The organism is Streptomyces sp. NPDC006923 (assembly GCF_040635655.1).
In the GTDB taxonomy this organism is placed as follows: domain Bacteria; phylum Actinomycetota; class Actinomycetes; order Streptomycetales; family Streptomycetaceae; genus Streptomyces.
Map to the genome: position 1 here is coordinate 1 of NZ_JBEYIF010000022.1, position 55,953 is coordinate 55,953.

The window sequence follows — 55,953 nt, forward strand, 5'->3', positions numbered from 1 at the left end:
CCGACCACTGCTCGTCAGAAAGATCCCCTCGTCCCACACCGAGATCATCACGGCACGGGACGAGGGGATCGGCCAACTTTCAAAACACGCCCTAGGTGGGAGGGGTGCGGTGGGCTTGGCCGCTGGCTACCTGCGTCGACGTGTCGTGACGTGGTCGAATTCCGCTTCAACGTGTAGCGGGTTACTTACCACCACATCACTGATCTGGCAAATGTGCAGGTCAGAAGGGGTCCGGCTCTTCTGAGTCGGGCCCCTGATTTTTTCCCGTGCTGGGATGGTGCTGGGAAAGCTGACCCCTCGTCACCCGTCATCACCCCTACCGTGCTGGGATCGTGCTGGGATGCCGGTGAGGCTCCCGTGCTGGTTCGCGGGCCGCAGCTTCGTAAAGGGGGGAGCAGAGTCCGTCGAGCGGACGGCGTTCGCGCTTTCTTCACGGCTCCAAAGGCCCACGCGGAAACAATTCCGCACTGGCCCGACGTTGTCGATCTCCGAATCGAGGAGGGGAAGGTGTCGGGCCTGAAGCTGTTCCACGCGACGAAAAGCGGCGTGACTGAGGTCATGCCGCGGCTTGCTGAGGTCGAGGCGGATGTGCAGGGCCTGATCGAGGCACACATGGAGACAATGCTCGGGGTGCGGTTCCTGGCGAGCGAGTACAGCACGGGTCCGGTGCACGGTGGTCGGATCGACTCCCTGGGGATCGACGAGAACGGGGCTCCGGTGATCGTAGAGTACAAGCGGGGCACAGACGCGGGTGTTATCAACCAGGGACTGTTCTACCTGTCGTGGCTGATGGACCACCGCGATGCGTTCCGGCACCTGGTTCGTGATCGCCTCGGGGCGTCGACGGCTTCGCAGATTCTGTGGAGCGCGCCGCGGCTGATCTGCGTGGCGGGCGACTTCACCCGCTACGACGTACACGCCGTGCGCGAGCACCGGCGCAGCATCGACCTGGTCCGTTACCGCCTCTTCGGCGACGCCCATATCGGTCTGGAGACGGTCGCCTCCGTCGCCGGCCGGACAACATCCCACGGCCCGGCCGGCCACCGCCGGAGAGGCGAGGCGGGAAGCGAGCGGGGAGCCCGGGACGCGATGGCGGAGCTGGCCACCGCCGTGGACGAGGTTCTGCTCGGTCTCGGCGGGGACATCACCAGGGTCCATAACAAGACGTATGTGGCCTACCAGCGGCTGCGGAACTTCGCCTGCGTCTGCCCACCACGGCAGACCAAGCTCCTCGTCTACCTCAAGGCCGACCCCAAGCAGGTCGACCCCGTCCCAGGCGTCACCAGGAACGTGACGGGCATCGGCCACCACGGTACCGGCGACCTCGAACTCCAACTGCGCACCGAACGAGACCTGGAACGCGTCCAGGGCCACCTCCGACTCAGCTACGCAGCGGCGTAGCGCGCGGGCAAGAACGGGGGCGCGGCCGGTGCGGTATTCGGTTGTGGGGCTGGTGTCGTGTCGCTGCCTCTCGACGAGCGGTCAGGGACTGGCGGTGGACTGTTAATGGTCCGGTGGTTCTCCGGTTTCGCTAACCGGGGAACCACCGCTATATTCCGCCCCGTCCACGGCCTTGTGTCGTGTGGTCGGACCGCACAGAAGGTGCGGCGCGCCCTCACATCTACTTACACAGCAACCTCCCCGGTGACAGCACGCCGACGGCGGTAACGTCGCAGGTGAGGCGCCGCATCACGTGGGACACCGGGAAAGACCTGATCGTCGTCTCGGGCCTGGCGACGTCATCTGGCCGTCCAGGTCGACGCGATCGTGGACGAGAGTGACGAGTGGGAAGACGAGGTCCGACTTTCCGGCCGAGTGCGCACCACCTATATTGCCCGCTGCTCACCTTGACCCTTCCGGCAGATGACCTTGATGTGACTGAGGCCGTGGGCTACTACGCGATCAGGATCGCGCGTCAACTGGTGCGCAAGCTCACCGAAGACGACGACGCGGATGCCACCAAGGAGTTGAAGGTCCTTTACGCCTCGTCCGGCCCCCTGGGATCCGCCTCGCCGGGCGCCTGGCATCGGCTCTTTGAGTGGCTGCCCACCGTCGCCGAGTTCGATTAGGTTGCCGACATTCCGACACTGGGGATGTCTGGTCACCGTGGACGGGTGTGCGGTAGGGGTTGAAGCCGAAAGGGCGCGAGCCCGGCCGCCGCCGGGCCGTGGACACTGGGCCGAGTCTCGCGAGGGCGGCAACACGGTTTAACCAACACGAAGTGCCCCAGCTCAAGTGGACCATGACATACCCGATGTCTCCCCCACTTGGCCAACGCCGACCGTGACGCCTATTGGCCGGCCTTACTCCCGGCGCCAATGTGGACCACTCCGGCACCCCTCCGCCGATCGCCTTCTCGACGCGCTCCGTGACCCCGCCACCGGGCTCCCAGGCGTCCGCGGGCTCCCGGTTCGAGGCGGCAACCACGCCGAGCACAACGGCCGGTTGTCAGGCGATCGCGAGATCCCCTCACGGCGCTCGTCGAGCGACTCCCCCAGGGGCTGACGACTTCGATGAACGGCCCGTCCCCGCCCCGCCCCGCCCCGCCCCGGGCGATGCGACCACGACGACATCCCCCGAGCGCAGCCTGGACGGAATGGAACCTCGCCCGCTGCACGCGGGCGTGGTCGACTTCCGCCCAGCCATCCCCGGTCCTGGACGGAGCAGTCCTGCTGCGGAAGCAGGCGTGCGGGGAAAGCTTCCGGATAGCAGAGGACCCTGTCGGCTCCGGGTCCGACAGGGCCATCTGCTTTTCACGTGGGTTCAGTTGCCGCGCGGATACCTGGGCCCTTCCTTGGGCGGCACTTCGGTGTCCGGCGGTGGGGCACAATCTGGGCAGGCAATGCGGGTGAACGGAGGGCCGCTCATTCGCTCAACGTGACCGATAACGACCGGGTCACCCGTCTGCCGGTGGCAGATGGAGCAGACGGAGCCGGTGGGGCCGCTCACGCGGTCGCCTCCTGGGCGGCGAACTGGTCGTCCCGGTAGCGGTAGGGGTAGTCGACGCCGATCTCGGCGAACGCCGTTGCCCAGAACCGCTCCCGCTGCTGCGGTGTGAGCCGGTCCGCCGCCTTGTCCCGGAAGATGGCGCGGGCCTCGGCCGAACTGGGGCCCCGCCACCCCGGCTGACGGCGGACTGCCGCGGGTACATGGCGGGCCGCCTTTCGAACGGCTCCGTGGCGACGCTTCCTGGACGGCAGCCGCAGGAGCAGCAGCCACACCAAAATCCGGGCGATAGAGTCACGCATACGTCGTTCAGCTCCTAGCAAGCTGCTCGGTCGGAGCCCCGGCAGGCCGGTCCTACGCGGTCCGCCGGGGCGTTTTGCTGCCCGAGCCTAGACCCTCACGTCAAGAGACGTAAAGCCTCGTAAAGGCACGTCAGCGAATGTAACTGAATGTGCCTTGCCGGAGGGTTCCCGATAGCTTGTGCGTCTATGGACCACGGCCCAGATGACGCGATCGAGCACGATGCCCCCGAGCCCCCTTTTCAACAGCTCGCCGGCATCATCCGTGCCCGGATTCGCCGGGGGGATTGGAAGCCCCGCCGCCCCATCTCCTCCGAGTCCCGGCTGGGTGAGGAGTACGGCCTGTCCCGCCCCACCGTGCGCCGGGCCATCGCTGTCCTGGTGGCGGAAGATCTTCTTTTCGTCGTTCCCCAGCGGGGAACCTACGTCCAGGAGCCCGGCGACCAAGCCGGGAGCAACGAGTAGCGCTCTGGCCCGGAACCGTGGCGCATGAGGGCAGCGCACGCCACTGACTGGTATTCCTACGCGCGTGCGGGAAATAGCGACCCCGGGCCGGGGGCGATCCGGGGCCACTTTCCAGTTCAACGACGGCTGAGCGGACCGGTCACCGGCGGGTTGCCCTTTGCCCGGGTCGCGGTCCGTACACCGCGGCCGTAGACAGGGAAGGCGGGGGCGACGACGTCGGGGAGTTTCTGGTGCTGCTGCGTCCTCCGGTCAAGCCGATGCTCGCGCAGGCCCGCGAGATCATTCCCGGCCGGCACCCATTGCCTTACGGGGCCGCGGCCGAGATGAAGTTCGACGGATACCGCTGCCTGGTCTTCACTCCCGCCGACCCCGGCGAGGGGGTGATCTTGCAGTCACGACGCAGGGCGGTGCTCCAGGACCGTTTCCCCGATCTCGTCGCCGCTGCCGGGCACCTGCCACACGGCCTCGTCCTTGACGGAGAACTGCTTGTCATGGCCGGCGGCGACCTGTCGTTCGAGGCGTTGCAGCGCCGCGCCGTCGCCAGCAGCCGCACCGCCCGCGCCCTGGCCCGCAAGTCGACCGCCCACTTCGTTAACCGCTCCGTCCCACGTGCAGGCAGTGCTGCAGTGATCAGGCCTGGATGAAGGTTGAGAGGTCCCGTTCCAGCCCTGCCTTCGTCTTGGCACCGGTGATCTTCACGTCCCCTGAACCCGCACCTCTACCTCCACCACCCACGAAATTGACCCGATCCGGCACCGGGAACCGCTACACCGCGCGGACGGAACCCTCATGACGACGCGGGCGGCCGGACGAACATCGTCTGTGGGCCATCAGCCTGACGCTTCTTCCTCGGGCGTGGGGCCCGGTCAGACTCGCAGCAGACCAGCAGTGGTCACGAGTCCAGGTCGTGATACATGACATGCAGGCCGACCGCACCCAGCGTGGGATGCCGGAACGCGCCGGGGACGGTGCCGATCATGGCGAAACCGAGACGCTCGTACAGCCTGATTGCCGGCGCGTTGGAGGCCGCAACGGCGTTGAACTGCACGCCGGCGAATTCACGGCTTCGCGCCCAGTCCAGAAGGTACTCGCCCAACGCCTGGCCGACACCCCGACCGCGTGCTTCTGGAGCGACCATAAAGTTGCCGCTGGCGATGTGCGCACCCGGGCCCGGACGATTGGGGTACATGTTGGAGGTACCGAGTATGCGCTGATTCTCCACCGCCACTACGACGTGCCCTGGCGGCGGTACCACCCACAAGTCATGGGCTTGCGCCTCGTTTTGCAGCGGGTCGTAGCAGAAGGTGTCCCTTGCGGATGATCTGCTCGATGATCGGCCAGACCTGCGGCCAATCCCGTTCCTCGAACGTTCGGATTTCCATCTGCGTGAGACTAACCAGCAGTGAGCAGCACTCCCACAGATTATTTCCGGCGGCCGCGCCGAAGCTTCTTCGACCGCACACCGTCTGGTAGCGACCGCACGTTGAAGGACAGCGCTCAGGTCGGAACCGGCACGCACGGCGGCACCGAGACAGACAGCCAAGCGGCGCCTCGATGACACGTGGCCCAGGATGGATGCCCACGTCGAACTGGGCACTCCTTCCGGCACCGTGAGAAAACGGACGCGCGGGTTCGCGCGCTGACCCGTTGGAGAATCCAGGAACCCGCCTGCTTCCGCCTTCGATGTTCTGCAGGCCGACGGCAGCCCACTGCTCGTCCGCCCATACGCCGAGCGCCGCGCGCTCCTGGAATCCCTGATCGCCGATCTAAACCCACCATGGACCCTGTGCCCGATGACCACCGACGCGGCACAGGCCCGTGAGTGGCTGGAGGAGTGGACCCAGATCCCCGGCCTGGAGGGAATCGTGATCAAGAACCTGGCATCGCCTTACCGGCCGGGCGTCAGAGGATGGACGAAACTGCGCCGCCGCCAGACAACCGAAGCCGTGATCGGAGCCGTGACGGACTCGCTGCACCGTCCTCAGCTGATCTTGCTAGGACGCTACGCCGCAGAGCGCTACTTCAGATTCGTGGGCCGCACGGTGCCGCTCGACCCGGACTCGGCCCGACGACTCGCCGAGCACCTCACCCCGGCCAGCCCCGGGCACCCATGGACCGGGGCACGATTCACCGCCGCGTGGGGCAGCCGCGACCCCCTGATACCCATCCTGGTGACGCCCGAGATCGTCGCGGAGGTCAGCGCCGACGCCGCCGTCGACCGCGGCATCTTCCGCCACCCCCTGCGCTTCGCCCGGCTGCGCCTGGACATCACTCCCGGCGACGTACCGCGCTTCGGTGAAGGCGCGGTGCCCGCAGCCGGGTGAGTCGGCCATGCGGGCCCCTCGCGTCCGGGACGAGCCGTAGGGTCGGACCCGTGGCAATCGAACTGACAGATGTCCTGGTTAACCTCCAGTGCAAAGCGCTTGAAGAAGGAGCCACTGCGAGAGCCGTCCCCTACTCGGCGGAGGCGTGGGCGCCCTGGCTGGAGGCCGCCCAGACGGCGGAAGCGGCGATCACCGAGTTCGCCAGGGAGAAGAAACACAACCGCCCTGACGTTGCGGTGGCCGTCCGCCACGCCGCCCGCGAGGCCATGAGCCTGCCGCATCCCGGCGAGAATCATGGATGAAGGAGGCAGACGCCGACCCGGCGGTCGGGAGCACAGGATGCAGAAAACGTTGCCCTCAAGGTCTGCCATGACCACTCCGCTTCCGTCTGCCCCCGGCCGGCATCCGTTCTCGTCAGTTGTTGGTCATCCAGTTCCTCCAATGTGTTGGAACAGCTTCCGTAGTAGAAGCCCGCGCTGACCTCAGCTTTCACTTCTGCCGCCAACAGGTGGCGGACAGCCTGCCGTCGGGCATCGCCGCACACCGACACAGGCGCAGCTCTGTCACCAGCCTCGGGCGCGGTTCGAGGCTTACGGTCAGTGCTCCTATCACCGAGCGGAGCCATGCTTTGTCAGTGGTGGGTTCTACGCTCATGATCTCTGCAGCACTGAGCAAGGAGAGCGCGGCCATGGCCATTGACTTTGTTGCCCTACATGAGCCCCTTGTGGAGTGGGTTCACGACCAGACGGCCGCAGAGGCGACGGAGTACGTGACGATTACTCCCTTCGGCGAACTGCACGGCCTCGACGAAGAGCAGTCCTTCCGGCTATTGCTGACGTGCAAGGCCTGGGGACTGCTGGGCGATCGCTACGCCACGATGGACGATCCATCTGCCAATCTGACACCACGGGGACTGCAATGGGTGCAGGAACGCCTACGTCGGCGAGCGGACACCAGAGCGCGCCGTGACGCTGCACGCAAGGGCCTGCTGACCTGGCTATGGGCCCAGAACGAAGAAGGCGTGGGCTCCCCCAACGTCAACGGCCTCCTCCAATCTCCCCTCTCGCTCTTTGAGGGCGACCGACTGACACCTGGCGAGACCGACCGCGCAGCGGCATACCTGCTCGCCAAGGGACTGATCACGGGAAATAAGTCCGGGCAGTTTGAGGGGCCTGCCCGAGCCGAGATCACTGCAGAAGGGCAGGACTGCGTGGAGCACTTTGAAGGTGACGTGAGCGCGTACGAGCGTCGAAAAAGCGGCGGCAATACGACGTTCAACATCGGGGAGAACACCGGCAACATCGCTGCGAACAGTCGTGACTTCACCATGAACGCCACGACCAACAAGGACGGGATCGACCCCGCGGCGGTCGTCATGCTCGCCCGTGCTCTGCGTCAGGCGGCGCCTGCTCTGGAGCTGCAGGAAGACGACGCTCTTGAGTTCACCCAGCTCGCCACGCGCCTCGAAACCGAGGCTGCCAACGGATCTCCCGACCCAGGCAAGCTCCAGCGATGGGGCGGATCCATCGTCGGCATCCTCAACTCCCCTGTCGTCAGCGGGGCCTTGGGAAGCGTGCTCGCCGCATACACGGGGGCGGTGCTTCCGGGCCTGCCTTCCGCGTGATCTTGCTGCTTGAAATCCCCAGGCACGACAATGCCGACACGGAGATCATCGGCGGATGCTTGTCAGACCCATACCCGGCGCGCACCGGGACAATGTCCTGAACGCTCTGCGGTCCGTACACACGGCCGCAGGGAACCTCACCGGAGAAGTGCACGGGAGTGCGTACGCGCGTCTGCTGGCCTACCTGGTCTGGGCGAACGACTCGGTGAACCTGCTCAGCTCGCAGATCAGTGACCGCGACATCGATCGGCTGGTCCGTACGCGAACGCATCAGACGCTTCTGGACGGCGTCGGCCACTTGGCCGGCAGTGATCAGCAAAGGCTGGTGAACGGCATCCTCAGTCTGGAGACCGCGCAGAGAACGGCTGCCCTCGGTGATGCTGTGGCTGCCTTCCAGAACCAGATGGAGAGGTGGCCGAGCGGGGTCTCGCTCTTGGTGCCGGATACCAGCTTTTACATCGAGCACCACACGAAGTTCGAGAACGTCGACTTCAACGAACTCGTCGAATCCGCCAGCCCAGTCCGCGTGCTGTTTCCCATGGTGGTTGTCGACGAACTGGACCGCTTGAAGGAGTCCAAGGACCGGCATACGCGATGGCGGGCTGGACACACCCTCGCTGTCCTGGACAGGCTCCTCGACGGAGACGGCACCGATGTGCCCCACGGGGTGGAAATCCTGCCCGATCCACCCGGTCACATCCGCCTTCCGATTCCGGACGACGAGATCGTTGACCGGGTCATCGCGGTTCAGGGCATCGCGGCAGGCCAGGTTCAGCTTGTCACCTACGACACAGGTCAGGCCATGCGCGCCAGGACGGAAAGCCTGTCAACCTTGAAGCTGCGCACCGATGCGGGCACCGGCGAAGAACCGAAGAAGTAGTTGGCGGGGGCCTGACAGGACCCGGCGTGTCTGGGGCCGGAGCCAGCGAAGCGATGCTGAGCTGCTCCAGGCGCTCGTGCTGCCCGTCCATCAGGCCCTGCCGGCCAGCGTGTTGGCCGTTTTCGCGAGGAACCGTCCGACGTCCATTCCGTGGACGGTGACGCCGGGCAAGACGTCCGCCTCACATTCCTCGTCGGCCACCAGCTCGCGCAGCGCGGCGTAGTGCCTCTGCCACTCCGCCGGCCGTGGCACGACCGGCGGAAAGGAGGGCGCGGGTAACGCTCGTGCACCGTCCACGGCCACTGGGGGCGATATGTGGTCTGACGTGTGGCGTTTCCTGCAGGGCCCGCCGGTTCCGCAACCCTTTCGGGGGACTTCGGCCCGGGCGCCGTAGGGCTAGGATTCTCATAAATCCCCGCTCCATGCAATTGCATATGGGATTTCCCTGCCCGGTCGCCGACAACTGGCACGGGATGAGAAGCGGGCTGTTCGAATGTGAGTGAAAGGTGTGTACGAATGCCGTTCGATAATGGCGTCTCTGCGGCTGACATTCCGGGCGTACGATGGATCAAGAGCACAGCAAGTCAGGGAACCGGCAACTGTGTTGAGTTGGCGGATCTAAAGGATGGGTCGGTTGCCTTCCGGAACTCCCGTTTCCCGCAGGGCCCGGCGCTGGTGTACACGGGGTCCGAGGTGGCGGCGTTTGTGGCGGGTGTGAAGGCCGGCGAGTTCGATGATCTGACGGCCTGAACTCACCTCAGGCCATAGGTTGTTATGGCGGACATGTTGGGCTCCGGACTGAAATACTGGCAGGAGTTGTCCCGTCAGCGTCAGGAGCAGACATGTCCGCCATAGCTCAGGTGGCCGCTCTTTCCGTACCCGATTCCAAGGCAGAGGCCGCTCCCCGTTTACTGGGTGAGTTCCTTCGGCGGCTTCGGCTGGAGCGCGGGCTCTCTCTCGCGGAGGTGGCCCCCGTCATTCGGGGCAGCGTCTCGAAGATGAGCCGACTGGAGCGGGGGGAGAGTCCACCAAAGGAGCGGGACGCTTACGATCTTGTCCGTCATTACGGCCCGCGTCCCGATCAGATGGCAGAGTTCCAGAACTTGATGCGCCAGGTCCAGGACAGTGCCCGGTACAAGACCTACAGCGATGTGACACCGGGATACCTTCGCCGCCTCATCGCTCTGGAGAAGGCCGCGATCACCATCCTGGCCTACGAGACACACGTGGTCCCCGGGCTGCTGCAGACGCCGAGCTACGCACGGGCGGTGATCAGAACGGCGATGCCCGAGGGCGACGAAGCGGAGATCGACCGTCACGTCCGCGCCAGGATCGACCGCCAGAGCCTGTTTCACAGCAACCACCGGCCCGAGGTGCTCGCCCTGCTGGATGAGGGAGTTCTGCGGCGTCCAGTCGGTGGACCCGAAGTAATGTGTGAACAGATCACGTTCCTGCGGGAAGCGATGGCCACGGAAGCACGTGTCAACGTCCTTATCGTGCCGTTCGACCGCGCCGCCATCGCTCCGAACTACCCGATCACACATCTGCATTTCGGCGACGGCGGTCCCTCCGAGCTGGTGTACGTGGAGCAGATGGCCAAGGCCGACTACTGGACGAGGCCGGCGTATCTGGATCAGTACCGGCTCGTCATCACGAAGCTGATGGATGTCGCTCTGTCCCGGGAAGAGACCATCGACTTCCTGAACGACATGCACGGGCAGTATGAAGCGCAGATGCTGCGGGGCTGAGAGTCGCCCGGGGAGGGGCCGTCTACTCAGCTCAGGCGGCCGACTCCTCCCCACTCCACCCAGTCCCTGACGTGAGGGCGCGGTATGACCTCGGTGTCCGGGCGCCAGCGCACGACATCCCCGAGTCCCGGAGGAATGATTTCCAGGCCGTCGAAGTAGGCGGTGACTTCGTGTTCTTCCCGGACGCGGCCCCAGTTGTCGTGGGTGATGTCGTTCATCAGCCGGGTGACTTTGTCGCGGACGTCCCTGCGGTCGCTGATGAGCTGGCAGATGACCAGGAAGCTTCCGGGGGGCAGGCGTTCGGTGACGCGTCGGAGCATCGGCTGTACGTCGTCGTCCTTGAGGCAGTGCATTACGGACACGAACAGGGCGGCGACTGGTTCGCGGGGATTGATGAGACGCCGGACCGCCGCGTGCTCGAAGATGCGGTCTGTGTCGCGCATGTCGGCATGGACCATGGCGGTCTGGTCGTCCTGCGCCAGGCGGGTGCGCCCGTGGGCGCCCACGATCGGATCGTTGTCGATGTACACGGTACGTGCCCCGGTGGCCGCCCGTTGGGCGACTTCGTGCACGTTGTCCTGGGTCGGCAGGCCGGATCCGTGGTCCAGGAACTGCCGGACCCCGTAGGTCTCGGCCAGCACGCGCACCACGCGACGCAGAAAGGCCCGGTTGTTGAGGGCCAAGGTCTTCGTGCTGGGGGCAATACGGAGCAGCTCGTGGCCGGCGTCCCGGTCTGACCGGAAATTCTCGATCCCGCCCAGCAGCCAGTCGTATATGCGCGCGACACTTGGTGTGTTGACGTCGATTAAGTGAGATATGGGTTTCTCACCCTGAGCCATCCGTCCCCCTGTCATCCCTGTAGCAGACGTTCCGGCTGGAAGTTCCCCATGGTAGAGGGGGTGCCGGTGGGCGGCCAGGGAACAGGACAACACGGCCGGGTGATGTGGTAAAGGGCGAAGCAATGGGGCCTGAGGGGTGAGAAATTCACTCCCGGCGCGTTTTCAAGCGCCGCCCCTGGGGCTCTGCGGGCGTCTCGGCGCGGTGTGCGCCGCGCATGCGGCCCCATACGGTCACTTCAGCAGTACCAAGTCGCCCGCCTTCGTCTGATCGCGGCAGGGCGCGCCGTGCCCGCTCGCTTGTCGGTAAACATCGCCGCCAGTGGGTGCGTGGGGGCCGTCTGGTCGGGGACGCCCGTGCGAGCGGGCTCGGCACGCTTAAGGCACGCCGGTCGCGCTAGCGGCCCCGGCTGCCTATGGGGTGTCAGGCGGTGGTGGGAGTGGGCAGCTCGCGGTCGGCCATGCGCAGCAGCATGCACATCTCTGACGCGTCGATGCCCATCAGTTCGGCCGCCTGGTGCAGTGGCAGTTTGAGCTGGCGGTGCAGCACGACGGCATCTTCGGGTGTGTTCGGCGGAGCGCAGTCGCCCGACGGCGCTGGACTCATTACGCAGTCCGCGTGCCCGACGACGGCGTGGCGGAGAATGCGCCACGCCGCTGCGATGCTGTTCGGGCTGAGCAAGGTCTCCTTCCAGGTCTGCGCGATCTCGGTGAAGGCCGCTTCGACGGCTCGTGAGGCGGACTCGGTGTCTCGGGTGCGGGCCTCGGCGTAAAGCAGGTAGGGGCCGTGGTGCAGCTCGCGGAAGGCGCGGAAATCGAGACGCTGCACGGCCGGGATTCTGCGGCGAGAGGAGGTGGTGGGCAGGTGGGTTTCTGTCATTTCTCCGGTCCCGTTGTGGCAGAGCGGGGCGTCGGGGTGTGGTGTGGATCGGGCGGTCGGGTGCGGGGCAGTCCGCTGGGCGGAAAAGCGTCGGCTGAGGTGAGGAAGGCGTAGTGGACGTCTTCCCAGAGATGCCTGATACCTGCCGGGTCGGCTCCAAGGCCGACCGCGAGCCGGCATGCGGTTGGCCAGTCCGGGATGTGATCGCCGTCCAGGACGGCTGTGATCAGCTCGGGTGCGAGACCGGCGGAACGGCTTATGCGCGTGGCGTCCGGAGATGAGGCCGCGAGATGCAGGCCGCGCAGCGCAGCGCACAGCCTTTCCGCGGCCGTGCCGATATGCGGTCGTGTCGAGTCGGCGGTGCTCTGGGCACTCAGCCACAACGCCTCCAAGTCGCCGGGCCTGTCCCCGAAGAGGACAGCCAGCATGTGCACGGCCGGCCATGGAGGCACCTGCTCTCCGGCAAACACGTTCAGCAGATCCGCCGGGCGAAGACCCGTATGCGCAGCGGCCTCCGCGACCGTCATCCCCGACCTCTGCTGCAGGAACGCCAGCGCCGCACCAAGTTGTCGGGGCGCGGCATCCTCGGGAGCGGCCCGTGGCTCAGGCACCGGCGCGTACTGGGCCAGCAGCCGCGACACCGCGCCCCGTGACCACAGGGAGCGGGCCGTGTCCTCGCCCGTTCCCGCGGCCGTCGCGACCGAGGACCAGTTGTCCCCGCGCTCCAGGGCCTCGCGCACCACTGCCCCGACGTAGCAACTCACCTCGTGCGCCAGGCGCGAAGCACAGCCCAGCAGCACCGACAGCGGCTGCCCCTGATGATCGGCGCGCATCAAGTGTGCCGCGAGCGCGTGCACGTCCCCCGCGATACTTGTCCCGCTCGGCAGCAGGTCACTTGTCTGCCGGGCCGCCCTCTGGCGATCACGAAGTCGCTGAGCCCGACGACGGCATGTCGTGTCGCAGTAGTCCCGGGGCCGCCCCGACCCGCTCCGCTGACGCAACGGGCTTCCGCAGAAAGCGCACCAGGCACGGCGCAGCGCAGCCACCTCTGTCTCCCTCCCGCACGCCGGAGCGGCCTCGGTGGCAGCGCGACAGCGCGTCCCCGGGACAGCTCCGGCGACCGAACGGCCGCAGGCGGGAAGCCTGCGGCCTCACCCAGCTGTCAGCGACGGATCCTGACGTAGTGCACGGTGATCCCTCCGGCCGAGGCGATCAGCGCGCAGAGAGTTCCCATCGCAGACAGCAGGCCGGTGCTGCCGGCGACCGTCAGCACCACCAGGATGATGAGGACAACGACGAGGCGAATCCACCTGATTCGCGCGACCCCGGTTTGAGGGGCCGCCGACAGAGGGATAGGTTCAAAGGGCGCCGAGAGTGGAATGAAGACCACTCGGCGCGCAGGGTCAAGCTGCATTTTTCTCCTTGCTTGATCAACAGGCCCTGGAGCGGCTGCAACCGCTCTGGGGCCTGCTTTACATAGGCGGAAACCCGTGGCGTCACGCCTGGTTTCCCTGACGCCACCGAATGTACCCGCCCCAAGAGCGCGCCCGCGACGCTTCCGCACGAACTGCAAACTCGACCGGAATGCAAATCCCTACGCGACGCCAGACCCTGCCATGGATGTCAAAGCGGCGCACGCGGCGAAGAGCCTTTTATCGGACCGTGTCTGATCAACCGCGATCGATTTCAACTCATTTCCTTTGACTCTGGACGAAGGATCAAAGAGTTCGCCCTGGAATGCCCGAACTGGGGCTTCTCTCGTGGCCTATGCCACGGTCAACGGGGGCGACACGGTTGAATGCCACCCGATCGAGTGACGGAGCCCCTTCGGCCTGAGATCGAAATCCCGTGTAAATGCACGTGCATTTGCAATAGTTGGGAAGTGTGGCACCCGCCCCCCTCAGCTTGCCTTCCCGACCAAGCGCGCCGTGCTGGCAGATCCGGTGTCAGCCGCCTACCAGCCCAAGTGCTCGCCCTTACGAGTTGGTGCGTGATAGCGGGTGAGGTGTCGCTGCTGGCGGGTGGCATGATCGTCGCCTGGCGATCATGGTCAATTGGGCGGTCCTGGCGCATCGACTGGTCACTGGAATCTTGCGGCATCATCTGGCTTGCGTGGTAGAGGAGTTGGCCATGCCGTGGCAGTCCGGTGTCGAAGGCCGCCGCCAGGCTGCACGAGGCGGGATCAGGAAGCGGGCAGCGGGCATCGGGTGCCGCCGCCCGTCACCAGCTGGTGTTCGTCGACCGGTTGGTGGCCACGCTGATCCATCTGTGCCATAATCTGCCGCACTCGGTCCTTGGCCTGTTGCTCGATGTCGACCGCTCCACCATCACCCGCGCGATCGGGGAGATACGTCACCTTCTGGCCGAGCGGGGGTGCGCGGTCCCCGACCGTCCCGGCCCGCGTCTGCGGACGCTGCCGGACGTGTTCGCCTACGCCCAGGCCGAAGGCGTCGAAATGCGGCTGGACGCTACCGAGATCCAGATCCGGAGGCCGCCGGCCAACCGCGGCGGCCGACGTGCGTTCGTATCGGGCAAGAAGAAGCGGAACACCATGAAGGCCACCGTCATTGCCGACCGGCAGGGCCGCACGTTATGGACCGATGCCCTGCGACCTGGACGCATGCACGATGTCACGGCCGCGCGCAACGAGGGCATCGCCGTCTGTTTCCAGCACTTGCCCGACGTCGAGGTCCTCCTGGACGTCGGCTACCCCGGCCTCTGCCGAGACCACCGAGGACAAGCGATCACACCGCCCAGAAAGCCGCGGCCGGGAGCACTGCCCAGCAGAGTCGAACAGTGGGAACGCGACCGCCACGACCACTCGTCCGACCGCATCAGCGTCGAACACGCCCTCGCCGACCACAAACGCTGGAAACAACTGACGCGCTGGACCCACCGCCGCGACCGCCTGCCCGACACCTACCGCGCCATCGCTGGCCTCGTCTCCGACCGCACCAACAACACCTGAGAACAGGCCACGACCAAGCCAAACACGCCTCACCCGCTATCACGCACCAACTCGTTAAGGGCTGTTCAGAGTTTCTTTGCTGCGTCAAGGCGGGCCGCGTGGTGCGGCAGCCGTGCCGTCGCACGCTCTCGTCTCCGCCCCGCTCGCGCCGCAAGACCAGACAGCGATCCGACAGGCCCCCCGGGGAACCAGGACCGTCACAACGGTGGGATACGACGTGGCTCTGGTCTGACAGCTCCACCCTCAGAGGCAGCGCGGTTGCTTCCGGGGCGCTGTAACCATCCCACTCCAGCACTGTATTGCCTCTGCCCACTTTTCTGAACGAGCGCTGAGGGGTTGGGTGTCCGGACTTCCGCCAAATCTGCGACCTGTTCGCCCTCACGCGCGGGGCAATTCAGCAACGGTGGGCCCACTGGCCGTTCTGGCATCAAGCTCTGGGCACGGTTGTGTGGCCGACGCTGAAGGCTGCGGCCCGTGCCGCAGCGCAGGGCGATCTCGGCGGCAAACACACTGCCCGGACTCCAGAGCGTCCCGCCGGTACAGCGGAACTCCTTGTAACGGTAGCCGGACGGGGCCACGATCGATCGCCGAACTGGAGCACCCTGTCGTAGCCGGACCGGCAGAGCGACCAGACGTACCATCGCCCCGGTCCCGGTACCCGTCCGGATCTCGTAGATCTGTCGCCGCATGGCCGCCTCTACGACGCATGCGGCCGGAACGGAACCCGGGGGTCTCGTCACCGGCACCGGTGACGAGACCCCCTTACGGCTGCCGCCCGGGTGGCCTCTTCACACCGGAAGGCGGCACCTCACGTACTGCGGACGGCGGTGGCGCGCCTCAGCACAGGATGGTCTTGAAGTAATTGCCGAAGACCCCCCGGTACTCGAATGTCTCGTCAGCTCCGGCCGACAGGACGTAACACGGGCTGTCGCCACCGCTGCTCACGTCGACCTGCACGGACATGGTGCCCGCGCAGTTGTTCTTCAGGTACACGTCGAAGCCGCCGGGCGTGGTGTACACCGACCGCGAGACACAGGACGGTGCGGTGGTCGCCGGTGCCGGCGCCGCGTGGACGGCGGTGGGGGTGAGCGCCAGGCTCCCCCCGAGCGCCGCGAGAACGATTATCCCCCGGGTAAATCTGCTGGTCAGACGCATGACGGTCTCCCGGGCTGGTATTCACGATCGACACCGATCTGATCGACGCGATGAACCCGTGGGAATACCGCTGACGGTCACCGAGCACTACTGGAATCTTTCGCTTGGTCGGCCCATTGAGTGCTCGGTCTCGCCCAGCCGGAGCCCTGCGGGGCGCCGGCTGGCGGTACGGGTGTCCGTAGGGCAGCACGGTGGCACAGGCGAATTCCACCGGACAGTTCGCGCCCTCACTCTCAACCGGCCCTAGGCACAGGGAGCTCAACCGGCCCCGCCCTCGCGAGCGGGGCCTTCGCCTGTCTCGCGTTGGGCCAGGCGGTGAATCGGTTCGGGCGCGTCCGCTGGGGGCCGTCCTGGCGGCTGGCCTCTTCGATGTCGTAAAGGTACTCAGGGATTAGCGCGGCCGTGGAGGGCTGGCTGCGTAGAGGGGCGGGGGTGCTGCTGGGGCGGGGGCTGATTGATCATGCCGGCCGCGGGCGGTGGGGAGGTGACGGTGTCCTTCGCCTTGGGAAAGTTCGAAGGTGAGGGCCTGCAGGGCGATGACGGGGGTGTGGGGGGAGGCGTGGAGGGCCCAGGCCGGGCGGTCTGCGGTGTTGCCTCCCCAGATCAACCAAGCTGGGAGGGCTCTATCTTGGGCGGCGAAGGCGTCGAACCGAACACCGGCGGCGTCCCCGTTCGGCGGGCTCCACGTGATCCAGCGTCCGCCGGCGGTTTGCTTCCATCCGCTGTCGGTGAGAGGGCGGGTGGCCTGGGCGATGGTCTGTGCGGAGACGGTGTCGCTGAGGTCCAGTCCGCGCGCAGTTGCGGAGGCGAGGGTGTCGAGCAGCGTGTGCACGATCTCGACGGGTGTGCCGGTGGTGGCGGTGGCATGCCAGGTGCGGTCCCCGATGGGTGACTTGTAGGCGGCGATCGTCCAGTTGGTGTCTCCGGGACCGGTGTCGTGGACGAACTCGGCACGCAAGGTGAGCGATTCGTGGTTGCCGGGGTCGGCTGCGTAGACGGGGACAAGCTCCGTGCGGGCCTGCTCAGACCGGGGCGCTTCTTCGACGTGGTCTGTCGGCGGGGCTCCTGGTCTGGTCGTGGTGGCGAGGAGTTCGGCTGCCGCGCGCTCGGTGTGGGTGGTCGGCGCCGGGCCGGGACGGACGGATTCGCCGTTGAGGCGCTGGAACTCCGCGATGGCCCTGGCGGGAGATTCGTAGACGGAGGCGATGACACGCAGGTGGTCTTCGCCGTGCAGGTGAACGCTCTGGCCGTCGCGGTCGGTACCGACGTCGCGGTAGGTGCCGACGGCGACGATGGTCCAGCCGTCGTGCGCTTGGAGGTGGATTGTCAGGCACCCCGCGGCGATGTCGTCGTGGATCTTCTGCGCGTCGTCGGAGACCCCGCGGATCTCCTCCCGGTTGAGCCAGTGCATCGGATAGTTGGCCCAGGTCCACTCGGTGTCGATGGCCTCCTGGAGTCCCGGGTCGATCTCGACGGTGATGCCGTCTTGGCGCAGGGCGTGGGCGGCCCGGTCGGTGTAGTAGGGCTCTTCGTGGTCGATGCGCACGAGGATCATCGTCCGGGTGTCGGCCTGGCGGAAGCCGTGCGTGGTCAGCAGCGCGCGGGCGAGGTAGGTGTCGGCTCCGGTGAGGGTGGCGGTGACGGCGGAGGTGTGGTCCGGGTGCTGTGCGAGGTGGACTTGGACGTTGGTGACGGGATGGGACACAGGGGCCTCGGGTGTGGGGTCCGGCCGGGCGGATGGTCCGGCCGGACCGGGGTGGGGTGGTTATCGGGTCACGCCGGTGGTGGTGGGAAGCGTGGTGGCGCGGGTGACGGCCGGTGTTGGGGTAGTGCGTGGTGCGGTCGGCGGGTGGGACGGGTGGTTGATGCGTGCGTGGCGGGCCCGTATGGCGTGCAGTGGGGCGAGGGCGCGGCGGCTGCCGGTGATGAGCTCGTGGGGCGTGTTGGCGGGGTCCTCGGCGTAGTGGTGGATGCGCCGGGCTGTGGTGTCTGCCTGGGCGAGCAGTGCGCGGTGGAGGATGCGCTCTCCCCAGTACTCGGGCGGGCCGGCCGGTGCTGACAGGAGGGCCACCAGGTCGTCCGCGGTGGTGTCCGCGGTGAGCAGTCCTCGGTGCTGGGCCTCCCAGAGCACGGTGACCGGGTCGACGGGATCACCGCGGTGGGCGAGAGGGCTCACGCACTGGAACAAAGCCGCGTGGAGGGGCAGGGCGAAGTCGTCGTGGTGGAGCCAGCGCATTCGCTGCAGGTCGTCCGGGTGCGCGATCGCGGCGGCGAGGAGGAGCCGCTCCTCTTCCAGGATGTCCTCGCCCGTATCGCGGGGAAGGGCTGGGGGTGGCGGTGTGCGGGGCAGGGAGCCGGCGTGTGAGGGGAAGCGGCTTGCGAGGCCGTCCAGAATCCGGACCAGGGTGTCGGCAACGGCGAGTGTGGCGGTGCCCGGGTCCGGCAGCGTGGTGTCGGTTGCCGTCTGGGCGAGTTGTTCGGCGTGGGCGAGGAGCGTCCGGCGGGCGTGGTCGGCCATGATGATGTGCGCGTATGCCGCCGCGTGGTCGGGCCGGGGGCACGCCTGGATCAGCTGGTGCAGGTAGGAACCGGTCAGGCCGGCGGCTTCGGGCCGGGCCGCGGCGAGTACCGCGTTGAGCCAGACCGGCTCCCTGGCGTGTATGTCGGGATCGGGCAATGGGAGGGTGCGCATAGCTGCGAGCAGGAAGCGGTGGGTGGAGTCGTCGAGGTGGGTGGGCTCAAGACCGCTGACGGTCTTGAGCTGTTGTGGGTCCTGCAGGAGCGCTCCGAGGAGGGCGCGCACGGCGTAGTCCACCGGTCGCGGTACCACCGTGTCGTCCGGGTTGTTGCGATGCGGTTCGCCGGTGTGGGGCATCAGGCGGCCAGGGTGAAGTCGTCGCGGCTGAGCGTCTTGCCCAGATGCGGGGCCAGCAGATGAGCGGCGAGCCTGGGGGGCACGGCGTTGCCGATCTGGGAGAATGTTTGCCCCTTGTTGCCCTGCCACGGGTAGTTGGCGGGAAAGGTTTGCAGAATTCCCGCTTCCTGGGCGGTGATCCGGATTGCTTCCGGCACCGTCGTCCCTTCACGCTCTTCGTGGCCGACGGGTTCGGCGAGCCAGAGGCATTCGTTGGAGCGGTGGCCGAAGAACAGCGTGCCCGCCGGCTCGTCCAAGGAACGGACGGTTGCGTTGGTCTGGTTGGAGGTACGCAGCGACCACGTCCAGCGGCGGCTTTCCGGGTGGTCGCCGGGCGTGGCGGCCCGGTGGCTCACGCGGGTGGGTGTCTCCGACGGCCTCTCCGGGGCGATGGCTGGCAGGTGATGGGGGCGGAGAGTGTGGTGTTTCCAGGTGCCGCGGTCGCGTGCGTCAGTGAGGGCTTTGCGGGAGCCGGAAGGGAAAGGCTCGGGTCCGCCCCCGGGTCCGCCGCCGGCGCACACGGTCGGCACCGGCCGGTCGGTGGCCCCCCAGTCGAGCGCATCCGCCATCGACCTCCACCGCTCACGACCCGGCCCGAACAGCGTCTCCGCCTCCGCAAGGCGGGCGTGCGTCGGATCCGGCGGCACGGCGGTACGGGTGCGGGAGGCGATCAGGATCGCCCGCCGGCGGGTCTGCGGAACCCCGTAGTCGGCCGCGTTCAAGATGCCCACCCACACGGAGAATCCCCAGCTCCGCAGGATCGCCGCGTACTGCCGCCACAGCGGCAGGACATCGGGGACCTCCTCCATGAGCACCCACTCCGGCTCCCCGACCCCCTTGAGGGCGTGTAGGTAGCGCATGGGCTCGGCGGCCAGCAGGGAACGCTCATCGCGGCACGAGACCAGCAGCGCCTCGCGGGTATCGCGCCCGGCGGCGAGATCCGCCACGGCCTGATGGACCAGGGGCTGGTCGACCAGCCCGAGCCGCATCCCGGCCCTGGACCACGCTTGGCACGGCGGCGACGCGATCAGCCCCAGCGTCCGCCCGGCAAAGACCCGTGCCGGGTATCGGGCGACGTCCGTTCGGATCGTCGACTGCCCTGCCGCGGCACGTGTCCTGCAAGCCCAGGTGTCCCATTCCAGACCGACATCTCTCACGCCGAGCACGGTCAGAGCGTGGCTCCAGCCCCCCGGTCCGGCAAAAAGGTCAATTATGAAGCGGCTCACGCGGTCAGACCGAAATCATCCCGCGCCGTCTCAGTCTCCGCTTCAGTACCGCGGCAGGCCCACGGTGAGCATCCGTCGACAACGCCCTGCTCCAGATCCTCTACATCCGGACCGGCGCTGAACTCCTGCTGCCGCGCCGTCCATTCGGCGGCGGTGACGTGGTCGATCGGCGCCTGGCCCAGCGGTACGCGGGAGCGGTGGAGCAACGCCTGGCCGAGCAATTCGTTACCGGTCGCGTTGGCGCGGGTGCCCTGACGGATCGCGGCATCGAATTCCACGACGTCCTGCCACTCGCTGGGGCTCGTGTCACGAATGTTCCGCCACTGGGCGATGCCGTGGTACGGGCAAGTTATTTGGAATCCGACATCGTGTCGGGCCGGTGTTTCCTCGCTCGGCCGCATCGTCGGTGCCTCGGTAGGGTCTGGGCCATGACGATCGTTCTGCACCGAGGGATGGCCCATGGTTGAGCTGCGGGACTTCAGGGCCGCTGACTGCCGACAGCTCGTCGAGTGGATCGAGGGGCCTGCCGAGCTATGGAATTGGTCCGGGCACCACTTCAGCTGGCCGTTTGACGAGGGCCAGCTGGCCGAATATGCGGCTGAGTCCGCGACACCGCTGCGCCAGAGCTGGATGGCCTTCGATCCGACCAACGACCATGTCGTGGGCCACGTCTCGGTGCGGATCGACGCGGCGAACGCCAGCGGCCGGCTCGGGCGCGTCCTGGTGGCGCCGGAGGTCCGGGGCAAGGGATATGGCGCCGCAATGTTGACGAAGGCGCTGGACGCCGGGTTCGGCGACCTGGGCTTGGAGCAGATCGAGCTGGGGGTCTGGGACGACAACGCGAACGCGATCCGCCTGTATGAAGGGCTGGGCTTCGGCTGCGATCGCGTGCTGCGGGACGTTGTGCAGTTCGCGGGCAAGTCCTGGTCGGCGATGCAGATGATCTTGCCGAGGTCAGCTTGGGCCGCCGACGCTGCCTCCGCGTGAGGGGGTTCGCCGGGAGGCAGCTCGACATCGGCGGCTTGGTGGACGTGCGGGACGGATATCAAGAGGCGCCTTCGGTTGGGCCGGGTTGGGTGGGAGCGAGGGTGCCGAGCAGTTTGGTCAGCGGGATGAATGTGTCCGCGGTGCCGAGTTCGGCGGGGGTCGGCCCGGCAGGGGTCGGGGTGTCTGCCAGGCGCTTCGCCAGGGCGCTGATCGCATCGCGGTCGCCTTCGAGGGCTTCTCGCTCGTCGTCGGTGAGGTCGACGGTTTCGAGCATCTTGGCGATGCCGTCCTTGACGGCGAGGATCTGTCCGGCGCTGCTGTCCTTGGGCTTGTAGAAGGGGCAGCGGGCGCAGGAGAGCCGGTGCGGGCACTTGGCGAAGAAGTCGTAGGTGCAGTAGCCGTCGCCGAGGTCGTAGTACTTCCAGGGCTGTCCGTCGGCGGCGGCGCCGGTGAGGATGCTTTCGCGGTCGACGAGCACCTGGATGGTGCGAACGTTGCGGGCGAAGTAGTCGGCCTTCTTATAGGCGGCGCTGAGCGTGCGCTGAAGGATCTTGGCGTAGTGGCGGGTGCTGGCCGCGTGCTTGTGGCCGAGCCACTGCTGGAGGTCGACCAGGGTGAGCGGTTCGCGCGCGTTGAGCAGCTGGGTGGCGATGGTGGCGCGGGCTCGATGGCTGGTCAGCGCGCCGCGGGAGTCGGACTCCGGGATGCCGGCTTTCCGGCAGAGCTCGGGGATCACGTAGTCGTTGAGGTAGTTCTTGCCGATGAGCTGGCCGCGGACGCAGAACAGATGCTCCTTGGGCTGGCGGGTCTTGCGGTCCTCGATCCGCGGCTGGGGCGGGCGGACGAGGTTCCACGCCTCGATGAGCTGCCCGACGACGGGGTCGACGGGCTTGTTGAAGGCCGGAGAGGTCTTGTTGGCCGGGACACGCAGCAGGCAGATCTGGAAGGGCTCTCCGGTGGTCTCGTCGTGGCCTTGGTCCCAGATCACGCAGTCCGGTTCCAGACGGCGGATCTCATCGATCCGGCAGCCACCGAACAGCCAGACGCCGACCAGGGCGCGGATCATCTGGATCGGGTAGTAGATCTGGGCTCGTCCCAGACGGCGGGCGGCGGGCGACCCGTACTCCGGAAGGTCCTCGCTGTTGAGGGTCAGGCCGGCGGCCATGAGCTTGGCCCAGGAGGCGTCGTCGATGATCCGGGGGTTGGGGCCCAGCTGGCTGCGCACGGACAGCGGCAGGCTGAGCACCCGGCGCGGGTCGAACTTCGGAGTGATCCACTCCCACTCGATGAGGTCGCAGAAGAAGCCGCGCAGGGAGTCCATCCGGTTGGCCTTGCCGGAAGCGCCGAGCGGCTTGCCGAAGGTGGTCTTGTTGGAGTTATGACCAGCCCACTGACCGTTGACGGCGCTCATGGTGTCCGCGACGTACTCCGCTGCCATGTCCCGCGTCCACTGGTCCGGGGCGATTGCCTCTGGGTGCTTCTCCGCCGCCCAGCGGCCGGCAACGAGGATGGTGGAGAACATCGTGCGGACCGTGGCAGGCTCCTGGAGCGCGAGCTTCCTCCACCTCTGAGCCCACTCCAGCCACGCCGGCGGGACGTCGGCCAGGGTGGCAGCCCGCGGGCCGGTGTTTTGGTGATTGTTGGTCAGCGGCTTGGTGATGATGCCGCGGTCGGCCAGGACACGGGAGACCTTGAAGATGCCGTTGCGGCGAGCCGTCCCGGGCTCGTACTCCGCCACCAGGGCGACGAGGATCTCGTCGGAGACGTCCTCCAGATCCGGGCTGCCGTTGCTGAGCAGGATGTCCACCACCGCGTTGGCGATCTGCCAGCGCATGACCTCGCGGGTGGCGTTCCACGAGGTGAGCGTGTCGATGACGTCGTCGATGGCGGCGCGGACCGGGTCAGCGCCGAAGACGAGATCCGCTTGGCGGTGCAGCTGCATCAGCCCCGCGCGGGCATGCAGTCGCCGCTGGCCGCAGAGTGTGTTGGCCATGGCAGTGACGGAGAAACGGAGGTTCTTCGGGCAGCTGCCGTCCGGGCCGACGACCTCCAGCCAGACCGTCTCGTCCCACCGCCAGAAGGGGCTCCGTCGCCGGTGCATCTCCCGCAGCAGGAACGTCCGCGGTGCCGTTCCCAGGCCCGACCGGTCCCAGCGGGCCATGGTCCGATCGAGCGGGTCGACGATGCGGTCCAGGGCGGCGTGCTCATGCACTTTGAGCTTGTGGGACCTGCGCTCGGCGAAGCCGGCCAGGATCTGCCACTGCACCGAGGTGACCGCCAGGTCGGCGTACGGCTTCGCCAACGGTGCCGCAGAGTCGCTCGGGTCGGCAGGCAGGGCGATAAGGTGCGCCATCACGCCTCCACCAGGAACGCCAGCAACTGCTCTCGTGCTTCGGTGACCGCGTTGTTAGCGCGCTGGAAACGCTCGGCAAGCTCGCGACCGCTGAGGTGGATGTACTTCATCGTGGTGTCCAGGTCGCGGTGGCCGGCGTACTGGGCGATCTGATCGAGGGTCCAGTCGGCGCGGGCGAGATCGGTCAGCCGGAGGTGCCGGAAGGTGTGCGTCGACAGGTTCGGCGTCTTCGACCGACGGGCGATGTCCTCGGCGACCTTCGACCAGGTCCACTCCGACAGAGGCTCGCCGAAGTTCCGGCGCGACTCGCTGCGGAAGACCGCGCCGCCGATCCGCCCGAACCGGGCCCGTCGCTGGTTCAAGTAGGCCATCAGCAGCTGTCCGGTGGCCGCGCCGTAGGCGACCTCCCGGGCGCGCTGGCTCTTCGTGGTCTCCGCACGCAGATGGATCAGGGAGTAGGCCGGGTCGATGTCCTCGACATCGAGTTGTGTCAGCTCCTCACGGCGCAGCGCTCCGTCGTAGGCCAGGGCAGTCATCAGCCGATTGCGTAGCGGCTGCGTACGAACCGCCGTGAGGATCCGGCTCCAGCCGACTTCCGTGGGGATCCAGGGCGCCTTCTCCACGCGTCGCACCAGGCCGCGGCGGGGGTGGCGTCCGCCCCGTCCGGACTGGCCGCGGCGTACGGGATTGAGCTCGCGCAGCCCGTCCTCGACGAGAAAGGCGTAGAAGGACCGGGCGGCGACCACGCGCAGCTGGATGGTGGCGTTGGCCAGGCCGGCGCCGGAGTCGAAGTGGATCACCTTCACCGATCGCGGATTGGGCCTGGTGCGCAGATCGCCGATCCAGCCGGCAACAACGTCAGCCTTGAGGGTGAGCGGGTCTTCGCCCTGCTTGACGCAGTAATGGAGATGGTCTTCGACGGAGCGGCCGTACGCGTCGATGGTGCTCGGCGCGCGGCCGAGGTTGGCCGTGAACTGGAGCCAGCGCCGAGCATGGTCCTGAGTTGCGAGGTGTGGGTAGCGAACCCACTCGATCTGGGTCATAGTGCCGCAACCTAGCCGCACCAGATTCCACATAAGGCAGCCGAGGCATGATGATTTCGGAGTGTCACCGAGACCGCGTGACGTCAGGTATCGGACACAGTCACCGAGCGACCATCCCATGTCGATGAGCGGGTGGACGTTGCTCATGTAACGGACGTGGGCGTCCTTGGCGCGGTGAAATTCATCCGTGGAGATGCCGACCCACTGCTCCACGTATACCCCCTTGGGGATACGCCGCGGGTAGGAGTATCCGAGGATTTCACGAACCTTCCTCTTAATTGGTTTTATCTTGTATTCACCGGTGCTTCTCTGCACTTCACCCGCAGGGGTGAACACTTTGGATGTGGGTGATGGGTAAAGCGGTCGCGCCTGGCGATCCGGCTCCGCAGACTGTGGCCCATGGATCGCTTGGCGGAGATCGCGAATCGGCTGGTAGAGGTCAGCGGCGTCGTTGGGGTGTGTCTGGGGGGCAGTCGGGCGAGAGGTACGCACCGCTCCGATTCCGACTACGACCTGGGCCTGTACTACCGGCCACCGCTGGACACCACGACGCTGCGTCTGCTGGCGGCCGAGCTGACCAGTAAGCCGGTAGAGGTCACCGAGCCGGGCGGCTGGGGACCGTGGGTGGACGGCGGCGGCTGGCTGACGATCGACGGCCAACACGTCGACTGGATCTACCGCGACATCGACCGTGTTCACCGCGTCTGGCAGCAGTGTCAGGCCGGGCAGTTCGAGATCGGTGCCCAGCCCGGCCACCCCCTGGGGGTGTACTCCCACGCCTATGCCGGTGAGGTGGCCCTGGGACGTATCCTCGCCGACCCCACTGGCGAGCTTCAGGCCCTGCAGGAACAGACGCGCCTCTATCCAGAGCCTCTGCGTGAGGCGCTCATCGACAACGCGCAATGGGAGGCACCGTTCATCCTGGCCGGCGCTCGCAAGGGAGCATCCCGCGGCGACGCCTTCTACGTCGCTGGCTGCCTCTTTCGCGCGGTTGGACTTCTCGTCCATGCCCTCCACGCCCATGCCAGGAAATGGGTGCTCAACGAGAAGGGTGCCGTGCAGGCAGCAGGAGGACTCCCTGCTGCACCTGAGGACTTCGCTGGACGGGCTCACGGGTTGTTTTCGGCGCTCGGTACGACTCCGGAGACGCTTGCAGCTGCCCTTGATGACGCTGACAGGCTGGTCGCGGAGGTAGGCCACGAGCTCGCCAGGTGACCAGTGCCGCAGCTGTGGAAGTTCGCGATGAAGGTGGTGGTTGAGTACTGAAGTGCCTCTCTGCACTTCACTCTCATGGGTGAAGGTGGGTATGTCACTCGTCAAAGGCCCTCCGAGATGGATGGGGTGGGGTCAGGGGTGGCGGCGCCGGCGACCGCAGGGCAGATCCCACGCGTCGGTAAGATCAGCGCTCTCAATGGGGGGTGTGATGCGAACATCAGGGCGGGGCGGTGAGGGGCAGAAGTACGCGCTGACCTCGGACGAGGACGACAGCGACTTCTGGGGCTTTGCTCAGGACGCGGAGGGGTTGTTCACGCCCCTGCCGGATGAGGAAGGAGCGCGCCGAGTGCACCTCGCGGGTTGCCTCCCGCAGGGTGGCCTACTGGGGTGCGTTGACCAGGTCGGCAGTCGGCGTGCCGTGGCGGGGAACGCCTGGTTCGAGCTCCTCGACGGTGACGGTGCCACCATGGGGTCCTACTTCGTCAACGAGGTCACTGTCATTGACGTCAAGCCGTCCGCCAGTGGTGCTGGTCTCGTCGACCTCACGGTGATGCTCTGGTGCGAGAACGCCCTGCCCGGGGCGGAACGACCGTGGGAGCTGGTCCGCACCGGCCACCTGAACCACACCGGGATGTGGTACGAACTCGCGCCCGAGGACCGACACGCGTGGCTGTCGGTGGCCCTGTGGTCCCAGGAGTACCAACGTCAGGGGAAGCCCGAGGCGCCTGCCGGGCAGGTGTTCACCTTGGATGGCCGACACATCGTTGACCGGGACAGCTTCTACTGCGCGATCGGTGAGGCCATCAACGGGCCCGGTGGATACTTCGGCTGGAACCTGGACGCTCTGGACGACTGTCTGAGAGGCGGCTGGGGCGCGACCACTCCGTTCACCTTGCACTGGGACTTCTCTGCCGAGGCTCGAACGCGGTTGGCGGAACGCGTGCCCGCCGGTGATCGCGAGCTTGCGCTGTTCGACCTGCTCCTGGAGATCTTCGAGGAACGGGGTGTGAGCGTCATCCTTCGGTGACAGCTCGTTGCTTCGAGGCATCGGACTGGGGAACGTCATTCGGACTCCTGCGGGCGGCGGCGGGCGGGGATGCCGAGGTGGACAGCCGGTCGCTGGGCTCGGCGTTGGGTCTCGTCGCGCTTCGCGCGGAGGAAGGCGAGGGTGAGGTCGATGCCCTCGATCTCGCCGATCCAGCCTTCGGCCTCGGCCTGCGTCCTGCGTTGCAGGAGGTCGGCTTCGAGCTCGGAGTGCCGGGCGAGCATCTTGGGATTGACGTGGAGCATCGGGCAGCGGATGCAGGCGTGTTCGTGCTGGCAGGGGGTGCCGTAGGGGCGTCCGCAGGAGCCGAGCTCGACCTTGCGGCGGTCGAAGTGCTCCTCGAACTCGGTCCACTCCTGCTCGGTGGTGTCCCGGTACTCCTCGGAGGGCCGGACCTGGCGCCTCTGGTGGAGGTGGGCCTGGTAGTGGCGGATCACGTCCTCGTCGAAAACGGCGACGCAGCCACGGGTGGAATCCCGCAGGTAGGCGGTAGCCGCCTCGATCTCGTCGTCGTACGCGTTCACGACGATGTACGGAGGATGGGCTCCCCGAGCGGGGACAACGGCCCCCACCCGGGGCAGCTCGGCCCGCCCCTCGATCAGTTCATGTCGCAGTTCCATAGTGTTCCTCCGCGTTGATCGCACTGACCATCACGCTGATCAACGAGGGAACTTGGTGCAGATAACTGTGCATTGGCGCCGGGTCATGCCTTGCTTACCGTCCTTGTTCAGGATGTAGAGAGGCATGGAGACAAACCGGTGATCGGGGTCGAGCGTATCGTTGCGGATGTTTCCGGAGGCGACCCGCGAAACGGGTATCCCGGCAGGTGCAGCAATCTCCTTTTCGAGCCGGTCGAGGTGGGCATATACGGCGCTGGGCTCCCAGCCGGTGTCCGCGAAAATCGCGACGTCGACCGCCGGGAGAATTCCCTCGGCTGAAAGGGCGAGGAGGGTACTGGACTGAACTCCTGCACCAAGGGAAAGGGCTCGGAATCGGGGCTTATCTGAAATGGCCTGTCCTGGGGTGGGGGAAATGGAAGCTGCACCTCAACGAGACTTGCGCGTATCGGAATTCGGAATCGTCAGCCGATCGTGTTGAACTGCGTGACAGAGGGCAGGGACGTGGTCAAGGAGGCCGGCGGCCGGCTCGATGAACTTCTGCGGTGAAGGGCCAGTGAGAACGACCGGCCCTGATGCTGAACCGGCACAGCGGCGCTGGTTCTCCACGGCGCGGGCCAGGCATGGAGGGGGTCAGCGGTGGCCAGGGTGGTTGCCCTTCCCCGTGGAGGTTCTGTAGCCGGATGTCAGCGGCGGCGTCCGGCCGATGGAGTCGGAGCCGGAGCGGAGTAGCGGCGCCCGGGCCGTGGGTGTGTCCTTGCGGGCCGGGAGCGGTCCCCTCGGCGGGCGGGGTGCTGAAGACGGGGGCGACGCGGTCGAGGGTCTCGGCGACCGCTGACGATCACGTCGCGTGCGGCCACGTTGGGGTGGATCTGGTCGGCAAGGGCGCGGGCGACATCGTGTGCTGTCGGAGTATCGGAAGCATTGTGTCTCCCCGGGGGATGCGGACTAACGGGCCGCGATGCGTGCGGCGGTCGCGACCGGGCGGCTTGCAGGGCGGGCAGCGGTGAGCGCGGGCGGTTTCACCCGGCCGAAGGCCGCGGCCAGGCCGCGGCACCCGTCAGCGGTGAGGTGGATCCGCTCATCCTGAAGCCAGAGCGGACATGGTTCGCGGGCCGCGAGGCCGCAGGACTCCAGGGACCGGATGGTGCTGACGGCGATGCGTGTGCCCCCGCTGCGGACATGCGGTTTGTCGAGCTGCCGGTCGAAGGTGACGCGTCCCGCGGCTATGGCCTCCAGCGCGGTGTGCTGGGCGGGTGAGAGCGCTGGCGGCCGGTGGGCGGCGCCCAGAAACTGGCGGTGCAGTTCGCGGGCGGTCAGGCGGGCGGTGGCCAGGCAGTCCTCGGCGCCGAGGGACGTGAGCTGCTCGGCGAGGGTGGTGCAGCGTCGGGCTTCCGGCAGCGCCTCTGCGTGTGGGGTGACCGCTTGCTCCCGGCTCGTGGGTGTGGTGGCCCGGAGGAGGTCTGCGGCGTCGACGAGGTGGTCGGCGGCGAGCGTGGCGAGGGCGCCGAGTTGAGCCGACCGTTGCATGGCGGCTCGGACATCGGGTGAGTGGTAGAGCCGCAGCATGCCGCGCAGAGCCTCGGACACGGCGAGGGCTTCCCGGGCCAGGGCCTGGGTGGTGGGGATGTGCCGCCAGAGATTAACGGCCGGGTTCGGGCCGCGCAGGAGCGCGGTGTTCTTCAGGGCGTCGAGGTGCCGGGTGAAGTCTGTGCCGAGGGACAGCAGGCGTTCGGGAACAGTGAGGGTGGTCATCGTCTCGGGTGTCGGTCGGCGTGTGCCCAGGCGGCCTGGGCGACGGCATGGTGGACGTGGGGTTCACCGTGGTGCCGCTGACGGGTGTGATCAGCGCGCTGGTGCTGTGCTGGGTGTACGGCACGTTGAGAACACGTTCGACGGGGTCGCTTTTGGCGAGGTGCGCGAATAACCGGGCGACGAGGTGTTAGGGAGCATCGTGGGTGAACGCCGCGGTCCATTGGGCGCCGAAGCCTCGGGGAGCGAGGGCTTGAAGCGCCGTGTCGCTTCGCCGTCCGGCCCATGGACGAGGGTGAATGGGATGGCGAGGGCGATGCGTACGCCGGTGTTGGGCCGGCCGCAGTCAGCGTGTCCTTGGCGCGGCTGGGCGCGTTGCGGGGTTTGAGGCGGTGGGGTATGCGGTCTTCGGGACGGCTTTGGTCGTTAGGGCCGACCGCGGGGGAAGCCCGTAGCTCGCGGTGAGCAGCTGGCGGCCGGTGGCGGTCAGGCGCACGCGGTGCCGGTCGTCGAGTGCTGGGCGGAGGTCGTACTGGATGAGCTGCTTGGACTCCAGGGACCGGAGCGTGGTGAGGAGCAGGCGGTCGTCATGGCTGGTGGCGTGCTGTCGGCCTGCCGCTTCGTAGACCTGGACGTGGCCCCTGGCGATCGCCCGCAATGCGCTGTCCTGGGCGCGTGACAGCGTGATCTCCGGAGCCGGGAGTGTTGGGGCGTCGAGGTGCTGGCGGCGCAGGGCGAGGGCGAGCGTCTCTGCGGCCAGGGCGGATGCTTCCGGGGCGAGGGCCGTCAGGTCGCGGGCCAAATGAAATTGCTTGTCAGCGGCCAGGAGCACGTCTTGGCGGTAGTACTGGTCGTGGATGTCGGGGCTGTCGGATGCCACGTCGCCCACGGTGGTCAGGAGGTCTTCGGCGTCGATGAGATGGTCGGCTGCGGCGTTGGTCAGGAAGGCTGTCTGCCGGAGTCGGATGAGGACATCGGTGACGTCCGGCGTGTGTTCGAGGGGCTGGCCTGCGATGGCGTCGGCCGTCTCGCTCGTCGATCGGGCGAGCCGTTGTGCGGAGGTGATGTGGGCAGGCAGGGCGGCTGTTTTGGTGGTGAGGTCAAGGGCGTCGTTGTGGCGGGTGAACTGCGCGGCCAGGATCAGCAGGCGGTCCGGCAGCGGGGAGGGGGTGTGGTGGGGCATGGGGATGGGGTCTTTCTTGCGGGGGAGTGGTGAGTGGCAAGTGACGTGCGGTCCTGCTCGGTATGTGCGTCAGCGACGCGGGGCGCCGGCCTGTGGTGTGGCCGGCGCTGGGGGTGGCGCGGCAGTCTGGGCCTCGGGCGGCGTGGCGGGCAGGGAGGATCTCCGCACGGCGGGCGTGAGTGGGCTGGAGGGGCGGCGCACGGTCAGGACGGGCGTGCCGGATGCCGGGTCCTGGCCGACGGCGAGGACGCTGTCGCCGGGCTGCAGGTGATCAGCGGTGATGTCCAGGACGACTGACTCGGGTGCCTGTCCGGCGGCTTCGGGGCGGGGGCGGGTTTGAGGCCCCTGCGAGGGCTGCGGCTTTGCGGTGATGGCCTGCTCCGGGGGCCAGCCCGCGTTCACGCGCCAGCGAAGCCGGGCGGCCGTGCAGGCCGCCCGCGGATCGAGAGCCCACAGGTGCAGGGGCTTCGTCTCGCCGAGCGCGGTCACCGGTACGCCGTAGCCCGGGTCATCGGGTCCCTGGAGCAGTGCGTCCCTGAATTTCATTCCGTCCGTGAAGACCCGGGTGTACAGCGTCTGATAGCTGATGCCGCTCTGCTCGGCCCAGCCGCGGAGGGGCAGGGACCGGTCGAAATGTGCGAACCGCAACGGGGGTTCCTCGCCCTTGCCGCGAGTGATCGCATCCTCGGCCTCCCAGCCGAGGGCAAGCCGCCCCCGGAGTGTCGCCTTCGAGACCCGGCACCGAGGGTCCTGTGCCCACGCCCCGAGGTTCTTTGACTCGCCGAGGGCGTGGATCGGGCCTTGCGCCAGCGCCCAGTTGTGCCGGCCCGGGCGGGATCCGGGGGCCGATTCGGACCGGGAAGTCATCGGACGGGGTGGTGAGTGGTAGAGGACATGGGAGTTGTGAAGTCCTAACTGAACCAGGGTGATCCGCTGATACGGATCACAAGGTCGCCTCGACGTGGGCGGGAGGTTGAGGGATGGGGCCACGGGGCCCTGCTCATGCTGGGACGGCGGCCTGGGGGAAGCGTGCGGCTGATGCCGCGGCGTAGTCGGTGTCGAGGTCGATACCGAGCCAGCGTCTGCCGAGCAGTTCTGCGCTGTGGCCGGTGGTGTTGGAGCCGCTGAAGAAGTCCACGACGAGATCGCCGGGGTTGGTGCACAACGTGATGAAGAACTCCGGGATTCTCGCCGGGTAGCGGGCGGGGTGCGGTCGTGTGCCGTGGAGACGGCATTCTCGTAGATAGGCGTCGTTGGAGGTGCTGTTGGGCACCGACAGCAGGGTGGCGGGGAGCGCGCCCCCGGTGTCCTGGCCGAAGTGCTCGCTGACGGTGTGGCCCGAGGGGCGGAGCATCGGCCTGTAGTGCCGGGCCGGGGCTGCCAGGAGCTTTTTCATCGACTTGGAGTAAGGGGTTTTGAGCTTGGTGGTGTCGGCCTTCGGGTGAGGGGTTTTCGACAGCCACCAGATGGTGTTCACGGTGTCCTTGGCGCGGATCTTGCGTTTGGTTACCCATTCGGCCGGGGTCGGCAGCCGTGAAGGGTTGTGCCAGTAGAACTCCTGGGCGAGGTGGAATCCGAGGCGGTCGGTGCAGGCCAGCAGGATGCGGAACTGGTGCAACGACCGGGTGGGACGGCCGCGTTGGTAAGCACCGCCTACCTCCATCACAAGACTGCCGGTCGGGCGGAGTGCCCGGTGGGCCGCGGCGGCGAAGGGCAGGAGCCATTCAACGTAATCGTTCTGGTCGGCGTTGCCGTATTCCTTGGGCCGCAGCAGCGGGAACGGCGGACTCGTAACGAAAAGATCCACGCTCTCCGCCGGCAGTTCACCGAGCAGCAGGCGGCTGTCTCCGCTGTACTGGGCACCCAACGGAGTGGTGTAGTGCAGACGTCCCGAGGTGAGCCGAATCGGATCGGCACTCTGGGACTGCTCGGGGCCGGTGCTGGGGAGTGTCACGCGGCCGTCCCGTAGTCGGACTGCTTTGGTGCCGTCTTGGCGACGGCTCGCTGGGTGATGGCGGCCGAGGCGCGCTTCGAGGCGGCGGACAGTTCGTCCGCTCCGTCTTCCAGGTACCAGGGGCGCAGGTCGAGCATGGCGGCGCGCATGCCGGTGGCGAAGGCGAGTGCGGTGCCTTTGGGCAGGGCGCGGATGGCGTCGGCGGGCAGGATCCGTTCCTGCCGCATACTGAAGCTGGTTGATTTTCCGGAGTCGGAGACCGAGGTCGACTTCGTCTCGACGTCGTGGTCGCCGATCAGCCGCGACAGTTTGTCGGCGAAGTCGGGGTCGTCGATGCCGGATCCGATGACCTTGATGGTGGAGGCGGACCACAGCGAGTCCATGCCGGCGTCGCCCCAGACTTTCTGGCCCTGGCGGTAGGACTGCAGGATGGTGAGGGGGATGATGCCGCGCGAGCCCAGGTGCGAGTACAGGTCGGGCAGGTCGCTGATTTTGCACACGTTGGCGGCCTCGTCGAGGATTGTCAGCATGGGCGGGTCGAGGCGACCGCCGGCGCGTTCGGCCTGGGTGGTTGCGGCCCGCATGACGGAGTCCGCGCACGCGGCGATCAGCGCGCTCGCGCCGCCTCCACCGTCCTTCGACAGCAAGTAGAGGGTGTCAGTGCTGGTGACGAAGTCGGACGGCCGGAATTCGGGGATGTTCGCCTGCGGGGTGACCCAGGCGGCGATCTCCGAGTTCAGCAGGGCGGCGGCGTACTGCCTCGCGGTCTCGTAGATGCCGTCCCGGGTTTCGGGCGGTCCCTCCACGGTGCCCTTGAGCTGGGCGGCGACGGCGGTGAAGGCGTGATCGCGGAGGATATCGAGGGGGGTGCGGTCGGCGGGGAAGGCCAGCCACTGCATGACGTCGGTGATCGGCCGTTCGTCGAGGGCGGCGGCCAGGAAGAGCTGGCTGAGGATGTTGGAGCCGGCCTTGGACCAGAAGTCGCCTTGCTGGGAGGCGTCCACGGACGCGGCGAGGAAGTGTGAAGCCAAGCGGCCGGCGCCGTCGAGGGTGGTGGCGTCGGCGAGCGGGTTCCACCACATGGTCCGTGTGGCGTGCGCGATCTGCTGGGGATCCATCGACCACGTCCGCCCCGCCCGCGCTCGTGCGTCGAGGGTGGTGGTGTAGGCGTCGCCCGCGGCCTTGTTGGAGGTGAGCAGGACGGGGCCGGGGGCGTTGAGGATGGACGGGATGGCCAGGCTCGTGGTCTTGCCGGAGCGGGGCGCCATGATCGCGACGGCGACGTCTTCGTACCCCATCCGGACCTCGTGCCTCGTGCCCTGCAGGTTGCCCAGGAGGACGCCGGAGTCACGGGCGTCAATGCGCTTGGTGTCCCTCAGACTTGGCCGCAGTGAGCGCGCCTTGATGGTGATCGCCTTGGCGAGCAGAGGCTCGATGTCCCTCGGCTTGGCCATCCCGGCGACCCGCTTCGCTTTACTGCTCCCGCTCTTGTGACGGGTCCACCACAGCGCGCCGAGGGCAGCGAAAGCGATGGTGATCAGTGCGGGGACGATGAGCGCGCCGATGAGCAGGGTCGTGTGTCCGGCGGTGGGCCACATCTGGTCGCGGTGGAAGAGGGCATCGGCCGGCTGGTAGGCCGTCCAGGGACCGGAGTTGGTGAGCCATGCGGTGGTGTTCCCGCAGAGCCAGGCCAGGTTCGACAGGGGGACGCCGATGGCAGCAATACCGAGCAGGAACTTGAAGGGGATGTCGTAGGTGTCGGGGTTCGATGGGGACGTGGGCTTGGGCAAGGGGCGGATCCGTGGGCGGGGTCGATGGTCGGGCGAGCCGCGTCAGCGGGTGCGTCGGGGCGGCGGCGCACTTCGTGTCCGCAGCGCGGGAGCTGGATGGGACGGTTGCCGGTCGGCGAGTGTCCTGACGCGGTTCTCCAGCGGGAAGGCGACGTCGATGGCCGGGACCAGGGCTTGGGCGGCGTGGACGTGGCAGCGGCTCTGCGCGGGGATGCGGAGCGGGTGGGGACCGCGGGGCAGCGGGGTCTGGTCGGCGAGCGCCCGGGTGAATCCGGCGATCAGATGCGCTGGGGTGTCGCGGCTGAAGTACGCCTGCCAGATCAGGCCCTCGGGATCCTCGCTGACCATGATCTTGACCGCCAACCAGCCGTCGGAGGTGCCGTGTTCGACGTGGGCGATTTTGTCCGGGGAGGTGAGGCCGTCGTGGCCATGCGCGTCCCGCCAGTCGGCCTGACGGAGCGGATCGTAAGGGTGGGACGTGGGCCCCGGCCCGGTCTCGGCGGCGGTGAGTGCGTCGGTGAATCCGGCGATGATCTCGACCGGGGTGCGCGCGTCGAAGGCCGCCGACCAGGAGCGCTGTTCGCCGGCACGAGCGTGCCGGAGTTTCCACCACGGCTCGCCGGGCCTCGGGTCCAGGCGGAGCACGGCCTTCTGGTCGGGGCTGGAGAGGATGACGCGGGGCATGAGGGGGTCGTGGCCGTGGCTCCAGCCGCAGGCCCGGTGGAGTGGGACGGTGATCCAGGCCGGATTGCCTCCCCCGGCGAGGTAGCGGGGAGAGACGAGCCCCACCTCAATGTTGTTGGGCACAGTCACCTTTTCGCCGCTGCCGCATGGCCGGCCGGTGCCGGCGGAGCCGGGGTCGACACTGGCCCAGGTGCGGGCGGGGTTTGGCGCTCTGCCGCGCGGTGGATTTCGAGGAGGACTTCGCCCGCCGATGCCCACTCGTCCAGGTAGGACCACGCCTCGCCGTTGCGCTTGGCCCGCGCGTCGTCGTACTCCGCGTTCCCTGGCCCGGCCGAGGGGGACAGGCCGTCGCGGGTGATGAGCCAGTCGGCCCGCAGGACGACGATCTGGTCGAGCGCGCTGTGGAGACGGCCGAGCTGATAGGTCCATCGTGGCTGGATGGCTGTGGCCGGGAGCCGCCGCATCTGTGTCTCGGCGGTGGCGAGCATGTTCTTAGCGCCGGAGCGGACACGGGCGAAGGCGCGCCAGGTATCGGCGTCTCGGCGTTGGGCGCGCAGACCGTAGGCGTGGCCGTCGTGCGGCCAGCCGTCGAGGTCGGTGTGCTGGTCGGAGTAGGTGTCCCAGTCGGCGAGGATCTGGTTGCTCTCGCGGATGAACACAGCGAGTTGCTGGAGCGCGGGGTCATGAACAGCGCCGTCGCCGGGGTGGTCAGCGTTCACAGATGGTCTTCCGTGTGGAGGTTCACCGGCGCCGCGTGGGGAGCGGAGAGCCGGCGGGTGCGGGGGAAGCGGAGGTGGCCGGAGCGTGCCGGGCGCGGCGGGCCGCTGTCCGGGCCGCCGCCACGCGCTGGCGGTGTGCGGCGGCGACCTGCATGCCGGTGGTGGCGCTGGAATGCTGGACCGCGCTGTAATGGCCAAGCTGGTCGTACATCGCCCTGAGTACCGGCTGCGGGTCAACGAGCGCACGTGCCAGCGCCGCCACCAGATGCGGCGGTGTGCCGTCCCCGATCCAGGCGTGCCAGACATGGTCGACGTCGCGGCTCGAATCGTGGCGCACTGCGGCTTCGACCCGCCAGGGGTAGGGCCGCCCGGCCTCCTCCAGCCACTCGGCATGGACCAGTTGGTCGGGAGAAACCGCGTGCCCCGGGGCCCCGGCCACCGGAACGCCTGTCCAGCCGGCGTCGGTGAGGATCTGCCCTACATCGCTCTCGCCGTCCGGGACGGGCCGGGCGAGAGCGTCGGCGACTCCGGCCACGATCTCCGACGGCGTGAGGCCACCGAAACTCATATGCCAGTAGGGGCCGTAGGCGGAAGGCGGGGTTCCGATGCGCCACCAGGACCCGGATGAGGTCGGTGTCGGATCGATGGTCACCTCCACCAGCTCGTCCGGGCTGACGAGCTGGACCCGGGGAAGTGAGGGATCGGAGGCGGTTTTCCACCCGGCGGCGAGCAGTGGGTGGGTGACGTGGCGCGGGTCGCCGGGGCCCGCCAGGGACCGTGGCTGCGTGTCGAACTGCAGCATGGACTCATGGTCGGCGGCGAACGCGGCCAGGTGCCGCTCACTCAGAGACACGAAGCACCGTGCCCGCGGCCGGACTGCGCAGCGCTGCGCGCTGGGCACCGTCGCACCGCGCCGACGGGGTAGCGCGGAGACGCCGCTTCTGCGAGGGGGGGCATGTACGTCCTTGGGGTTGGGGCAGGTCGTCGGCCAATCAGCGGCGTGGCCGGGCCCCGCCCGCTGTATGCGGGCGGATCGTGGGTGCGGTGCTCTCTGTCCGGGCAGTGGTCGCGGACGCTCGGGCCGCACGGGCGAGCGCGAAACGGACCCGCTGCCAGGCCGCGATTTCATCAGGCCGTACCGACACGGAGGTGGTGCGGATCCGCTGGTCGGGCTTGCTCGTGGGCGGTGGCCTTTGCGCGGATGATCCAAGCAGCCGGGACGGTGTAGGGGGCTGCAGGTGACGCGGACGGGGCGATCGGGGCCTTCGAGGATGACCGGTCCGCGGGTCTCGGACCGGTCGCTCCAGTCGGAGGCGCGCAGATACTCGGTGACGTGTCGCAGGTCGCCGCCGCTGGCCAGATGGCGTGGTGTGACGAGGCAGTACTGCTGGGCCTGCTGCCCGGCCGTCGCACTCGCGCGTTGCTGTCGCTTCCTCACCGGCGCGGCCCGCCCGCGCAGGACACGGGGTTCGTCGGCACGGCGGGGCGGGTGTCGCGGCTTGGGCGAGCCGGCGCACGCTGTCGGTGTGCTCGTCGAGGTCGTGGCATACGTCGGCGAGGGAGTTCGCGGCGCGGCCCAGAGCGAGCCAGACCTCGGGCGGGAACGTCCCTGCCTCGGTGTGGCGCTTGGCATGCAGGGAGCCGGTCGCCACCAGAGTGGTGAGGCGGCCGAGGATGCCCTCCTCCGAATCGAGGACCTTCGTAAGGATCTGGGCGGCTTGCCGGGGCATGGCCTGCGTCAAGTGATCACCGAGCAGGTCGATCAGGCGGGCGATCTCGTCAGCGAGACGAACGGCATAGGGGTGCGGGTCAGTCATGGTCCTCCGCAGGCATGAGCGTTGGCCCCCCGGACGGGCTTCTCACCGGCCGTCATTGGTCCGCCGACAGGGGGGATCGTGCCGATGGGCCGGGGATGCAGGTAACAGCGAAGGATGAAGGCGGCCAGGCGGGGCTCGCGGGCACCGGTGATTGGCGGTGGTGTGCGCTGGATGGGAAAGGGCCACATCTTCGTGGGGGCGGCTGGGGACAGATAGTTCAGCGGCCGTGCCGGGGGCGGGCGGTGCCGGTGTGCGGAGCCACGGCCTGGGCGTCTGGTACGGCGTGCTGGGCTCTGGCCTCGTTGGCGGCTTCCAGGTAGGCGTCCGGGTCGAAGGTCGCGGTGGTGATGTTGGCGACGTATCCGGCCATTAGCAGGGTGGGGATGGCGCGGGAGGCCAGACGCTTCTGCTTGTCCTCGGACAAGCCCCCGGGTACCTCGTGCCAGACATACTCCGGTCCGGACGTGGTCACGGTCTTGCGTTCCAGACCCAGGCTGTCCAGCACCGCGAGAAGGGTCTCCGGGGCGCCGGTGGGAGTGTCGGCGCGGATGGCGCCGCTCACTGCGTCGCGGTAGATCTCGACGTCACTGCCCGTGTCGTCGGCGCGGTTTCCCATGTCAGGGTCCTCCTGGGGACAAGGCCGTCCATCGCTGCGGGGAGCGCGACGGGGGCGGGGTGTGTAGGTGACGGTGTATCGGCTGCAGCGGGGGCGGTGCTTACCGGCGTTTCCCGCCGGCCGCTGTGCCTGGTGACGCCTCCGGCTGCGCCGGGCGGGGAGAGCGGGCCGCGTCCAGCCGGCGATAATGCTCGCGCCGGTCGGCGGCGTGGTCCAGCAGGGCCGCGTACGTGGCCCGGTCGAAGAGCGCGGGGTCGATGTTGGCCCGGTAGCCGGCCGTGGCCAGAATGAAGAGGGCACCCGTGGCCGACTGGCGCACTTCCTCCTCGGTGAAGCCGTCAACGGGCAGCTGACGCCAGGTGTAGGGGCCGTCGGTGTGACGCGTCGTCCCGATGTCGTCCAAGGTTTCGACGAGTCGGTCGGGTGCTCCGGTACGGCTCTCGACATAGATGGCGTCGCCCCCGTAGCGCCGGTAGATCTCCACGTCGGTGCCGTTTTCGTCGGCGAGGTTCACGGTTTCCTCCGGATGGTCGGGGGCAGCGGCCGGGATACGGGAGTGCTCGCGGCCGGTGGAGCGGGTTCCGGGGAAGTGCGGACGGCTCTGCGCCGCGCGGTGAGTTCGGCGACGGCCGTGTCGTAGGCGGGCCGGTCGAATACGCCCGGGTCGATGTTCGCGCGGTAGCCGGTGGCGGCGAGCACAGCTGCGGCACGGCTGGCCATGCGTATCTTTTCCGGATCGCTCAGCCGCTCGGGAGTTCGGTGCCAGACATAGGCGTGGGGCATGGTGTGGCGTTCCAGCCCAAGACGGTCCAGCAGGGCGAGGAGCTGTTCGGGGGCTCCGGTATGGCTGTCGGCGTAGACGCCGTCGTCTCCGTGGCGCCGGTAGATTTCCACGTCGGTTCCTGTCTCATCGGCCAGACTCACAGGCCAGTGCCTCCTTCGGTCATCGGGTGCGGGCGGGCTTGGCCGGTGTCGGCGCGGCCTGGGTGGCGGTGTCCAGGGCGGGCTTCGAGGGCGCGTTGCGGATCACAACGCCAATGCCGAGAGCGGACAGACGGGCACCGGCGGCCCGCACCGAGCGGCCCTGGGTGGCGGTGTCATCTCCGGAGAGCGCATACGTCTGCTGCCGCTTGTCGTAGACGAAGCCGGTCTCGCGCAGGACCGAGGCGGCGGTCTCGCTCGCGGGCCGGGCGACGAGCCGCCCGTCGTCGGCCCACGTCATCACCACCTGGTCGGCCCCGCCGGAGGGGGCAGCCGCCCGCGGGGCCAAGCTCTGGGCGTTGTGCTGGACCTGGGCGAGCGCCTTGTCGTAGCGGGGCAGCAGATGCGCGGTGATGTCATCCGCCGCGCGGAAAGGGTCGTCCGGAACAGCGATGCCGTCCGGTTCACGCACGCCCCGGAAGGCTTCCGGAACATTTTTTGGGGCCATAACGGCGACGAGGTACTCCTCGTCCTGGCGCGGGCGGCCGGTGACGTAGAGGCGGGCGCCGTCGTCGCGCGTGAGCACGGCATCGTGCTCCAGGACGTATTCGGCTATCGCGGCCGAGACGAGATTCATGTCCCAGACGTCCTCGGAGAGGGAGAACTGGTCGTCGTATACGGCGTGCCGGTGGTACTCGCTGCGCCACTGGCCGGGGAGTTCGTCGGCGAGTGCCATGGCGAACGATTCGAGATCGCGAGTGTCGCGAGGGTCGGGCATGGTCTCCTCAGAGCAAAGGGGGGATTCAGCGCCGCCGGGCCGGCGCGGCGCCCGGGCCGACGGGAGCGCGCGGCGCGGGAGGCGGGCAGGTTCGTGGTCATCGGCCAGAACGTCGCCGCGGCACGCGGTGCGTCGCGGGTGCCGTTCGTGCCGGTCAGCGGGGTCGCCGCGGATGTACCGGATCGCCTCCGCGGGCGCGGACCTCACCGGAGTGGCCGTCACGTTGCAGGGGCAGCTGCCGGTCAGCCAGGGCCAAGAAGGAAAGCTTTCTGCAGACGGGTCAACCGGACGCCCACGGCCTGGGGCTGGCTGCGCGGCTGGTGCCGGCGGTATGGCCGGAGCGTCCAGCAGGTCAAGTTGCCCGGGCTGCCCTTGAACAGCGGCCCAGCGGCATCCTTGTTGGTCGCCCGGACGCGTGATGCCGGCGGCCCGGGCGAGCCGTTGCGCGATTTCTGACCACTCGGGCCCGGTGAGGGTGCGGTCGTGCGATGCCAGGCGGACGCTGAGATGCCAGATGGGAAGCCGGCCTTCGGACCGGCGGCCGACATCATGCCGGTTGTCGCCATTCAGGTGCGCGGCCCATTGGGCCGGCGTCCAGAACACGCGCTCGTCGTCGAGGAGATATCGGTGCCGCTCATGCCTGAACGCGACCACCGTATGGTCGGTTAGCCGTTCCTGGTCGCTGACAGGCCGGCCGAGTGCATCGGCGAGGGCCTCGGCGGAGTCGACGCCGCCAGGATGGAGACGCAGGATCACCGCTGATTCCCCTCGGCGGCGTGGATGGTGAGCCGTTGCCAGTCGTGGGCGGCGGTGATGAGGGAGCGTTCCCGGACGAGGTCCGCGTGCACGGCCACATCGCCCGGCGGCAGCAGGTCCAGGGCGTGGTCGATCGCTTCCAGGGCCCTGTGGTGCTGTCCGAGGCGGCGGCGGGCTGCTGCCTCGCGGAACAGGGCGATCGGATCGGCACGGGCGGCGAACGGTGGGCGGGCCAGTAGGCGGAGCATGTGCTCCTCCCGGCCGGGCAGATGGTGTCCGAGCCATAGACCGTGCAGCAGCACATGCAGTGTTTTGATGTGGTCGCCGGCCTCGCCGAGAACCTGTTCCATGCCAACGTATCCGGTCGTGCGGGACTGGCCGAGCAGTGCGAAGACGCCGAGCGCGCGGCTGTAGCAGTCGAGTTCGTCCGCAGTCCCGTCGGGCAGGGCGTGCAGGAGGGTCTCGATGGTGCGGCACCGGAAGTCGTAGCGCAGGGTTCCCAGGTAGACGTGCCGATAGGTTCGGGCGGTGACGGGTTCGGTGCTGGGGCGGGTGATCTGCTCTGGTTCGAGCAGGAGGAGCGCGCTGTGTCCGTCGGCACGGGCCTGCCAGGCGACGTCCCCGCACACGTCGGCGGATTCCTGCCAGGTGGCGCCGATTTTCCCGAGCAGACTGGCCAGGGTGCTGGGCCAGTGGCCGCCGGATACCGCTACGGAGCGGGCTTTGGCGCGTACTTGGTCCAGGAGGGCGTGGCGCCCGGGCGGCCTGTCGCCGGTCATCGGGCGCTCCGGGCGTCGGCGGCGTGGACCAGTTGGTTCAGGTCGGTCAGCGCGTACCAGCCGCAGTCGACCGGGCCGGTGGCGCCGGTGAGTTTGGGCAGCAGGTAGTCCTCCATGGCCCGCAGGTGGATGAGGCAGTCGGGGCAGCGGCGGGAGAAGTGGACGAGATAGCGCGGGTGGCCGGTGATGTAGGTACGTGCGCCGCCGTGGGGGTTGCGCAGTCGCCACCCGTCCTCGTCGGTAGGGGTGTGCCACGACGGGGTGACGACCGTCATTTTCTCGCCCCACAACTGCCTGCCGGCCGCGCCTTTGAGGATCACGATCTCGTCACGCGGCGTGAAGTGACGGTGGGTGATGTCCCTTTCGGGGGTGAGGATGTCGGCAGGCACATACGGCGGGCGGGAGACGGGGCCGGGCACAGATGAGTCCTTCCACGAACAGCGCAGGTGGCGGTGGGGAGGATTCAATGGTCTTCAGGATCCCCGGTTTCGCTAACCGGGGTTCGTCGGCTATAAGCGACCGGGGAATTCTGTGGCCGCCGCTGATGGCGCGTGACGAACTGGTCTATCCAAGCCTTGCACAAGTCGGTTCTCTGACCAGTGATTTCAGAAGTCCGCGACGGAGGGAGACCGCTCTTGTCCCAGCCACGCTGAATGCGCACTACCGGGCACCGCTGCCTTCTTTTAGGGTGCCGGGATGGAATGGATGACACTCCTTGCCACAGTCCTCGGCGCCGCCATCGCAATGGGCTCGACCGTGCTCGTGGAAGTCCGCAAGGATCGCCGCGAGGCAATCGGTGAGTGGAGGCGGAGTAAGCGTGACCTGTATGGGGCCTACCTCGGTGCGCTCTCCCAGGTACGCGGCGAGCTGGCACTCATCATTCTGGACCGCGCGGTGCCCGACGCCGAGCGTGTCCTCATCGCGCGTCAGAAGTTCGCTGGCTGCTACGAACTGCGCTACCAACTGGAAGTCCTTGCCCCCGGGGCAGTTGTCGATCCGGCTCTCACATATTTTCGCAGTGTGCGCCGGCTAAGGGATGCGACGGGCGCGGGCGTGGCGCATGGGGATGAGGAGTGTGAGCGCGTTTTTCGTGAGGTGATGGACGCTCTGGCGCAAGTACAGGCCGCGATGCGCCTGGACTTGGGCACCGATGCACTTGCGACCGGCTGAGTCCGGCCACCACTCGCGCCACGGTCCGCGGATTCCTGCTCTGGACCAGCAGGCGCGGCCACAGCCGCCCCCTGACCGCACCGGTGATCAGTACCTACTTCACCGCGCGCATCATCAGCAAGGACCAGCGCTGGGCCTTGGTCCACCGCCTCGCCCACGACGACAGCTCCAGGTCGTCGACCGAGCCGCCGGCCTGCTCCTGCTGTTGTTCGCCCAGCCCGTCGGCCGCATTAGCCGCCTCACCATCGAGCACGTCATCGACCGCAGCGACACACTCGCTCTGCAGCTTGGTCGCGTCCCTGTGGAGATCCCCACGCCGCTCGACGACCTGATCCGCCAGCTCGTCGAGCGACGGAACGGGCGAGCGGCCACCATTCCGATCGAGGAACCCAAGTGGCTGTTCCACAGCCTCTACCCCGGGCAGCCGATCGACCCGCACACCCTCGGCCGACGCCTGAAGGCGATCGGCGTGCCACCCCAGCTCGCACGCCACTCGTCGCTGATGGACATCGCCTCGGAACTGCCCGCCGTCGTCATCAGCCGACTGCTCGGCTTCCACCAATCCACCGGAGATAACTGGAACCGTGTGAGCCAGGGCTTCGGCGCCGACTATGCCGCAGAAGTCAGCCGCAGGTGAGCCCATCGTGAGCGAGCCGACTCCCCACGACGACTGAGCCGCCTACTCCCGCCAGGGACTGGCCCGGCTCATGCTCTCGCCATGCAAGAGACGTGGTGGACAGCGGCGCCGCTGGGCGGCGAGCGGCGGCCGGTACAGCCAGCGATTTGAGGACCGGGCTATCGCTTCCCGGCTCCCGGCCGATCGCCTGGCGTCCTCCGTCGAGTCCGTCATTTGCCGGCCACTTGTGATCAGTTTTTGAGAGAGTGATGTTCGGCATCTGCACCCCGGGCTCCGCATAACCCGTCAGACGCGGCCTAGTGGATCAGGCGTGCCACCTGGGACTTCCAAAATCTCCTGACGCTGCAACCACAGGCCATTCCGCATGTTCTGATAGCCGGACTTGCCAGCAATTGCCACGTGGTTGTTCCTACTTTCCGTCTTCTGCGTCGTCTCAGCGTGTCCTGCGGATGGCGTCTGTGGCCGCCGTGGCGATGGCGACGGGAGCGCTGGAGGGCTGGGGCAGGTGCAGCAAGGTGGTCCCCGGCAAGTGGCGGGACTCCGCGGTGAGGGTGAGCTGGAGTACGGCGCAGCCGGCGGTCGTGAGCTGCTTGACGCGGGTGACGGCTTGAGCGGTTTCGTCGCTGCCGTACCGGGCGTCGGTGACGATCACGAGGAGGCGGCCGGCGCCGGGGCGGCTGAGTTCGAGGCCGTGGTCGAGTGCGTCGATGGCGTCGCCGAGGTTGTGGTGGCCGCCGTTGGCATCGAACGTCGTCACGCGCTCTGGTGCTCGGTGGGTGGGGCGGGTCAATGCGGTCAGGTGCATGTCATAGGCGATGGTGGCGGTAAGGGAGTCGGGGTCGGTCAGGGCTGCTGCGCGTGCCATGATCCAGGCAGCGGACGCGACGGGCGCGCAGGCGGCACGCATGGAGCCGGAGACGTCGACGGCGATACCCACACGCAGCGGTGGGGTGGGGGAGTTCCGGCGGCGGGTGTGGGTGAAGGGTTCCGCGGTGGGGACCGACCCGGCCGCGCGCTGAGCGTCGCGGGCGAGGGCCGCGCGCATGTTGAGGCGGCCGGGCGGGGTGGGGCTGGTGGTCCGCTCCTCGGTCCGCTCGCGGTAGGCGGCGGCACGCAGGGCGCGGCTCAGGCGCGCGGCGGCACTCTGCTCGGCGGCGGTGGGCCTGCGGGTGCCGGTGACCGGGTTGCCGTAGGGCGCCGGTGTGCCGTCAGGGGTGACGGTGGTGCCACGGGCGTTGAAGACCGACTTGGCGGTGGCGGCGGCTTTGCGTCGCTGGCCGGCCCGCTGGGCGCGGTCCTGAGCCTGCGCCTTGGACTGCGCGGCCATGGCGTTGGTCGCTGCGGCCTGTGCCGCGAGGTCGGCGGCGTCGGTGGCTGCCGTGCTGTCCATGACGACCCCCACGGCGCCGGACAGCAGATCGGTGAGGTTCTCCGGCACGGGCAGGGCGGGGGCCGCGGTGTCCAGAGCGTCGCACCATTCTTGAGCGTGCGCGAGCATGGTCGTGGCGTCGTGGTCGGCGCACTGGTGGGCTGCGGTCCAGATGCGGGTGAGTGTGGCCAGCAGGTCTGCGCCCAGCACCTTTTCGCACAGATCGGCGACGGCCCGGGTCTCGCCGACATCCAGGATGCCGACGTCACGGCGGCCGAGGACCAGGGCCGCCACGCCGGCGGCGTGCTCGATGCCCTGGAGGCTGGGGTGGGCGATGTCGGGCATGACCAGGGTTCGGGCACTGGTGCGCAGGTACGTGCGGTCCGTGGGCCGCGTGATCAGGTGTGCGCCTTCGACACGGCTCTCCTCCAGCAGGAGCGCGGCCTCGACGACACGGGGGTCCGCTCCGGTAGGCGCCGTCCAGACGGAGTGGGCCGCGTGCGCGGCCTCGTGGACGAACACTCCCCAGGCGGCGGGATACCGCTCCTCGTCGCCCACGATCCGCGGATGGATCTCGTGGGGCTGGAGCGGGGCGAACAGGCCGGCGTCGAACTCGACCTGGCCCAGAGTGGGGAAGAACGCGGCCGGCGCGCCGCTGCGCGTGCCGGGGCGGCAGGTGACGAGGAGGTCCTGGCGGCCGGAGAGGGCGACCAGCCGATCGCCGAGTTCGGCTCCCACGCGCAGCCACGCGTCCGGGGAGGAACGGGGTTGCGCGGGCGGGGCGCCGTCGTCGTCCCATCGCGCGAGGTCGGCGTTGTCGTCCGGCGTGGTGGCGGGGGACTGGACGTGGTGGTGGGCGCTCATCGCGAGCGGCCCCGGAGCGCGGAGCCGGTGCTGCCCGGGGGCTGCCGGACGGCCGAGGCGGAAAGCTGCTTGCCGAGGGTGAGGGGAGCGACCTCCTTGACGCCGACAGCCTTGATGACGGCAGCGGCGACGGCGTCGCGATCCTCCAGAGGAGCGATGCCGACCAGGTTCGCCAGCGCGGCTTTGGTGCCGAGAACGGCCTCGGTCCTCTGGTAGCTGAGCAGCTCTCGCAGTTGGGGGGCCCAGCCCAGCTCGCCGAGTTCGACTTGGCGGGAGAGGTGTCGGGCGACCCGGACCACCCGGGCATCGATCCTCAGCGCCAGGGCGAGGTCATAGTCCGTGCCGATCTGGATTTGCACGCTGAACCGGCTCGCGAGCGCCTCCGTCAAGACCGCCCCGTGGACGCCGGGATTGTGGCCCGCCACCACGTAGAAGCGCGGCTCGGCCTTGATGGTCTCGCCCTTGTGGGCCTTGACCTGGATCTGCCTGCGCCCGTCCATCGCGGGATACAGCGCCGCCAGGACCTTCGGTGAGATCAAGGTGGCATCGTCGATCAGCAGGGCGCGGCCCTCGGTCATCGCGGTGACCAGCGGACCGTACTGGAAGACGTAGGCTCCCGCGTCGTCCTGTGTGTACTCGCCGATCAAGTCGCCGACCGTGGTGTCGCCGTCACCGGCGACGGTGAGCAGGTCCGGGAACGCCGCCTCGACCAGACTCGTCTTGCCGGTGCCCGGAGGGCCGTAGAGCAGCACCGGCACGTCGGAGTCGCGCAAGCGATTCAACGCCTCGACGTCGGGCAGATCGGCCAGCTCCCGGGGGTGGTATACCTGGCCCCCCGCGCGGCGGATCGGGCCGGTCTGCCTGGGCGTGGCTGCTGCGGGAATGGTCGTGCGGGCCGTGGCCGCCTGGGCGCGGGGAGAGTGGGTGCCCGGTGGGCTGATCACAGCGGTCTGCGCGGCTGCGGCGGTTTTCGCGTTCGCGCGGAACTCCGGTTGCCCGGTCCCGCTTTGGTCGGCCTCGCCGCGTCGCACCAGGGTGAGGGCGGCGTTGCGGACGGCGCCGTGGGAGTGGCCCAGCTGCCCGGCCATGTCCCCGATGGTGAGCGTGTCCGCCGGCCGGTCGGCCAGCAGTCGGGCCACCTTGGCCCGTAGTTCGCCGCCCTTGGTGCGCGCTGGACTGGTAGGCGATCCGGGTGTGGTCAAAACGAGGCCCCTTCAACAGGTGCGGGTGCGGGCGGGGCTGGCGATGGGCTGGAGAGGCTGGCCGCTCTCGGAGCGGATCACGGACTGCGCCGACATCGGCGACCCGGCCAACCGGCGCGTACCGTCGGCGCTCACCGGCCGACCGAGGGCTCGGTCCAGGTGCAGGAGATGGCCGGCGACGAGCAGCTCGCTGGCTGCCGAGCAGGCCCGTGCGTCCGCTCCATACCGGGTTCCGTCGCTCGGCAGGCGCAGCCTGGCGTCTCTTCGAAGCCGGCCTGGAGCAGGATCCGCCGGGCGGCGGCGTTGTAGCCGGTGGTGGTGATCTCGCCGGTGATGGTGTGCCGGATCGTCATGAACGGCTCTGCTGGTGCTTCGGACAAGGCGGATCTCCTATCGGTGGTGGCGGCAGGGATGAGTCTTCCCTCGGGGTCAGTGGCTACGACGGTGTCCGGGGGGAGGGGGCTGCGCGGTCATGGCGGCCTCGCCCCGGGGCGCGGAGGCGGATGCGGTGCTGATGCCTGACGGGCGCAGGGCGGGGTCGAGTTCGACCGGGTAGCGGGCGGCGGTGAGCATGTCGGCGGCCCAGGACGCGTGCTGGTTCTCCCAGGCTTCACCCATGTCGAAAGGCAAGCGGATCCACTGGCCGGACAGGGTGGGGAAAGTCATGAACCCGGCCCGTCTGAGGATGCCGGCGGCGAGATCGTCGAGAGCGCCCTCGACCTCGACCTGACCACCACGCCCACGGAGGATGCGGACAAAAGCACTGCTCACGCCCGTCTGCCGTGTCTGTGGCCGCCGGGTCGCGTGGCTCTGCCGGGAGGCACATGGGCCGGCTCGGGCGATTCAAGCCTGGCGGCGAGGGGTGTGCTGGTGAGGTCGGGACCGCGCTGGGGCGAGCGGGCGGCGGCGGCCCCCGCGATACGGGCCCGGTGGTCCGTCGTGCGGGCGGGGTCGAGGGACAGATCGGCCTGGACATGGAAGCCGATCTTCCGCAGATCGAGGACTGCCTGCCGTGTACGCCGTGGCCCGTCCGTCTCTGGATTGGTGAGTCGGTACAACCCGGCCGTGTTTCCAGGGACCCGCTCGAACTGCTCGCGCACGAGGAACCACTCGGCCAGGTACGCGGGCGTTTTCACGGTCGCGGTGGCGACGAACCCGTGGTGGGGGTGAGCGCCGATATGGAAGTGATGGTCAGACAGGGGTGAATCCTTTCTGAGGGGGGTCAGAGGCTGGGCGTGCCGACTGGGTGGCCGATGACGATCGGGTCGACAGAGTCGGACTCCTTCGGCGGCAGGTCAGCGGTACGGGCGTCGAGACAGCACATCCGCAGCCGAGGGTGGTGGCGCCGAGGCGGCACGGGTCGGTGCCGTACGAGCTGAGGCTGGCAAGGGGTTGTAGGTGCGGGCGAGATGGTCTTCGCCGAGGTAGGCAAGCTGGGTACCGAGCCCGTCCAAGTGGCTTGCCCCGGCGTTGTACCCGCGGGCGATCTCCGGTTCCGCATGGCGCTCGCACCACTCGGCGGCGGCTTCGAGGAACTGGTGCAGGGCGCCGAGCGCGCTGTGACCATCGCCCAGGACCGCTTCGGTCACGGCTTGAAACTCCGCCGCGCTGCGGACGCGGTGCAGCTGGTCGGTCCAGGCGGTGATGCTCTGCCCTGCCTCGGCCAGGGTCAGGGAGTCGGAGAATCCGCGTGCGTCGCGCGCAGCGCAGCGGTAGAGGTCGTCGCTGGTGGGGCTGTTGGTGCGGTGGGCATGGAGTTGCTCGGTGGTACGGCCGACGTTGTCGTACACCTCGAAATCAGGATGGGACAGGGGAACTCCTGGAGGTAGCAGGGCCGGGTCAGCGGATCTGGGAGGGTGGTCGCGGTGCGGGCGAGAGATGGGAGACGGCAGCGGGGACTTGGATCAGGGCCGCGCCGCGCGTGAGTTTGCGGTCGCCGCGCGGTTTCAGAAGGCGGTGTGCGTCCTGGTCGAGTTGCTGGGCCGCGGCATTGAGATGGGAGCGGGCGCTGCTGAGGCGGTCGCCAATGACCTCGTTCGCGGAGCGGACAGCGTCGGCGTGCTCGGGGGTCGGGGCGTACTCGGCGATCTCGTGGAGGAAGCCGAGCTGTTCCACGACTGCGCCGAGCTCGCCGAGGGCGTTGCCTACAGGCTGAGCGACACGGGCCAGAGCGGCGGTGCCCCGGCGGTGGACCTGGGTGTGCCGGCGGGGGGCCCGGGCTGCTTCTGCTTGCCGGTAGGTGAGTTCGTACGCCAGGGTCGTGAGAAGGTCGGCGAGGGACGCGATCTGGTCTTCGATATGCGCGGCGACGACGCTGTCAGCGTGCAGGCGCGGGTCGGGTAGCCGGCGGGCGTATCTGGAGATGCGTCCGGCGAGACGCAGCAGGTCATCAGGGTTGTCGACGTCTAGAGCCATGAGTGTTCCGTAAGGGGGAGGGGAGCGTGGGGCTGCTGGCCGTGACGGGCTGAGACCGGGCCTGCGGCGACTCTGAAGGCCGTTGCCACAGCGGCTGTGCGGTTGGGGCACGCCGCATCACTGTCGGGGAAGGGCGGGCAACCGCCTTCCCTCCCTCTTCGGAGCCGGGCAGCCGCGGGAGGTGATCGTGATCGTCCTTGCAGACCGGTTCGGTTCTCGCTGTTAACGAGATCGACGTAGGGGCAGGTGTCGCCTGGCGAGCATGGAGCGACCATCTGAGTACAGCAGTGCAGGCACCACGGCAGGAGATCTCCGTCGCACCCGGCGTACGGCACACCGAACAGTTACTCCCTGCCGAGGGACGGCCACGCTGGGACTCCTGGCCTGGGGTTCACCGCCTCGGCCCGCAGGCAGACGTGCGTGGTGCAACGGCGGGGCCGGGCTTTGGCCCCGGAAGAGGGGTGAAGTCGAATTCGTACTCGTCGTAGGCGTCGACCAGGTCGTGTTCCATCTGGGCTTTGCGTTTGGCGACCTGTGCCATGAGGTCATCGTGCTCTGCCTGGCACTGCTGGTATTCGGCCCAGTCGGCGTCGCTGAAATGGTCAGGGCGGTTCAAGGGACTCCTTGCGGTGCGATGCGGGCTCGGATGCTCCGGCGTGGGCTAGCGGTGGCGAGCGCTCGGCCTGGGCGGCGCAGGCGCCGGGCTCTCCCGACGGGAAGGCGTTGGGAAGAAGCGGTGGAAGTCGAGGTGGGCGTCGAGTTCCTCGATCGCGTTGTAGAGAGATTCCGATGTGCGCCGCAGAAAGGCGCGCGCCGTGGCGTGGTCGATGGCCATGGAGTTCTCCCGATACTGCCTGGTGATCGGACTGACCGACAGGGAGAGGTCGGTCTCCGCGGTGTCGGCGAAGCGCGGCGCCGCCAGGCTCGACAGAGTGGCCGCCGTCGCGAGGTGGACGAGGACGGCGCGTCCGGCGCGGTTCGTACTGTGAGGGCTCCGGGCGAAATCGGCAGCCAGCCGGACGACGTCGCAGGACAGGTCCTGCGCGTCGGCGGCATGCTGGAGCAGCCCGGTGTAGGAGGGTACGGCTGGCACATGTCCGCTCTCGCCCAGCAGCTCCCACTGCTGGGCGGCGTTGAGCAGTTTGCCCTTCATCGCGTTGAGCGCGCCGATAAGGTGGAGGGCGTAGTCGCGCGGTATCAGTTCGCGCTGGATGTCGGGTTTCACGGGCCTTTTCTGTTCAGTGCATGCGGGCGTCGGTGTCGAAGAGCGCCAGCTCGTGGCTGTGCAGGAGGTGCTGCACGATGAAGCTCCGACCCGCGACTTTCCACAGGCCCCTGCCGCGGTTGAGATGCGCGATGGCCTCCATCTCCACGGAGGTCAGGCCAAGCAGGGAAGCGGCAGCGTGGAGCTGGTCGGTCTCCTGGCGATAGATGATCCGGGTGCTGCAGTCGGCGAGGAGCCCCTCGGCCAGAGCCCGGCTCTGAGAACCGGCGTCGCCGGCGGTCAGCAAGTCGCTGAGCCGATGGATCACCATCAGGTTCGCGATGCCGAGACCGCGGCTGAGCTTCCACTGGGCCTGCATCCGCTGCAGCAGGCCGACGTGCCGCATCAACCGCCACGCCTCGTCGTACACGATCCAGCGCCGACCGCCGGACGGATCGGAGAGGGCGGATTCCATCCAGGCAGAGGCGCAGGTCATCGCCAGGACCAGCGCTGTGTCGTCGCCGGAGCCGCCGAGCCGGGACAGGTCGATGGTGAGCATCGGCGCGCTGGCGTCGAAGGCCACGGTGGACGGGGCGTCGAACATGCCAGCCAGGTCACCGTGCACCAGACGGCGCATCGCGTGAGCCAGGTCACGGGCCCCGTCGCTGAGTTGGCCGGACATCATCCCGGCGGCGTCGTCGAGCGCACGGCGGTTGTTGAGGGTGGCGGCGACATCGCCGAGGAGCGGGGTGCGGCCAGTGTCGGCGGCGCGGGTGACGACGGCGTCCAGCGCGATGTCCAGGGCGGTGTGCTCCATGGGCATCAGGTCCCGGCCCAGGACTGTCCGGGCCAGGGAACCGAGCAGGAGCAAGCGCCGCTTGCGGATCTCGCCACCCCAGTCGGCCTCGGACACACTCTCCGGGCGCGGGGCTGCGTCCAGTGGGTTCAGCCGCCCGGGCAGCCCGGGGCCGAGAGCGACGGACCGGCCGCCGAGGGCTTCCGCCACCGGCGTCCACTCGCCCTTCGGGTCACACGGCACGTAGACGCGGTATCCGAAGGCCACCGAACGCAGGGCGAAGCTCTTGGCGAGCGCGCTCTTGCCCTGGCCGATCACCCCGGCGAGCAACGCGTTTGGGTTGGTGAATCCCTCGACGCGGCCGTACAGCGCGAACGGATCGAAGACGAAGCTTGCTTCGGCGTGGACGTCGCGCCCGATGTAGATGCCTTCGGCACCGAGGCCGCCCTCGGCCAAGAAGGGATACGCGCCGGCGGCGACGGCGGTCGTCATGCGGTGGGCGGGCAGTTTCAGCCGGTTCTGGCGGGCGGAGGCGGGCCCGGGGCGTCCGCTCGGGGGGTAGAGCGGGGTGGGTGTCTTGTGCTCGGCGGGTGTGCTCTCTGCTGGGCGGGCTTCGGCGCGGGCCATGGCGGTGGCGTCGGAGAGCTGGCGACGGGCTGCCTTGCGGCTGGCGCGGTCGGTTTCGTGGGGGGTGAACAGCGGGCTGGCGGAGACAGAGACGCGGCGGGCGGGCCGGTGGCTCATCGCAGGCCCTCGATTCTGCGGGTGGTACTCATCGCGCGCAGGCGGTGGTGTGCGTGCGGAGGTCGGTGGGTGTGGTCTTGCGCCGGATGATGTGGCTGGCGGTGAGGTGGCGCTGGCAGATGGTCAGTACGGGTGGCCCCTCGGGCAGCCGTTCCGGGTGGCACGCGCTCGCCACGTCGGTCTCTGCCGTTGTGTTGGTGGGCAGCAGGTGGAAGGCCGAGTGGATCTCGGTGGCGGCCTGCCACAGGCGGGTGTGGGCGGTGGCCAGGCGATGGCCCGCTGCCGGATGGGGTGGCCGGGTGGCTTCGGTCAAGTGGTCGAGGAGCTGGTGCAGCGTGGTGAGGTGAGTGTGCAGTGCGTCGAGATGGACGCGGTCCGCAGGTGGTGTGTCGGTGTTTTTGGCGGCGTACGCGTGGGTGTGATGGCGGATGCCGGCGCTCGCGGCGCGCAGGTAGGGGGAGGAGTCGGTCTCCGGAGTGCGGGGAGAATTCACAGTGGTCCCTCCTGGCAGGTCAGCGGCGGTGTGTTTGCTGGGAGACAGGGCCGTGCGGTGGTGGAGTGGCCTGTTGACGGCGTTCCAGGGCGGTGCGCAGGTGGTGGTCCTGGTCTGCGGTGGCGTGGGCGGTGAGCCATTCGACTCCGGCCCAGCCGCTGCGGCAGTCGATGCGGGCGGGGTGGCCGTCTTCAACGATCACCCGGTATTGGAAGCCGCCGCCGAGGGGTACGAAGGTCGCCTGGCCGTGCTCGGTCGGGTGGAAGGGGAGGCCGGCGGCCAGGGCGAAGACCCGGGCGGCCGTCGCGGGATCGATGATGCTCAAAGAGCCCTTTCTGAAGAGCGGGCCCTCTCTTTTTCAGAGGGCGGTCGCGGTGGAAGAGAGTTTTTCGGAAGGGCCGGGTCAGGCCGCGAGACGGTATCTCCTCTGGGTGTCGGTGCGTGCGAGGGGAAGGGCGGCGAGGGTGAAGGCTTCAGGCTGCTGGTAGGCGAGTCGTCTCAGGTCGACGCCCGAGGTGACGGCGTGGGTCTCGATCTGCGCACAGGCGGCGTCGAGGAGTGTGTCGGTCTCGGCCGTGACGGTGACCAGTCCGGTCAGGGCCACGTCGGCGTGGCCGGCGATGAGCTGGCGTTCACGCTGCTTGACGTCGGCGTACTCGACGGAGTCGGCCTCGCTGTCGACCTGTCCCCGGCGGGCGCGCTCGTTGGCGTCGGCGATGATCTGCGCCTTCTTCCGCTGGACGTCCCGCAGCGCGGACTCGAACCCCTGCGGCACGTAGATGAGGGACAGGCTGCGCCGCACTCCGGCCGTGAACATGATCCCGTGAAGGAACCCGGCGGAGGTCTCGATGCGCGGCCAGTTCTCCACCCAGTAGGTGGCGTGCCGGGCGGAGTCGGTGGCGAGGCGGTCGTACTCCTCAAGCTGGACGACGGGCCCGGCGGCTGCGGGGTCGGCCTCGGCGCGGCCGGTTTCGGACCACTGCTGGAGTGTGGCGAGCGCCTTCGGGTCGTAGGCGGTGCGGATGACGGCGGCGATCTCCCGTGAGGTCAGCCAGCCGGTGACGATAAGTCCGGCATCGCGGGCGGCCTGGGAAATGGACGCGGTGGTCTGCTCCATGACGGTGAACGCCCCGGGCAGCCCGCCGCCGGCCTGGATGATCAGGCGCCGGGCGGCTTTGAGGTCGAGGGAGATGGCGAGGTACGTCTCGTGCGGGGCGGCGGCGGGGCCGGCCGAGGCGACCAAGTCGGAGTAGATCTGCCCGGCGACCGGGGTCTGGGACTGCCCGGTCTGGGTCCAGTGGCGGGTGAGCGTGTCGCCGCTGTCGGGGACGGTGCGCTCCAGCACTTGCACGGCGGCGACGTGCCCCGTGCGGGCGATACCGGCCAGTGCGCGTCCCCAGCTGCTGACGTTGTGGTTCTGAGCGGCGGGGTCGAGGAGGGCGAAGGCACGGCTGGTGACGCGGGCGACGGCGGTCAGCGTCTGGCGGTGCGGGTCGTGCACGGCCGCGCCACCGCTGGCGGAGTCACCGGGCGTGACCACAGTGAGGGAGGCGGCCGTGCCGGGGAGGTGAAGGACGCCATCCTGCCGGGGCCGGGTGACGGGCCGTGCCAGCCAGAGCGTCTGGCCGGTGCGCCGGCGCTGTGCGTAGCGGGCGACGATCGGCGCCCAGTCGACCAGGGAGCGGCCGTGCCGGCGAATCGCGACCAGCGCACCCGATACCGCCCACAGCGGGGTCAGGGCGACGGCACCGAACAGCCCGGTGGAGACCATCGTCATCAGCAGCAGAGCCAGCATGCAGGAGACAAGGACGAGTTGGGGCAGGGAGAGCCCGAGGAGGATGCCACGCCTGGACCGGTGCGGGAATTTGACGATGAGTGGTGAGACGAGTTGCGACAAAAAGGGGCCGTTCCGTAAAAGGCAGGTGGGGGCGGGGCAAGACGCACAGTCGCTGGTCTGTCCCACCCCGGTGGCGTGGAAGGTCAGTTACCTGTGGGCGGTGGCGGCCCGGCGGCAGGCCCGCTGGCTGACCGGCTGGAGGAGTCCGGGGCCGGCGCAGCGCCCTGCGGGCGCTGCGAGGTACTGGACGGAGCCGGTGACATGAATCCGCCCCCGTGGCCGGCAGGTCCGAGCTGTCCGCCAATGTCACGGCCCGGGCTGGTCGGTGCGGGTTGAACCACCTTCTTCGGTCCGTCCTCCGGCACCTCGCCGCCGGGCCGGAGGCTCGTGCCGCTCTCCCGGCTGCCGCCAGTCGGGTTGGCTGCGATGTCACCAGGGAATCCGTCGCCGCCGGGTACCCTGTCGGGGCCTTGCGGCGCCGCGGTCGCCCCAGCCGCGGCGCCTCCGGTACCGGCTGTTGCTGCCATCGAGGCTGCCTTGCGGCCGACACGCTCGGCGTGCTGCTTGGCCAACTGCGCACCAGCACCGCCTGCCCGGTGAAGGTTCTCACCGTCGGATCCCTCGGCGGCCCAGTGAACGAACTTGAACGTCGCGTAGGGGCAGAACAGCACCATGATCATGATGATGATGCCCGCCATGACATCTGCGAGGGCGGTGAGTCCGCCCCTCGCGTCGCTTCGGCCCATGGCGGAGATGCCGAGTAGGAAGACGATCGTCATCAGAAGCTTGGAGACCACGAGGGTGGCGGTGGCTTCGATCCAGCCCTTGCGCCAGCGCCGCGCGGCCTCCCAGCCCCCGCCCGCACCCGCGAAAACCGCCAGCGTGACCAGGACGAGGATGCCGACCTTGCGGACCATCATCACGCCCCAGTAAAGAAGTGCGCCGAGCGCGGCACCGAGCGCCGTGATGGTGGGAACCATCCAGCCGAGCCCGGACAGGCCGGCGATCTCGGACACTTTGATGATGCGCCGCACAGCGTCCTCGACAGAGGAATTCGCCGCCCTGAACAATCCGTCGGACAGGGCATCGACGACTTCGAGGGCCACGGTGGTCAGGGCGATGGCCGCGAAGGAGAAGAGGACACCGGACGCGGTGCCGGTGAATGCCTGGGTGAGGGCCTGTCCGTCGCGTCGGACAGCAGCGCGGATGAGTTGAGCGCAGAAGGTCGCGACCAGCAGGACAAGGCCGACGGGAAGGATCAGTTCGTAGTTGTCGCGGAACCAGGCCGCGTTCAAGTCGACACGGGTGGTGGAGTTGACCGCTTTCGCCGCGAAGTCGGCGGCCACCGCGGCCAGTTCGCCGGTGGACTTGGCGATCCAGTTACCGATCGCCTGGCCTGGATCGGTGACGAAGTCGACCGCGTCGGCCGCACCGCAGACATGGCCCGCGAGGGGGAGGTCACAAAAATCCATGAAGGCTCCTGCTCAACGGTCGGGCGGTCACGGGGCAACCTGGGGTGCGATGGACACCAGAGAGCAGTCGTGCGCAGGCCGGCACTGGACCGCGAGTGTTACGGAGCGGTCCTCGGCGCCGCCGCCGCTCGCCCAGGCGATCTGCTGCTTACCAGTGACGGTGACGACGTAGATGTACGCCTCCGTGATCGCGGACGGATCCTCCGCCAGGGCCTGCCGGAACGCGGACGGATAGTGGGCCTCGGCGGCCGTTCCGTTGGCATGCTGGGCGTTGTCAGCCATCCGCAACCACAGCACTGGATCCGGCACCTGCCCCGAGACAGATGCCCAGTCGGCGTAAATGGTTTCCCTCGTCATCCACCTGTTCATTCCGGCGAGCTGCTGGTCGTGGCCGGTGGTGCGGGTGTCGTAGGACCACACCATCGCCGCGGCAGCCTTGGCATAGCTGAGAGGTTCGCTGATCTGCGGAGGCTCGG

61 protein-coding genes and 2 pseudogenes (1 of these 63 only partly in view) are annotated in these 55,953 nt (G+C 68.4%); 17 read left to right on the plus strand and 46 right to left on the minus strand.

Features of this window, described 5'->3' with window-relative positions; all coding sequences use genetic code 11:
* The first annotated feature begins 507 nt into the window (after positions 1-507).
* Both ABZ707_RS29900 and ABZ707_RS29905 read left to right on the plus strand, forming a co-directional pair.
* Positions 508-1,401, plus strand: a complete 894-nt coding sequence (locus ABZ707_RS29900; RefSeq protein ID WP_360180858.1) for a DUF5655 domain-containing protein — start codon at positions 508-510, stop codon at positions 1,399-1,401.
* Positions 1,402-1,874: 473 nt separating this feature from the next.
* Complete coding sequence (locus tag ABZ707_RS29905) at positions 1,875-2,069, plus strand: hypothetical protein (protein WP_360180860.1); 195 nt, start codon at positions 1,875-1,877, stop codon at positions 2,067-2,069.
* An 876-nt stretch (positions 2,070-2,945) separates the two neighbouring features.
* Here the strand turns inward: ABZ707_RS29905 and ABZ707_RS29910 are convergent.
* Positions 2,946-3,248 carry a hypothetical protein gene (locus ABZ707_RS29910; RefSeq protein WP_360180862.1) on the minus strand — a complete coding sequence of 101 codons (303 nt, stop codon included), beginning with the start codon at positions 3,246-3,248 and terminating at the stop codon, positions 2,946-2,948.
* Positions 3,249-3,434: 186 nt separating this feature from the next.
* On the opposite strand from ABZ707_RS29910, the gene ABZ707_RS29915 reads away from it, so the two are divergent.
* The gene (locus tag ABZ707_RS29915) at positions 3,435-3,710 is read left to right on the plus strand and encodes a winged helix-turn-helix domain-containing protein (protein ID WP_360180864.1); all 276 of its coding nucleotides are present in this window, start codon (positions 3,435-3,437) and stop codon (positions 3,708-3,710) included.
* Between the two features lie 230 nt (positions 3,711-3,940).
* Entirely contained in the window at positions 3,941-4,354 is a 414-nt protein-coding gene (locus ABZ707_RS29920) for a hypothetical protein (protein WP_360180866.1), read from the plus strand.
* Between the two features lie 248 nt (positions 4,355-4,602).
* On the opposite strand, the gene ABZ707_RS29925 is transcribed toward ABZ707_RS29920, so the two are convergent.
* Positions 4,603-4,932, minus strand: a complete 330-nt coding sequence (locus ABZ707_RS29925) for a GNAT family N-acetyltransferase (RefSeq protein ID WP_360180868.1) — start codon at positions 4,930-4,932, stop codon at positions 4,603-4,605.
* A 460-nt stretch (positions 4,933-5,392) separates the two neighbouring features.
* Between ABZ707_RS29925 and ABZ707_RS29930 the strand changes: the two are divergent.
* The 4 genes and pseudogenes from ABZ707_RS29930 to ABZ707_RS29945 form a co-directional block, all read left to right on the plus strand.
* Positions 5,393-6,034 (plus strand): annotated as a pseudogene (locus ABZ707_RS29930) (ATP-dependent DNA ligase); the annotation flags it as partial.
* A gap of 50 nt (positions 6,035-6,084) precedes the next feature.
* Positions 6,085-6,336 (plus strand): hypothetical protein, encoded by a 252-nt coding sequence (locus ABZ707_RS29935; protein WP_360180870.1) that lies wholly within the window; start codon positions 6,085-6,087, stop codon positions 6,334-6,336.
* Between the two features lie 386 nt (positions 6,337-6,722).
* Positions 6,723-7,658 (plus strand): hypothetical protein, encoded by a 936-nt coding sequence (locus ABZ707_RS29940; protein WP_360180872.1) that lies wholly within the window; start codon positions 6,723-6,725, stop codon positions 7,656-7,658.
* A gap of 55 nt (positions 7,659-7,713) precedes the next feature.
* Entirely contained in the window at positions 7,714-8,538 is an 825-nt protein-coding gene (locus ABZ707_RS29945) for a PIN domain-containing protein (protein WP_360180874.1), read from the plus strand.
* Positions 8,539-8,628: 90 nt separating this feature from the next.
* Here the strand turns inward: ABZ707_RS29945 and ABZ707_RS29950 are convergent, their stop codons facing one another.
* Positions 8,629-8,790 carry a hypothetical protein gene (locus tag ABZ707_RS29950; protein WP_360180876.1) on the minus strand — a complete coding sequence of 54 codons (162 nt, stop codon included), beginning with the start codon at positions 8,788-8,790 and terminating at the stop codon, positions 8,629-8,631.
* 264 nt (positions 8,791-9,054) lie between these two features.
* Between ABZ707_RS29950 and ABZ707_RS29955 the strand changes: the two genes are divergently transcribed.
* A complete protein-coding gene (locus tag ABZ707_RS29955) occupies positions 9,055-9,288 on the plus strand; it encodes a DUF397 domain-containing protein (protein WP_360180878.1) in 234 nt (77 codons plus the stop codon).
* A 92-nt stretch (positions 9,289-9,380) separates the two neighbouring features.
* Positions 9,381-10,286, plus strand: coding sequence for a DUF5753 domain-containing protein (locus ABZ707_RS29960; protein WP_360180880.1), 906 nt, complete (start codon positions 9,381-9,383; stop codon positions 10,284-10,286).
* Positions 10,287-10,312: 26 nt separating this feature from the next.
* On the opposite strand, the gene ABZ707_RS29965 is transcribed toward ABZ707_RS29960, so the two are convergent.
* The 4 genes from ABZ707_RS29965 to ABZ707_RS29980 all read right to left on the minus strand — a co-directional run bounded on the left by ABZ707_RS29965 (position 10,313) and on the right by ABZ707_RS29980 (position 13,416).
* A complete protein-coding gene (locus ABZ707_RS29965) occupies positions 10,313-11,125 on the minus strand; it encodes an SAM-dependent methyltransferase (RefSeq protein ID WP_360180882.1) in 813 nt (270 codons plus the stop codon).
* Between the two features lie 421 nt (positions 11,126-11,546).
* Positions 11,547-11,951, minus strand: a complete 405-nt coding sequence (locus tag ABZ707_RS29970; protein WP_360180884.1) for a hypothetical protein — start codon at positions 11,949-11,951, stop codon at positions 11,547-11,549.
* Between the two features lie 47 nt (positions 11,952-11,998).
* Positions 11,999-12,859 (minus strand): helix-turn-helix domain-containing protein, encoded by an 861-nt coding sequence (locus ABZ707_RS29975; RefSeq protein WP_360180886.1) that lies wholly within the window; start codon positions 12,857-12,859, stop codon positions 11,999-12,001.
* A gap of 305 nt (positions 12,860-13,164) precedes the next feature.
* The gene (locus ABZ707_RS29980; protein ID WP_360180888.1) at positions 13,165-13,416 is read right to left on the minus strand and encodes a hypothetical protein; all 252 of its coding nucleotides are present in this window, start codon (positions 13,414-13,416) and stop codon (positions 13,165-13,167) included.
* Positions 13,417-14,148: 732 nt separating this feature from the next.
* On the opposite strand from ABZ707_RS29980, the gene ABZ707_RS29985 reads away from it, so the two are divergent.
* Positions 14,149-14,970, plus strand: a complete 822-nt coding sequence (locus ABZ707_RS29985; RefSeq protein ID WP_360180890.1) for a transposase family protein — start codon at positions 14,149-14,151, stop codon at positions 14,968-14,970.
* 837 nt (positions 14,971-15,807) lie between these two features.
* Here ABZ707_RS29985 and ABZ707_RS29990 read toward each other — a convergent pair.
* The 5 genes from ABZ707_RS29990 to ABZ707_RS30010 all read right to left on the minus strand — a co-directional run bounded on the left by ABZ707_RS29990 (position 15,808) and on the right by ABZ707_RS30010 (position 20,543).
* Complete coding sequence (locus tag ABZ707_RS29990) at positions 15,808-16,125, minus strand: beta-Ig-H3/fasciclin (protein ID WP_360180892.1); 318 nt, start codon at positions 16,123-16,125, stop codon at positions 15,808-15,810.
* A 391-nt stretch (positions 16,126-16,516) separates the two neighbouring features.
* On the minus strand, positions 16,517-17,830 hold the full coding sequence (locus ABZ707_RS29995; RefSeq protein WP_360180893.1) for a DUF317 domain-containing protein: 1,314 nt from the start codon (positions 17,828-17,830) through the stop codon (positions 16,517-16,519).
* Between the two features lie 60 nt (positions 17,831-17,890).
* Complete coding sequence (locus ABZ707_RS30000) at positions 17,891-19,000, minus strand: DnaB-like helicase N-terminal domain-containing protein (RefSeq protein WP_360180895.1); 1,110 nt, start codon at positions 18,998-19,000, stop codon at positions 17,891-17,893.
* Positions 19,000-20,265 (minus strand): DNA cytosine methyltransferase, encoded by a 1,266-nt coding sequence (locus ABZ707_RS30005; RefSeq protein ID WP_360180897.1) that lies wholly within the window; start codon positions 20,263-20,265, stop codon positions 19,000-19,002. The genes ABZ707_RS30000 and ABZ707_RS30005 overlap by 1 nt, the downstream gene beginning before the upstream one ends.
* Positions 20,262-20,543, minus strand: coding sequence for a hypothetical protein (locus ABZ707_RS30010; RefSeq protein WP_360180899.1), 282 nt, complete (start codon positions 20,541-20,543; stop codon positions 20,262-20,264). Before ABZ707_RS30010 ends, ABZ707_RS30005 begins: the two co-directional genes overlap by 4 nt.
* A gap of 181 nt (positions 20,544-20,724) precedes the next feature.
* Here ABZ707_RS30010 and ABZ707_RS30015 point away from each other — a divergent pair, with 181 nt between their 5' ends.
* Positions 20,725-21,252, plus strand: a complete 528-nt coding sequence (locus tag ABZ707_RS30015; protein ID WP_360180901.1) for a GNAT family N-acetyltransferase — start codon at positions 20,725-20,727, stop codon at positions 21,250-21,252.
* Positions 21,253-21,310: 58 nt separating this feature from the next.
* On the opposite strand, the gene ABZ707_RS30020 is transcribed toward ABZ707_RS30015, so the two are convergent.
* Both ABZ707_RS30020 and ABZ707_RS30025 read right to left on the minus strand, forming a co-directional pair.
* Positions 21,311-23,605, minus strand: coding sequence for a tyrosine-type recombinase/integrase (locus tag ABZ707_RS30020; protein WP_360180903.1), 2,295 nt, complete (start codon positions 23,603-23,605; stop codon positions 21,311-21,313).
* Complete coding sequence (locus ABZ707_RS30025; RefSeq protein ID WP_360180905.1) at positions 23,605-24,648, minus strand: site-specific integrase; 1,044 nt, start codon at positions 24,646-24,648, stop codon at positions 23,605-23,607. Before ABZ707_RS30025 ends, ABZ707_RS30020 begins: the two co-directional genes overlap by 1 nt.
* Positions 24,649-25,047: 399 nt before the next feature.
* Here ABZ707_RS30025 and ABZ707_RS30030 point away from each other — a divergent pair, with 399 nt between their 5' ends.
* Both ABZ707_RS30030 and ABZ707_RS30035 read left to right on the plus strand, forming a co-directional pair.
* Positions 25,048-25,863: a nucleotidyltransferase domain-containing protein gene (locus ABZ707_RS30030; protein WP_360180907.1), complete on the plus strand. Its 816-nt coding sequence runs from the start codon at positions 25,048-25,050 to the stop codon at positions 25,861-25,863.
* A gap of 208 nt (positions 25,864-26,071) precedes the next feature.
* Complete coding sequence (locus tag ABZ707_RS30035; RefSeq protein WP_360180909.1) at positions 26,072-26,890, plus strand: barstar family protein; 819 nt, start codon at positions 26,072-26,074, stop codon at positions 26,888-26,890.
* Between the two features lie 35 nt (positions 26,891-26,925).
* On the opposite strand, the gene ABZ707_RS30040 is transcribed toward ABZ707_RS30035, so the two are convergent.
* The 10 genes and pseudogenes from ABZ707_RS30040 to ABZ707_RS30085 all read right to left on the minus strand — a co-directional run bounded on the left by ABZ707_RS30040 (position 26,926) and on the right by ABZ707_RS30085 (position 36,460).
* Positions 26,926-27,528 carry an integrase gene (locus tag ABZ707_RS30040; RefSeq protein WP_360180911.1) on the minus strand — a complete coding sequence of 201 codons (603 nt, stop codon included), beginning with the start codon at positions 27,526-27,528 and terminating at the stop codon, positions 26,926-26,928.
* A 66-nt stretch (positions 27,529-27,594) separates the two neighbouring features.
* A pseudogene (locus tag ABZ707_RS30045) lies at positions 27,595-27,918 on the minus strand (hypothetical protein); the annotation flags it as partial.
* Positions 27,919-28,473: 555 nt separating this feature from the next.
* Positions 28,474-29,280 carry a hypothetical protein gene (locus tag ABZ707_RS30050; protein WP_360180913.1) on the minus strand — a complete coding sequence of 269 codons (807 nt, stop codon included), beginning with the start codon at positions 29,278-29,280 and terminating at the stop codon, positions 28,474-28,476.
* Between the two features lie 343 nt (positions 29,281-29,623).
* Positions 29,624-30,460, minus strand: a complete 837-nt coding sequence (locus ABZ707_RS30055) for a hypothetical protein (RefSeq protein WP_360180915.1) — start codon at positions 30,458-30,460, stop codon at positions 29,624-29,626.
* Between the two features lie 69 nt (positions 30,461-30,529).
* Positions 30,530-31,108 carry a hypothetical protein gene (locus tag ABZ707_RS30060; protein ID WP_360180917.1) on the minus strand — a complete coding sequence of 193 codons (579 nt, stop codon included), beginning with the start codon at positions 31,106-31,108 and terminating at the stop codon, positions 30,530-30,532.
* A gap of 352 nt (positions 31,109-31,460) precedes the next feature.
* Positions 31,461-32,414: a site-specific DNA-methyltransferase gene (locus ABZ707_RS30065; RefSeq protein ID WP_360180919.1), complete on the minus strand. Its 954-nt coding sequence runs from the start codon at positions 32,412-32,414 to the stop codon at positions 31,461-31,463.
* Entirely contained in the window at positions 32,411-34,204 is a 1,794-nt protein-coding gene (locus tag ABZ707_RS30070) for a TraM recognition domain-containing protein (protein WP_360180921.1), read from the minus strand. Before ABZ707_RS30070 ends, ABZ707_RS30065 begins: the two co-directional genes overlap by 4 nt.
* Positions 34,205-34,246: 42 nt before the next feature.
* Positions 34,247-35,011: a DUF317 domain-containing protein gene (locus ABZ707_RS30075; protein ID WP_360180923.1), complete on the minus strand. Its 765-nt coding sequence runs from the start codon at positions 35,009-35,011 to the stop codon at positions 34,247-34,249.
* 2 nt (positions 35,012-35,013) lie between these two features.
* Complete coding sequence (locus tag ABZ707_RS30080; protein WP_360180925.1) at positions 35,014-35,607, minus strand: hypothetical protein; 594 nt, start codon at positions 35,605-35,607, stop codon at positions 35,014-35,016.
* A gap of 22 nt (positions 35,608-35,629) precedes the next feature.
* Positions 35,630-36,460 (minus strand): DUF317 domain-containing protein, encoded by an 831-nt coding sequence (locus ABZ707_RS30085; protein ID WP_360180927.1) that lies wholly within the window; start codon positions 36,458-36,460, stop codon positions 35,630-35,632.
* A 673-nt stretch (positions 36,461-37,133) separates the two neighbouring features.
* On the opposite strand from ABZ707_RS30085, the gene ABZ707_RS30090 reads away from it, so the two are divergent.
* On the plus strand, positions 37,134-37,442 hold the full coding sequence (locus tag ABZ707_RS30090) for a hypothetical protein (RefSeq protein WP_360180929.1): 309 nt from the start codon (positions 37,134-37,136) through the stop codon (positions 37,440-37,442).
* Between the two features lie 199 nt (positions 37,443-37,641).
* Here ABZ707_RS30090 and ABZ707_RS30095 read toward each other — a convergent pair whose 3' ends face one another.
* From ABZ707_RS30095 to ABZ707_RS30120, 6 genes are all read right to left on the minus strand, one after another.
* Positions 37,642-38,040: a hypothetical protein gene (locus tag ABZ707_RS30095; protein ID WP_360180931.1), complete on the minus strand. Its 399-nt coding sequence runs from the start codon at positions 38,038-38,040 to the stop codon at positions 37,642-37,644.
* A 100-nt stretch (positions 38,041-38,140) separates the two neighbouring features.
* A complete protein-coding gene (locus tag ABZ707_RS30100) occupies positions 38,141-38,554 on the minus strand; it encodes a hypothetical protein (protein WP_360180933.1) in 414 nt (137 codons plus the stop codon).
* Positions 38,551-38,964, minus strand: a complete 414-nt coding sequence (locus ABZ707_RS30105) for a hypothetical protein (protein WP_360180935.1) — start codon at positions 38,962-38,964, stop codon at positions 38,551-38,553. Before ABZ707_RS30105 ends, ABZ707_RS30100 begins: the two co-directional genes overlap by 4 nt.
* A gap of 19 nt (positions 38,965-38,983) precedes the next feature.
* Positions 38,984-39,739: a hypothetical protein gene (locus tag ABZ707_RS30110; protein ID WP_360180937.1), complete on the minus strand. Its 756-nt coding sequence runs from the start codon at positions 39,737-39,739 to the stop codon at positions 38,984-38,986.
* A 752-nt stretch (positions 39,740-40,491) separates the two neighbouring features.
* Entirely contained in the window at positions 40,492-41,274 is a 783-nt protein-coding gene (locus ABZ707_RS30115) for a hypothetical protein (RefSeq protein ID WP_360180939.1), read from the minus strand.
* Complete coding sequence (locus ABZ707_RS30120; protein ID WP_360180941.1) at positions 41,271-41,693, minus strand: hypothetical protein; 423 nt, start codon at positions 41,691-41,693, stop codon at positions 41,271-41,273. The genes ABZ707_RS30115 and ABZ707_RS30120 overlap by 4 nt, the downstream gene beginning before the upstream one ends.
* 277 nt (positions 41,694-41,970) lie before the next feature.
* On the opposite strand from ABZ707_RS30120, the gene ABZ707_RS30125 reads away from it, so the two are divergent.
* Complete coding sequence (locus ABZ707_RS30125; RefSeq protein WP_360180943.1) at positions 41,971-42,444, plus strand: hypothetical protein; 474 nt, start codon at positions 41,971-41,973, stop codon at positions 42,442-42,444.
* A gap of 94 nt (positions 42,445-42,538) precedes the next feature.
* Here ABZ707_RS30125 and ABZ707_RS30130 read toward each other — a convergent pair whose 3' ends face one another.
* Positions 42,539-42,697, minus strand: coding sequence for a hypothetical protein (locus ABZ707_RS30130; RefSeq protein WP_360180945.1), 159 nt, complete (start codon positions 42,695-42,697; stop codon positions 42,539-42,541).
* Positions 42,698-42,745: 48 nt separating this feature from the next.
* On the opposite strand from ABZ707_RS30130, the gene ABZ707_RS30135 reads away from it, so the two are divergent.
* A complete protein-coding gene (locus tag ABZ707_RS30135) occupies positions 42,746-43,081 on the plus strand; it encodes a hypothetical protein (protein ID WP_360180947.1) in 336 nt (111 codons plus the stop codon).
* A 433-nt stretch (positions 43,082-43,514) separates the two neighbouring features.
* On the opposite strand, the gene ABZ707_RS30140 is transcribed toward ABZ707_RS30135, so the two are convergent.
* The 15 genes from ABZ707_RS30140 to ABZ707_RS30210 form a co-directional block, all read right to left on the minus strand.
* The gene (locus tag ABZ707_RS30140; protein WP_360180949.1) at positions 43,515-45,314 is read right to left on the minus strand and encodes a hypothetical protein; all 1,800 of its coding nucleotides are present in this window, start codon (positions 45,312-45,314) and stop codon (positions 43,515-43,517) included.
* Entirely contained in the window at positions 45,311-46,453 is a 1,143-nt protein-coding gene (locus ABZ707_RS30145) for an AAA family ATPase (RefSeq protein ID WP_360181008.1), read from the minus strand. Before ABZ707_RS30145 ends, ABZ707_RS30140 begins: the two co-directional genes overlap by 4 nt.
* A 194-nt stretch (positions 46,454-46,647) precedes the next feature.
* Entirely contained in the window at positions 46,648-46,869 is a 222-nt protein-coding gene (locus ABZ707_RS30150) for a hypothetical protein (protein WP_360181010.1), read from the minus strand.
* Positions 46,870-46,945: 76 nt separating this feature from the next.
* The gene (locus tag ABZ707_RS30155) at positions 46,946-47,287 is read right to left on the minus strand and encodes a hypothetical protein (RefSeq protein WP_360180951.1); all 342 of its coding nucleotides are present in this window, start codon (positions 47,285-47,287) and stop codon (positions 46,946-46,948) included.
* A complete protein-coding gene (locus ABZ707_RS30160) occupies positions 47,284-47,652 on the minus strand; it encodes a hypothetical protein (RefSeq protein WP_360180953.1) in 369 nt (122 codons plus the stop codon). The genes ABZ707_RS30155 and ABZ707_RS30160 overlap by 4 nt, the downstream gene beginning before the upstream one ends.
* Before the next feature lie 159 nt (positions 47,653-47,811).
* Entirely contained in the window at positions 47,812-48,306 is a 495-nt protein-coding gene (locus tag ABZ707_RS30165) for a hypothetical protein (RefSeq protein WP_360180955.1), read from the minus strand.
* 49 nt (positions 48,307-48,355) lie between these two features.
* Complete coding sequence (locus tag ABZ707_RS30170; protein WP_360180957.1) at positions 48,356-48,931, minus strand: hypothetical protein; 576 nt, start codon at positions 48,929-48,931, stop codon at positions 48,356-48,358.
* Positions 48,932-49,322: 391 nt separating this feature from the next.
* Entirely contained in the window at positions 49,323-49,547 is a 225-nt protein-coding gene (locus ABZ707_RS30175; protein WP_360180959.1) for a hypothetical protein, read from the minus strand.
* Positions 49,548-49,592: 45 nt separating this feature from the next.
* Positions 49,593-50,156, minus strand: coding sequence for a hypothetical protein (locus ABZ707_RS30180; protein ID WP_360180961.1), 564 nt, complete (start codon positions 50,154-50,156; stop codon positions 49,593-49,595).
* Positions 50,157-50,169: 13 nt separating this feature from the next.
* A complete protein-coding gene (locus ABZ707_RS30185; protein WP_360180963.1) occupies positions 50,170-51,675 on the minus strand; it encodes an ATP-binding protein in 1,506 nt (501 codons plus the stop codon).
* A 28-nt stretch (positions 51,676-51,703) separates the two neighbouring features.
* Positions 51,704-52,168 carry a DUF6238 family protein gene (locus ABZ707_RS30190; protein ID WP_360180965.1) on the minus strand — a complete coding sequence of 155 codons (465 nt, stop codon included), beginning with the start codon at positions 52,166-52,168 and terminating at the stop codon, positions 51,704-51,706.
* A gap of 19 nt (positions 52,169-52,187) precedes the next feature.
* The gene (locus ABZ707_RS30195; protein WP_360180967.1) at positions 52,188-52,493 is read right to left on the minus strand and encodes a hypothetical protein; all 306 of its coding nucleotides are present in this window, start codon (positions 52,491-52,493) and stop codon (positions 52,188-52,190) included.
* 78 nt (positions 52,494-52,571) lie between these two features.
* Positions 52,572-54,065 carry an SCO6880 family protein gene (locus ABZ707_RS30200; RefSeq protein WP_360180969.1) on the minus strand — a complete coding sequence of 498 codons (1,494 nt, stop codon included), beginning with the start codon at positions 54,063-54,065 and terminating at the stop codon, positions 52,572-52,574.
* Positions 54,066-54,148: 83 nt separating this feature from the next.
* Positions 54,149-55,477: an ATP-binding protein gene (locus ABZ707_RS30205; protein ID WP_360180971.1), complete on the minus strand. Its 1,329-nt coding sequence runs from the start codon at positions 55,475-55,477 to the stop codon at positions 54,149-54,151.
* Positions 55,478-55,504: 27 nt separating this feature from the next.
* Positions 55,505-55,953: the 3' portion of a hypothetical protein gene (locus ABZ707_RS30210; RefSeq protein ID WP_360180973.1), read on the minus strand. Its footprint extends 223 nt past the window's final position; 449 of the gene's 672 nt are visible here — the last part of the coding sequence; its start codon lies off the right edge, out of view — the gene reads right to left on this strand; the stop codon is at positions 55,505-55,507.

Coding starts and splice junctions, on each gene's coding strand:
- ABZ707_RS29910 (WP_360180862.1), bottom strand. CDS start 3,248: ATGCGTGACTCTATCGCCCGGATTTTGGTGTGGCTGCTGCTCCTGCGG.
- ABZ707_RS29915 (WP_360180864.1), top strand. CDS start 3,435: ATGGACCACGGCCCAGATGACGCGATCGAGCACGATGCCCCCGAGCCC.
- ABZ707_RS29940 (WP_360180872.1), top strand. CDS start 6,723: ATGGCCATTGACTTTGTTGCCCTACATGAGCCCCTTGTGGAGTGGGTT.
- ABZ707_RS29945 (WP_360180874.1), top strand. CDS start 7,714: ATGCTTGTCAGACCCATACCCGGCGCGCACCGGGACAATGTCCTGAAC.
- ABZ707_RS29955 (WP_360180878.1), top strand. CDS start 9,055: ATGCCGTTCGATAATGGCGTCTCTGCGGCTGACATTCCGGGCGTACGA.
- ABZ707_RS29960 (WP_360180880.1), top strand. CDS start 9,381: ATGTCCGCCATAGCTCAGGTGGCCGCTCTTTCCGTACCCGATTCCAAG.
- ABZ707_RS29965 (WP_360180882.1), bottom strand. CDS start 11,125: ATGGCTCAGGGTGAGAAACCCATATCTCACTTAATCGACGTCAACACA.
- ABZ707_RS29980 (WP_360180888.1), bottom strand. CDS start 13,416: ATGCAGCTTGACCCTGCGCGCCGAGTGGTCTTCATTCCACTCTCGGCG.
- ABZ707_RS29990 (WP_360180892.1), bottom strand. CDS start 16,125: ATGCGTCTGACCAGCAGATTTACCCGGGGGATAATCGTTCTCGCGGCG.
- ABZ707_RS30000 (WP_360180895.1), bottom strand. CDS start 19,000: ATGCCCCACACCGGCGAACCGCATCGCAACAACCCGGACGACACGGTG.
- ABZ707_RS30015 (WP_360180901.1), top strand. CDS start 20,725: ATGGTTGAGCTGCGGGACTTCAGGGCCGCTGACTGCCGACAGCTCGTC.
- ABZ707_RS30020 (WP_360180903.1), bottom strand. CDS start 23,605: ATGGCGCACCTTATCGCCCTGCCTGCCGACCCGAGCGACTCTGCGGCA.
- ABZ707_RS30025 (WP_360180905.1), bottom strand. CDS start 24,648: ATGACCCAGATCGAGTGGGTTCGCTACCCACACCTCGCAACTCAGGAC.
- ABZ707_RS30030 (WP_360180907.1), top strand. CDS start 25,048: ATGGATCGCTTGGCGGAGATCGCGAATCGGCTGGTAGAGGTCAGCGGC.
- ABZ707_RS30035 (WP_360180909.1), top strand. CDS start 26,072: ATGCGAACATCAGGGCGGGGCGGTGAGGGGCAGAAGTACGCGCTGACC.
- ABZ707_RS30040 (WP_360180911.1), bottom strand. CDS start 27,528: ATGGAACTGCGACATGAACTGATCGAGGGGCGGGCCGAGCTGCCCCGG.
- ABZ707_RS30050 (WP_360180913.1), bottom strand. CDS start 29,280: ATGACCACCCTCACTGTTCCCGAACGCCTGCTGTCCCTCGGCACAGAC.
- ABZ707_RS30055 (WP_360180915.1), bottom strand. CDS start 30,460: ATGCCCCACCACACCCCCTCCCCGCTGCCGGACCGCCTGCTGATCCTG.
- ABZ707_RS30095 (WP_360180931.1), bottom strand. CDS start 38,040: ATGGGAAACCGCGCCGACGACACGGGCAGTGACGTCGAGATCTACCGC.
- ABZ707_RS30110 (WP_360180937.1), bottom strand. CDS start 39,739: ATGCCCGACCCTCGCGACACTCGCGATCTCGAATCGTTCGCCATGGCA.
- ABZ707_RS30115 (WP_360180939.1), bottom strand. CDS start 41,274: ATGACCGGCGACAGGCCGCCCGGGCGCCACGCCCTCCTGGACCAAGTA.
- ABZ707_RS30125 (WP_360180943.1), top strand. CDS start 41,971: ATGGAATGGATGACACTCCTTGCCACAGTCCTCGGCGCCGCCATCGCA.
- ABZ707_RS30140 (WP_360180949.1), bottom strand. CDS start 45,314: ATGAGCGCCCACCACCACGTCCAGTCCCCCGCCACCACGCCGGACGAC.
- ABZ707_RS30150 (WP_360181010.1), bottom strand. CDS start 46,869: ATGACGATCCGGCACACCATCACCGGCGAGATCACCACCACCGGCTAC.
- ABZ707_RS30170 (WP_360180957.1), bottom strand. CDS start 48,931: ATGGCTCTAGACGTCGACAACCCTGATGACCTGCTGCGTCTCGCCGGA.
- ABZ707_RS30185 (WP_360180963.1), bottom strand. CDS start 51,675: ATGAGCCACCGGCCCGCCCGCCGCGTCTCTGTCTCCGCCAGCCCGCTG.
- ABZ707_RS30205 (WP_360180971.1), bottom strand. CDS start 55,477: ATGGATTTTTGTGACCTCCCCCTCGCGGGCCATGTCTGCGGTGCGGCC.